Source organism: Coprococcus sp. AF16-5 (genome assembly GCF_003479365.1).
In the GTDB taxonomy this organism is placed as follows: domain Bacteria; phylum Bacillota; class Clostridia; order Lachnospirales; family Lachnospiraceae; genus Coprococcus; species Coprococcus aceti.
In genome coordinates, this window is record NZ_QUGZ01000001.1 from 878,494 (window position 1) to 936,164 (window position 57,671).

Below are 57,671 nucleotides of genomic sequence, written 5' to 3' on the forward strand. Positions count from 1 at the left end.
TCCATGTGAGAAGGTTATATTCCTCTATCCACGCCTGCTCGTCCTCATCTGCGACCTCTATGGTCTTTGCAAGCTTACCATCCTCAAGGTGAGCCTTGATCCTCTGCTGGAAGTCAAGCTCCTTCGCAAGCATCTTGTCATTTCTTGCACCTCTGATGGTCTTGGCGATCCTTCTGTCGAGCACCTCTATATCTGAGAAGATCAGTTCCAGATTGATGGTCTCTATATCTCTGATCGGGTCTACGGAACCGTCAACGTGGATGACATTTGTATCCTCAAAGCATCTTACAACGTGAACTATGGCATCAACCTCTCTGATATTTGCAAGGAACTGGTTTCCAAGTCCTTCACCCTTTGATGCACCCTTTACAAGGCCCGCTATATCTACAAATTCTATAACAGCAGGTGTTGTCTTGGCTGAGTTGTACATCTCTGTGAGCTTGTCCAGTCTCTCATCTGGCACTGCAACGATTCCTACGTTTGGATCTATTGTACAGAACGGATAGTTAGCTGATTCCGCGCCTGCCTTTGTAAGTGAATTGAAAAGTGTACTTTTTCCCACGTTTGGGAGTCCTACGATACCTAATTTCATTTTTTCTATTTTCCTTTCTTAAAGCCTTGATTTTGCTTGATATTCTGACTTTGCCGATTATATGGTGTACCATTTAGTGTACCATCTGTTTTCAGGGCGCAAAAAGCCCCAATAGCACGGTAATTGTACTACACCCGTGGCTTAATTTCAATGTTTATAATTATTATCGGAATCCCATAACTATTTTTTACCCAGTGCCTCCTTCAAAACTACAACAGCCAGCCGGGGTTCACCCCCGGCTGGCTGCTACATTTTATCAGTTCAGATATTTCTCCATCACTGTGTTCAATTTTTCAAAATCAAGCGGTTTCGCTATGTGTTCATCCATCCCCGTGTTCTTTGCAAGCTGCACATCCTCAGCAAATGCATTTGCGGTCATGGCTATGATAGGAATCTGGCCTCTTCTTCCAGGCAGTGCTCTTATAGCGGCGGTGGCCTCATACCCATTCATGACCGGCATCTGAACATCCATAAACACTATGTCATACCAGTTCTCGGAGGCATTCTCTATCCTCTCCACAGCCTCCCTGCCATTCTCAACGATCTCCACACTGGCTCCCGTCATTCCTATGATCTCCGATGCGATCTCACTGTTCAGATCATTGTCCTCCACAAGAAGGACTCTCCTGTCCGAATAATCAGATCTTTTGATATTCTTCAGGTAATCCCTGGCGGAACCATCCGTTTTCTCATTCACTATGCGAACCAGTGTTGCCGTAAGACGTGAACGGAACAACGGCTTTGCAATAAATGCATCCACACCTGCTGCCCTTGCCTCATCCTCTATCTCACTGTAATCATATGAAGTGAGCACTATGATGGTCACATCCCTGCCAATACGCTCTCTTATACGTCTCGTTGCCTCAATGCCGTCCATCTTTGGCATCTTCCAGTCCATAATGATCGCAAAGTAATCATCATTTCTCTCATGCCTTGCATATGCTCTGGCGACAGCCTCCTCACCCGAGGTTACCCACTCTCCGGCAATTCCTATCTCACCCAGAGTCTGAACCGTACTCTCACAGCATAACTCATCATCATCCACCACCAGCACAGGCAGATCTGCCAGCTCCTTTATCTGGTCGATCTCCCTCTCCTTAAGCCTTAGGAATATGGTGACTGTGATCTTCGTGCCCCTGTTCAGGACACTGTCAACCTGAATATTGCCATTCATCATGTTTACTATATTCTGTGTGATCGCCATTCCAAGACCTGTGCCCTGGATCTTCGTAGTCCTGTTATCATCAGCACGGGTAAATGGCTGGAACATGATCTTCTGGAAATCCTCATCCATGCCAATGCCATCATCCTCTATGCTGAACACATAACATCCAAGCTCCGACTGGCCGTTTGGCCGCTCCTCGATGGAGAATACTATATGTCCTCCATCCGGGGTATATTTGACGGAGTTGCTCATAAGGTTCATAAACACCTGCTGTATCCTCAGTGTGTCGACATATACGTCCTCATGCTCGATGTTTTTTATATTCACCTCAAGGCTGTGATGGTGCTCATCCATCTCTGATTTCGCCATGGAGATGAGATTGTCCACAAGCTCTGAGAGATTAAACTCCTCCTCGGCCAGGGATATTCTCCCGCTCTCTATACGTGCCATATCGAGGACTTCATTGACCAATCCCAACAAATGTCTGCTGGCTCTGGTTGTCTTGCCCAGGCATTCAAGCACCTTATCCGGACGATCTATGTTGGCTCCCGCAATAGCCGTCAGGCCAACTATCGCATTCATAGGTGTTCTTATGTCATGCGACATATTCGTGAGGAATTCGGTCTTCGCTCTGTTCGCCCTCTCCGCGGCCTGATACGCGTCCTTAAGAGCCTTGCGTCCCTTAATTTCCTGCTTCTTCTCCTGAGTTATATCCATGGATGCCCACAGCACTCTGGTAAGTACACCTTTCTTCCACTCGATAGGCACAAATGACGCACTCCTGTAGCATTCCTCTTCCATATTGCAATACTCAAACTTATACACATCCGATGCCTTTGTGAGGTTATTTCTCAGATTCTCAGGCTTCAGCAGATCTGTCAGTGAATCAGCAGGAGGCAGTGTCTTATATCTGCTCTCTACACGCCTTATCAGATCACTATAACGTCCCTCTGGCGGATAATCCGATTTTATATTTATCATGAAATATTCATATGTGTCATTTTCCAGATCGCATATAGCGAAATGATCCACCAGTCTTGTGACACTCTGAAGGAGATGCCCCATAGCTTCATTGTCCGCAGACATCTGCCTGTGTATCTCAGCCTCCCGTTTTGCCGCGGTGATATCCCTCAGGAATATGATCGCATACTGCGATTGCTCACGATCTCCACGGAGAATGACATTCCTCGTCCAGTGCTTCTCTCCATGTATAGTGATGCCACATTCCAGACTCAGCTCCCCGTCACACTCACCAAGCCTTCTGGCTATATATCTTCTGTCGTAGAACCTGGCAACCTCATGCCTGAACTCCTCGCACACGTAATTGTCTATAAATGCCGATATAAGTTCATCCCATGTATCGCTGCTCTCAAAGATGGTCATAAGCGACGGCTCAACCTTCATGGAGTCAAATGTATTCTCCTCAAGATTCACGTAATACTCACACAGATTGGTCTTCGTAAAGGCATTGTGGAAAGCAGCTGCCCTCTTCTGCTGCATCTCCAGATCCTTCTCCACGTTAATATTTATAAATGTACCTGTTATCCTGCGGGCTGTGCCATCTGTACGCCTTATCACCTCTGCCTTTGCACGGAACCACTGATAATCTCCATCCAGCATCCGCAGCCTGTACTCCACATCGTATTTATATGCATTTGTCTTATCAGTGACCACAGCCTTCAGGCTGTCCAATACCCGGTCCTTATCGGCCGGATGAAGCAGTCTTGTCCATGAAGATATGTCATTCGGGAAATCTATGATGTCGTGATATCCCAGCATAGTTCTGAACGCATGGCTCCAATATACTTCCTGCAGATCTCCAGTCTCATCAAAATCAAAGTACCACATACCTGACTTCATTGCGCCATTGATGAGAGTCACATTCTCATGCTCCCAGTCAAGCCTTGCGGACATTATCCATACAGGCGTTCCATCCCTGTCCACGGAATCCTCCTTGAATATCCTGACAGTCACCGGGGTTCCGTCACTTGTCAGCATCTCCCCCTCTCCAAGTCCTCTAATCTGGCGTAAATGATCTGCGTCCAGAAAACTTGTATTCTCTCCATAGAACACAGACCTGAGTGATCCTCCTGTACATCGCTGGAATTCCTCATAGCTGTAACCAAGGTTATACAGCATGAAATCACTGACCGACAGTATCGTCAGTTCGTCATCATAATAGCCGATGATCGTTCCAACGGCATTGTTGTTATTTATCGTTCTCTGTATTGTCCGCGAAGCCTCTTCTCCGATCATGGATGCATTACCCAGGCCCCCAGCCTCACCATACACTCTCTCATCATTCATTCTAACTACACGCTTTCCTCTCTGATAACATGATAAATACATTTCAGTTAACACATCTTAAGCGCTCGGATCACACAAAAAGCGACTGTCAAAGAATACACTCCGACAGTCGCTTTTAATAAATATAATTATACTCCTCTTTATACATACTAGTTCCAACAGGGAAATTATACTGCAACCGGCTGTCATAGTCCGAAACAGTTCTCTGTTTTCAGACCTTAGACCCATATGGCTTTGTGTCACCGCTTTTCAACGGGTTTACTAAATATTTATTTTTCAAATTCTTTTCATATAGATTACAATTTTCTGATTAAAGTATTATAATCATTTGTTTTATTTGTCAAGCATTTATTTAATTATTTTCAGGTCTTTTCCGTTTTCCACTTCTTTGACATAACGATGTAGAATATGACGTTGAGCACGATGCCGACACATGTGGCTATCGGCGCTGCAAGTCCTATATTTGTAAGGCTCGCATCCGGCTGTATACTCATGTAATAGGCAAGAGGCAGTCTAACGACCAATGTCTGGATAAGTCCCTGTATCATGACCCACAGTGACTTCTCATGTCCATTGAAATATCCTATCATGCTGAACAGCACCGCGGTGAGTATAGTCTCAGGTGCAAAGCCCCTCAGGTACTCGAAGCCCCTCTGTATAACAGCCGCGTCAGTGGTAAAGATCGATGTCAATTTGTCACCAAAGAACCACACGCCAATGAATACCACCACGCCTACAGATAGTCCTATGCCCATACCGGTAAGCATCGCTTTTCTCGCTCTGTCCTCTTTTCCAGCTCCAACATTCTGCGATACAAATGAAGCCATGGACTGCATAAGCGAGCTTGGTACCAGCATGGCAAAGCTGACTATCTTGCAGGCAACGCCATATCCTGATGATGCCTCCAGGCCAAGTCTGTTGATAAATGCACACAGCGCCAGAAATGACATCTGCGTGAGAAATTCCTGCATCGCCAGCGGAAGCCCAACTGAGAGCAATCTTCTGCACTGTCTGTTTAATCTGAAATCTTTTCTTGATATCTTAAATGGAAGCTTTTTCTTCTTCAGCAGCACAAGCGCTAGGACAACACTAACCGCCTGGGCAACCACTGTTGCTATGGCTGCACCCGCAGCGTCAAGATGACATCCCGCAACCAGGATAAGGTCACCGATAACATTTACTATACATGCCACAAACACAAATATAAGAGGTGATTTGCTGTCTCCAAAACCTCTGAATATCGCGGTGAGCACATTGTAGGCCATAATGAAAAATATTCCGCCTCCGCATATCCTCACATACGACGATGTAAGAGTGACCGCCTCAGCCGGTGCCTGCATCAACACTGACAAAGGTCTTGCAAACGTCACCATGACAACTGCCAGCACCACCGCAAGTATTGCAAATATGGTCGTGGCACCTCCGAGAAGCTCTCCTATCTGATCCGTGTTCTTCTCGCCTATATATCTGGCAATAAGCACTGTGACACCCATAGCAAGTGCTATTATCACAAATGTAACCAGATTGAGAACCTGGCTGCCTGTAGATACGGCTGAAAGTCCCGCCGTCGAACCGAATCTTCCAACCACCAGCAGATCAACCGCACCATATGCAGCCTGAAGTATCAGTGCTCCAAGAATCGGTCCCATGAATGGGAGCATTTTTCTAATTATACTTCCCTGTGTAAAATCTGTTTTATCCTGTACACTCATCTTATGTCTTGACTCCTTTTGCTCATAACATCATAAATTTTTTCAATGGTCGCTATCATAATATCTGCATCTTCATCTGTGATATCGGTAAGAGACTCCCCCAGTCCTGTGAAATACTCATCAACATATTTGCAAACCAGATCTCTGCCAGCCTGAGTGCTCCTGATATACACAAAACGTCCATCCGCCTCTGAAGCCTTCTTTTCAACAAATCCCAAGCGTTCCATATCCTTTATCGTCTTTGTCACGCCCGGTCTTGGGAGCCCCAGCTCATCACTTATATCACTGACCTTTACCTCAGTCTCAGACCTCTCAAATCTCGTTATCACATCAAGATAATGTATATGAGTCGGTGTGACTCCATTTGGCAGCTTTGGCATCATATCTCTGACTCTCTTAGCTTGATAGCAGGCATCCATCACCTGTTTTATCTTTTCCTTTGTCATAGCATTCCTTCCTGTAAATTTATCAAATATTATTTTATTGTTATTTCTTATAATTACTTTAGGTAATTATCGTCGGTAAGTATATTCATATTTTCTCTTTTTGTCAAGGGATAGGATATATAAACTATTCATATGCCTGCGTAATCCATTAGCCACCATGCATAAAAAATGCTCCACCTGATTCTCTCACAGATGAAGCATTTAATTATTCAATCCTTTTTACTAACTACCTTTACTATCCCTATAACCGATTCGATCAATACCACCGCCACAAATGGTATTCCCGCCAGAGTCATTGAAAACATCATATATTCGATCCCATTCAGCAGATGCTCCCATCCTCCTGTAGCCTGCGGCACTATCCACATTTCATTGTTGACCAATACACTGATTCCAAGTCCAAATATCAGCCCGAAGATCAACCACGCCACACATATTATGGCGACGTCTTTCAGCCTCACTCTCTGATTATCATATATCCATCTCCTGAATATAATATACAAAACTACACATACAGACGGAACCACAAATACAACGAACAGGTTATTGCTGTCATTATTCATCTCTTCCATGTAATCAGACAGCGTCATAATGCTCCAGCATATAAGCTGTACTACCAGACATATCAATATTTTCTTCTTCATATGCAAACTCCCCACCACATCTACTTTTTACATACTATAATAAAGTTCTTCACATTACAATTTAATTAAAATTATAATATGCTTTCACTCATATCAGATATCTGCCAGCAAGCCCCACGATCACCTGCATCCCGCCGGAAAGCAGCATCACCCACACAGGATTCAGTTTGAATTTTCTAAGCAGAACAACACTCACCGCAAATATCACCACGAGATTCCACTTAGTTCCAGCGATACTTATCATGTCAATCCCAGACCAGACCGCCGTGACAAATATCGAAACACCCGCTGATGCGATCATCGCCACAACCGCAGGTCTTATTCCTCCGAGCAGTTCCTGAAGGATGTCCTGTTTGCGGTATTTCAGATAAAGTCTTACTATGACTGTGACTATGATACATGAAGGAAGTATACATCCGAGCGTGGCAACCACCGCGCCGACATATCCAGCCACCCGGAGTCCCACAAATGTCGCCGAATTGACCGCTATAGGGCCTGGAGTCATCTGGGATATAGTGATCAAATCCGTGAACTCCGACATGGTCATCCACCCATGTATCTTCACTACCTGTCCCTGTATAAGCGGCATGGCGGCATAACCTCCGCCGAAACTGAAGAGTCCTATCTGGAAGAAACTTAGGAACAACTGCAAATAGATCATTATTCCATCCCCCCTTTGTCGGGATGGTTTTCAGGATTTCCGTCAGAAGTATCCTCTGTCTTTTTATGCCCATGCCCTCTTCTTTTCTCCAGCTGTCCTCTGCAAACGCCGACAAGTCCACAGACAATTACTATGAACACGACATTTATCTCCAATATGTAGGATGCAACAAATGCAGCTATCATAAACAATATCCCCAGATCATCCTTCTGCTTTACTATGTCTGCTCCCATATCATATGTCACTGATGCAATGACCGCAGCTACACCGGCCTGCATTCCCTCCAGCATCTCACTGATCACCCAGTTAGTCCTGAACGCGCTGTAACAGTAAGATATGATGGATATGATGACAAATGGCGGTATGATCGTTCCGATTATGGCCACCAGTGCCCCTGCCATGCCGCACAGTTTATAGCCCACCGCTATCGCTCCATTTACTGCGATAGGTCCCGGCGACGATTGGGATATAGCCACAAGATCCAGCATCTCGTCCTGCTCTATCCAATGGTTTTCATCCACAAACTTTTTCTTCATAAGTGAAACGATGACGTATCCACCCCCGAAGGTAAAGACGCTCAGATATAATGTTGTTATGAATATCTTCAGAAGAGTCCTACTCTTTTTTCCTCTTTCCATAATATACCTTTCTCGTGAAAACGTTTTCACGTTCCAGATACAAGTATATTCCTATTCGAGAAATTTTGGAAACATTTTTTATATAAAAGGGGCAGACACCTTAAAGTGCCTGCCCTGATCTGTATACATACATTTTATTTTATCAGTCTGAACTTCTTCGCAAACCTCACAATAAGACCTCCCTTAGGCATATTGAGAAGTTCCTCCTCCGTATATCCTCCGGCTTTGAGTATAGCCACCGCATAGAATATGATCGCCACAAATACTGCAACAAACATCGCGATCACCCAGTTGCCGAGAAGCTTCCTGCAGCCCTCATATACAATGATCGTAACAACACCCATGAAGATAGATGCTATAGTAGGTGCAACGTATATTCGCCTGTTGTCCATCTTGCCGGTCTTGTACTTTGTGAGCGAACGCTGGTTGAATATACATATGAGCAGTGAGTTCACTATCGAACCAAATACCAGTGCATAAAGTGCCCAGTCTGTGCAGTACAGCATAACCACAAGAACCACCACATGTATCACCAGTGCAAGGGTGGCATTGATAACCGGTGCCATCACCTTACCCATGGCCTGAAGCACACTGTTGGTTACAGTTGACTGTGCAAAGAACACTATGGATATGAATCCAAGATACATACATTTGGCTGCCATCGGATCCGCACCTGAGAACAGGAGCTGTATTATAGGCTTAGCCAGGACTCCCATTCCAACCGCACATGGTATGGTGACCAGCATGGACATGCTGAGCGCCTGATTCAGGAGTTTATTGGTTTTCTGCATGTCATTTCTTGCATACGCACCGGATATTCCCGGAATATATGCGATTCCAACTGAAGCTGCTATGGCAAGCGGAAGGTTCGTGAGAACTGTATACTGTCCTGAGTAAATTCCATACAGCTTTGCCATCTCCAGGGAATCCATGCCCTTCATCTTCATGACCACATAGAATACCTTCATGTCTATAGGTGTGAGCACGTTATACACCACTGCTGCCACCACGATAGGTGTGACTGTGGCGATGATTATTCTGAACAGCTTTCCATAGGATTCCGTGTCAGGACTTGTATCGTTCTTCACAGACTCCATGATACCCTTTCTTCTTCTCGCATAAGCGAACAGTATGAATATCAATCCTCCAAGGACTCCGGCACCTGTACCCATGGCACTTCCGGCAGAACCATACTTTGCATGCTCGGTTGTTCCAGCGGCAAATGGCTTTGCAAGCATATACGCAGCGACGATACTGACTACTGCATTTGCAAGCTGCTCTATGATCTGTGATATAGATGTAGGCACCATCGTGTTGTACGCCTGCAGATATCCTCTGAATATTGCAAGAAAGCCCGATATAAATATAGTAGGGGCAAGTATCTTAAGACTTAAGACTGCATTTGGCTGGTCACTTACAAACCATTCGGCTCCAAAGTACGTGATCAGTGCCGCCACAGCACCCGCTATGACTACATATATAAATGTACAGTAGTATATACGTCTGGCACTCTTGTACTGTCCCATAGCTATCTTACCGGCAACAAGCTTCGACACTGCTGTAGGAATACTGTATGTGGCGATCATTATGACCATGGCGTATATTGCATACGCTGAACCATAATATCCATTTCCCTCATCTCCAAGTATCTGATACAGAGGTGATCTGTACAGAAGGCCGATGATCCTCGACACGATTCCGGCTCCCGCCAGGATTCCTGCCTGAAGCGCCAGATTACTTCCCTTTCCTGATAGCTTTCCTTTCTTTGCCGTACCGGTATTTGTACTCATATCTAACTCCTTATTGCCATTTCTAAATCACTGTTGTAAAATTCAATTTGTATCTTTGATATATATCACAAACTATATATATACCAATTTTATGCAGTTAATTCAACCATAATATTTATAAACACGATGCATATTATGACCAAATATACCACAAGGAGGAACTTTAACAATGGAATACTCTTCACTTCCAAAGGATCCTATGGTGCTTCTCAGCTTCATCAACACGAAGCTCAGAGATGACTATCCAAGTCTTGACGAGCTCTGCAGCTCACTATGTGTAAATGCAGATGATATCAAGAGTAAGCTCGCATCCATCGACTATTCATACGATGCAGAAAAGAACAGATTTGTGTAAAAGCAAATCTGTTCTTTTCTCTTTTGTCAGACAGGGACAGCATCTGCTTTCCCCGTGCTGATATTATGTTTTATTTCTCCTGATTCCCGGAAATTTTTTTATCACTCTCCGGTTTTGCCTGACCATTTCCAACTTCTTCAGCGTCATCTTTGCTGTCAGCTTCCTTATCAGGCTCTGCATCACTTCCTACTATATTATTTGCAAGCTTTTCAGCGTCCGCCCTGCTGGCCACGCTCTTCATAACATGCATGAATTTATCAAATATACTGATAGGATCATCATCTGAATCATCGTCATCCTGAGACTGATCATCTGCATGCGCAGTGCCAGACTTCACATATTCATCATCTGGAAGATCTGATGGGTACTGAAGCATATGCTGCTTCTGCTTGAGCTTCCTTTTGTTCTCACGCTCTGCAAGCTTCTGCTCCGGCGTCTTCTTCTTGAACCTTATATCCTCTTCTTCCTCAGTTATATATATCGGCTCTCCCGTCTCCTCATCTATCCTGCGAATCTTCTCATACTCGGATGTCTTGAACGCAAGATTCTTCTCCTGCAGCTTTGCAGTGCATGTCCTGTTGATGTACATGTAACAGCAGGCAAATACAGGAACTCCGAGAAGCATTCCAAAGAATCCGAACAAACCGCCGCCAACTATGACCGCTGTGAGCACCCAGAAGCTTGAAAGTCCTGTGGTATCTCCGATGATCTTCGGTCCGAGGATATTTCCATCAAACTGCTGCAGTACAAGTATAACAATGAGCAGCACAAGACTCTTTATAGGATCTGCAATGAGCACGATGAAGAAACATGGCACAGCTCCTATGATAGGTCCGAAGAACGGTATGACATTTGTCACTCCAACGATAACACTTATCAGAACCGCATATGGCAGATTGAGTATCGTTGATACTATGAACATGATCATTCCTATAATAAGTGAATCAAGTATCTTTCCGTTTATAAACTGACCAAATATCCTGTTCATCTCTGAAAGTCCGTCAAGGATAGTATTTGCATTCTTCACCTTGAATACCGCATATATTATCTTCTTTCCCCTTGAAGCAAGATATTCCTTGTTTGCCATCACATATATCGAAGCAACAATGCCTATAAGGAAATTGTACAGGAACTTAAGTCCTGAGAACACTCCACTTCCTATGTTCACCACGATCTTGTCCACATTTGGCATGATCTTGGTATTCAGCATATCCTGAACCTTGAGATATGCATTGTTCATATACTTGTTGATCTGATCCTCAGGTATATTGAGCTTCTGGAACTTCTCATTTATATTCTCCACCATCGTCTGAAGGTTGGAATAATAGGTATCCATGTTGCCCACAAGCTGCTTGATACTGTCGTAGAGCTGAGGAACCACCAGCCACACTATTCCGGTTATGATTCCAAGGAACACTATGGTAGTTAAAATAACCGACAAAGTTCTCGAAACCTTGAACAATTTTTTCTTATCCGATATGACTCTCTCCTGGAATATCGTATGAAATAATCTGTCGAAAAAAACAAGTATCGGGTTCATGAGAAACGCAATGACTGCGCCCACTATGATCGGTGCAAATGCACTCGATATCTTGTCAAGTATCGCACGAAATCCCGACCATTGCTCCAGTATCTTATTAAAAAGGAGTCCGACAACGATTATTCCTATGACCGCCAGACTTATGTTGAGAATTCTTTTCTTCTTATTATTAACAGCCAACTTCTTCTCTCCCATTCTTTAGCATGTGTTTATTATATTAGTTTTTCCAAACCTGTTCAATACAGCTTACGCAAAATTAACCATACATTTATCACTTAATCTCATAAATTTTATAATTCGTGCATATAATGCACTTTAGGGGATAGTATGTTCAGAAAATTTATGTTGTTTACCCTACTGTTTTTTAGTAAAATGAGAACTAGCCAAGGGCAAATGCGAAAAGTATCGCATACCAGGATTTCCTAAACGAGGGAGGTGTTCTATATGAATTGGGAGATTGCAACCTGGCTTATCATATTTGCCGTATGTCTCATTGCTGAGATCATATCGCTTGGACTTACAACCATCTGGGCATGTGGAGGAGCCCTGGTGGCAATGATCATCGCTTTTTTCAGCGGATCGCTGCCACTACAGATCGTTGCATTTCTTGTTGTCACCACTATTCTTTTCTTCACGACAAGACCGATTGCCAAGAAGCATCTTGACAACCAACTGGTGAAGACAAACGTAGAAAGTCTTATCGGCAAACACGTTATCGTATCTGCTGACATAGACAATCTCAAGTCCACCGGTCAGGTCTTGATCAACGGAGTTGAGTGGACAGCAAGATCCAAACATGGCGATACCATTGAAACCGGAACCGAGGTCGTGATCGACGAGATATCCGGAGTCAAAGCAATCGTAGAAAAGGCAGGAAAGCCGGCAATATAAAGCTAAGGGCTTATCAGCTTAAGACACACACATTTTTAATTAAGGAGATTATTATGGACGGAGCAGGAATTTCACTTATTATCATTTTATGTCTGATCGTAATCGTTATTATTTGCAGTACGATCAAGATCGTGCCACAGGCACACGCTTATGTAATTGAGAGACTTGGAACATATCAGGCAACATGGTCTGTTGGACTTCACATGAAGATGCCTGTTATCGATAAGGTAGCCAAGAAGGTTACACTCAAGGAGCAGGTTGTTGACTTCGCTCCACAGCCGGTTATCACAAAGGATAACGTAACAATGAGGATCGACACAGTCGTATTCTTCCAGATCACAGATCCTAAGCTTTTCAGCTACGGAGTTGAGAATCCTATCATGGCCATCGAGAACCTGACAGCTACCACACTTCGTAACATCATCGGTGATCTCGAGCTTGACCAGACACTTACATCAAGAGAGACCATCAACACCAAGATGAGAGCAACACTTGACGAGGCTACTGATCCTTGGGGAATCAAGGTCAACAGAGTAGAGCTCAAGAACATCATCCCTCCTGCAGCTATTCAGGATGCCATGGAGAAGCAGATGAAGGCAGAGCGTGAGAGACGTGAGCAGATCCTCCGTGCTGAAGGTGAGAAGAAGTCAGCCATCCTCATCGCAGAAGGTAACAAGCAGTCAGTCATCCTTGAGGCCGAGGCTGAGAAAGCTTCTCAGATCCTCCGTGCTGAGGCTAAGAAGGAAGCAACTATCAAGGAAGCCGAAGGTCAGGCACAAGCTATCCTCGCTGTACAGCAGGCAAATGCAGATGGTATCAGAGCACTGAATGAGTCAATGCCTACAAATCAGGTCATCACTCTCAAGAGCCTGGAAGCATTTACAAAGGCTGCAGACGGCAAGGCTACCAAGATCATCATCCCATCAGAGATACAGGGAATCGCAGGTCTCACCTCTTCTATTGTAGAGGTTGCCAAGAGCACTGAAGCTGCTGCCATATCAAAGCAGTAACATATCAGACTATTACAAATAAATAAGACAGATATTAAAAGACGTGCATGAAAGTTCTTTTTGAAGAATCTTTCGTGCACGTCTTTGTAATTACTATTTGTATTTTTCTGTCATCATGATCACTGCGGAAGTTCTATCCACACAGATTTGATATTCTCTCCTGACTCAACATCATTCAACTGATATACGATCTGCACCTTTCCAGTCCTGCCCTTTTCTACCGATACGATCATATAGCTGTTCACCATAGACATTGGAGCCAGCGAGCCCTCGCAGTTTCCACCTTCTGTATGTACCCTCCATCCTCAACTGAATATACCTCATCAGTCATTCTTGCTCACATTGTTATACTGGAAGAAATCAATCCTGTGATCCTTGAAATAATATTTTGCATCACGCTCATTCACTTCCCTGAGTACCTTACACGGATTACCCACAGCTACAACATTCGATGGGATATCTGTGGCAACCATACTTCCAGCTCCTATGACGGTGTTATCACCTATAGTTACCCCCGGAAGTATCGTAACTCCTGCACCTATCCAGCAGTTCTTGCCTATTGTTATAGGTGCATTGTACTGATAGCCCTGTTTTCTGAGCTCAGGATTTATTGGATGTCCCGCTGTTGCCAGAGTTACATTTGGTCCAAACATGGTGTAGTCACCAACGTAAATATGTGTGTCATCCACCATTGTAAGGTTGAAATTCGCATATATATTGCTGCCCCAGTGAACAAATTTGCCGCCCCAGTTTGCATGGAGTGGTGGCTCTATATAGCAGTTGTCTCCTATCTCCTCAAACATCTCCTTGAGCATCTGCTGACGCTTGACCATCTCTGTTGGTCTGGTCATATTGAAGTCATATAATCTGTCCAGACACTTTATCTGCTCTCTGGCGATATCCTCATCGCCCGGAAGATAAAGCTCACATGTGTGCATCTTTTCCAGCTCTGATTTTCCCATTGTAAATACCTCCTGTATTTTATTTTTGTCTTCATAAACCCGCCATGTTGTAAATCCGTTTCTTTTTGACATCGTGGATTATCACATCATGATCACACTGGCTATATGAAAGCAACAGGCACCACCAAGCCGCACTAAAGCGCCCATGATGATGCCTGTTATATCGTCGTATATACATTATATTCAAATGTACATACATGGCGCACTCGGCACCATATATATCATTTAGTTGTACTTGTAGTAATTGATGAGGCAGCCATCTGTTATGATCTGTCTCTCATCGTCTGTGAGTTCTCCAAGTCTCAGCTCTATCTCAGCAAAATCCTTGTTCACAACATAAGCCTTGATGACCTCTGTCTTGTTCTTCACAGCATCCTTGATTCCTGGGATGAATACATAATCGTCATTGTCAAAGTCAAAATCCTTATCAATGACAAATGGAAGCATACCCCAGTTGATAAGGTTTGATCTGTATCTCTTTGTAGCGTACTCCTTTGCAATGTTTGCCCATCCACCGAGAACCTTCTGGCATGATGCAGCCTGCTCACGGGCTGAACCGTCACCTGGCTTAACAGCATAAATGGTACTTCCAACACCTGTGTTGCTTCCGCATACGTCCTCAAACTTCTCCTTGATGGCATGCATAACTTCCTTGACCTCTGGGAATGCCTTACCCATGCACTCACCTGCCTCACGAACCTTCTCTACAGCCTGGATAGCCTTCGCTCTTCCAACGTACTCAGGATCCTTTCTTGACAGAGTGAACTCTGCAAGTCCAAGAGGATTTGATCTGTATGATGAAGTCTCTCCTGATGGGATAAGCTCATCTGTTGTTGTTACAGGATCATGTATAACTGATGCCACCTTGAGGAGAAGGTTGTCTGTAAGAGGAACCATCTCAGGCCAGTCCTTGATGTTTGGACCAAACTTGATCTCAACCGAAGGATCAGCCTTTCCAACACCGTTGTAAACTCTTCTGTCGTATATAGCCTTGTCGAAGAAATACTTTGGATGTGTGTACTCTATATCTGCAAGGTCTGTTGCTGATGTCAGATAGCCCTTGTTGGCTGCAGTTGCTGCGATAGAACGCGCATCCATAAGCGCAACAGATGAGATCTGACCATTCTGTATCTTTGAACCCTCTCTGTTAGGGAAGTTTCTTGTTGAATGTCTGATGGAGAATGCATTGTTGGCAGGTGTATCACCGGCACCAAAGCAAGGTCCACAAAATGCTGTCTTAACGATAGAGCCTGTCTCGATGAGATCAGCCAGGACACCGTTCTTTGCGAGCTGCATATATATAGGTGTACTTGCAGGATATACTGACAGTGTGAACTCGTCAGCGCCTATGCTCTTGCCTCTGAGGATATCAGCCGCATCGCAGATATTCTCATATCCACCACCGGCACATCCGGCGATGATTCCCTGCTCAACATACAGCTTGCCATCTCTTACCTTATCCTTGAGTGTGAAGTCGACCTTGCCGTCAAGGCTTACAAGTGCACGCTTCTCAACATCATCAAGGATATCCATGAGGTTGGCATTCAGCTCGTCGATGGTGTATGTGTTGCTTGGGTGGAATGGCATAGCTATCATTGGCTTAACTGTTGACAGATCTACATATACGACTCCGTCATAGTAAGCCACATCGCCAGGATTCATCTCCTTGTATGCCTCACTTCTTCCGTGAATGTCATACCAATCCTTTATCTTGTCATCTGTCTTCCATATTGATGACAGACATGTTGTCTCTGTTGTCATAACATCAATACCGATACGGAAATCTGCTGAGAGCTTGTCAACACCAGGACCAACGAACTCCATGACCTTATTCTTGACATATCCGCAGCCAAATGTTGCTCCGATGATGGCAAGTGCCACATCCTGAGGACCAACCCCCTTCTGTACCTCTCCGTCGAGATAGATTGCGATAACGCCCGGCTTTGCAACATCGTATGTCTTACACAGGAGCTGCTTTGCGAGCTCACCGCCGCCCTCTCCAATAGCCATAGTACCAAGAGCACCGTAACGTGTATGTGAGTCTGATCCAAGTATCATGGCGCCACACTCTGCCAGCATCTCTCTTGCAAACTGATGGATGACCGCCTGATGAGGTGGTACATACACGCCGCCATACTTCTTCGCACATGAGAGGCCAAACATATGGTCATCCTCATTGATGGTTCCACCTACGGCACACAGTGAGTTGTGACAGTTTGTAAGTACATATGGTATAGGGAACTCCTTAAGACCTGATGCTCTTGCTGTCTGGATGATTCCTACAAATGTTATATCATGTGAAGTCATCTTATCGAATTTGATCTTAAGATTCTCCATATTGTCAGATGTGTTATGCTTAGCCAATATTCCGTAAGCAAGTGTGTTCTTTGATGCCTCTTCCTTTGATGGAGCACTGCCAAGCTTTGATGCGAGAACCGCACCTGCCTCAGCATTATCCTCAACCAGCTCTGTACCATGTAACAGATAAGCACCGTTGTCAAATAATTTAATCATACTCTTCCTCCTGGTAATAGCTTTTTGTCATTTATGGAATTGCACACAGATGTATACAAAACCCCATGTTTCTCTACATCATACCATATTATTTTCAAATTTTAAATAGTATTATATTACAGCTTAACGCAAAAAATCTGCCATACATGCTCAGGCACATATGGCAGATCCTATGCATCAAATTGAATATACTGTACAGATACCCTTAACCGAAATACCTGTACCTGATACATCCTATCTGACACTATATAATCAATCTCCCCTCAGAGTTAATTATTCTCTGTTACATACACTATACTATTTGTATAATTTTTCCAATAGTTTTTACAAAAATCGACACAAACGACGCGTATAACAACCTGAACGACATAAATTTTCGTGTACAACACACATATACTTTAATTATACCTATTGTAGAAATTCCCATTTGTATGATAGAATGTTCCTGATATGTTAATAATTTAAGAGTTTTGTTTATCTATCAATTTTTCACAGGAGTGTTTGATTATGAATTTTCTGATTGTTGAGGATGACAATATCCAGCTTACCGGCTTAAAACATATAATTGAAGAAGAGTACGCAGACGCTGTTGTCAACACTGCATCAACTTACAACGATGCCATAACAATAATAGATTCATTTGATATTGATATCTTTTTACTGGACATTGATCTCGGTGGAGGAAAGACCGGATTGGATGTATGTGGTTATCTCCGAAGAATTCCCAAATACAATGACACACCTGTCATCTTCATCACCGACATCACCGTTCCAAACCTTGATGTCATCAACAAGTATCATTGCCAGTATTATTTCTCAAAGCCTTATGACAGAATCGATGTCGTAGGAGGGATCAACTCGGTGCTCACACAGCCTGACGACCAGACATCAAGGATCCGCGTAAAGGATATCCAGGGAATACTTTTCCATATAAGCATGGATGAAATAATTTATGTATGTGCATCCGGCCACCACAAGCACATTTTCACATCCGACGGCGATTTTATCGTCACCAACCCGACCTTCGAGTCAATTTTGCAGGCTGCTGGTGATGTACCTCTGGTCAGATGCCACAAAAGCTATTACTTCAATCCCGACTACATACAGAGCTACGACAGATCCAATTCACTTATAACGCTGAAACTGGCTCAAGAATCCATACCGGTCGGGCGCAAATACAAAACTATTATAGAAACTTACCAGGAGAACAGATAATGGCTGCATATTTTGATTTTCTTTCCAAGATACTGTTTGATACCTTTGTATTTTTAGTATTCTTGATGGCGATATATAATGTAAAATTTTCCCAGATAGCAAAGAGACTTCCACCTTTGCTTCTGCTGACTTTACCAGTCTCTCTGATTGCCACAGTTACAGACTCCATGTTAATATTCACACTGATAACATACATATACTGCTTTGTATTCTACTCTCTGGTATTCCGATATCCGCCGATGAAGATCATAACGGGATACGCAATTACACTTATCATCATGACTATACTGAACCTCATCCAGATGGTTGTCATCATGCAGTTTACGGACAATCCATTCACCAACACTTCAACATATATAACCGAAGCCATGGCTTTCATCATAGCTATACTTTTATACAAATTCGGACATATGGATAAGCTGTACGATGCTCTTATAGTGAAAAATCAGGTATCCAGGAATATAATACTCGCAGTATTTGCCCTCATGGTATCTATGGTTTTATACCAGCGTATATCCCCTAAGGACTTCATGAATATATTTATGACTTTCCTGTTTATAGTCATACTTATCCTCATTTTATACTCGGGAATGTACAAGAACTATATGAGCCTCAGAGAATCCCGGAAGCAACTACAGTCATATGAACAGTATCTTCCTATTATAGAGGATCTGATAGATCAGGTGCGCATGAGACAGCATGACTACAACAATGAGCTTCAGGCCATCAGCATGCTGCCGATCAGTTACACTGATTATGATTCCCTCGCTGCTGCCCTTTCAAATGAGCTGGATACCTCCTGCAATGACCATGTCATCAAGAATTCGTATCTTCTGAGGATCAACATGAAACTGATCGCAGGTTTTCTGTTCAGCAAGATGAACCTTGCGCAGGAGCATAATATCAATCTGGATATAGATGTCAAAAATTCCACACTCACATCCAAGGCAGCGGAATTTGAGCTTCTGGATGTCATGAGCATTCTGGTGGACAATGCATTTGACGCAACTGAAGACGGAGGTATGATAAAAGTCATCATAGACTCTGACGGCAAGACTACCACCGTGGAAACCTTCAATGCCGGATCGCAGCTCACCGCGGAAATGCGCAAGAACTTCTTCGCAAAGGGCTACTCGACCAAGCCTCTGAAGGATGGAGCTTATTCCAGAGGTATCGGACTTTACAAGCTGAAACAGCTCACATCCAAGTACCATGGTGAAATACTGTTGGACAATCAGACGGTGGATGGACAGAACTGTATCCACTTTGTCGTCAGCATATAATAAATTTTATGATTCCAAATGCTTTTTTATAGTTTTCAGATAACTTATCCCATCGTTAAATCCAACATTTTTAGGTATTTCTGTTATCCGCGTTAAATTTTTTTGTTTTTCGACTTATTTCCTTAATTTTATTCTTTACTTATTATCTATAAATGGTATAATCAAAAGGATTATTTTTCCTAATAAACGGAACTTAATGAGAAATTTTTGACAGGAGATGTGAAAGTGAAAGATACTATCGAAATCAGATGGCACGGACGTGGTGGTCAGGGTGCCAAGACTGCTGCCCTGCTCCTCGCAGATGTGGCATTCAAAACAGGTAAATATGTTCAGGGATTCCCTGAGTATGGTCCAGAGAGAATGGGCGCACCTATCACTGCCTACAACAGGATCAGCAGTGAACCTATCAGAGTACATTCCAACATTTACGATCCACAGTATGTGGTTGTAGTTGACGAATCTCTGATCGAACCTGTACATGTGACTGCAGGTCTCGCCGAGGATGGCGCCATCATTATAAATACACCTAAGACTCCGGACGAGGTCCGTCCACTGCTCAAGGGTTACAAGGGCAGGGTATACACACTTGATGCCAAGGAGATCTCCATGAAGACTCTCGGCAAGAATTTTCCTAACTCTCCTATGCTTGCAGCCATCGTTGCTGTCAGCGGAATAATGGAGGAGGGACCTTTCCTCGAAGATATGAGACAGTCATATCAGCACAAATTTGCCAAGAAACCAGAGGTTATCGAGGGCAACATGGAAGCATTAAAGCTCGCCTTCAGGGAGGTAATGAAGTAATGAGAACAGATATAAGCAAGATACATGACAATAGCAAATGGACAGAGCTCACACCTGGAAACCACGTATACGGCGGTGGCACATCCAAGGCATTTAACACAGGTGAGTGGAGGACTTCAACACCTGTCCTAGACGAGAGCAAATGCGTACACTGTCTTCTGTGCGCACCTGTCTGTCCGGATTCATGCATTCCGGTCGTATCAGGCAAGCGTCTCGCATTTGACCTGGAGCACTGCAAGGGCTGCGGTATATGCGCATACCAGTGCAAATTCGGAGCAATCACTATGAAGGAGGGCAAATAAATGGCTATAAGAGAACGTCTTTCAGGAAATGAGGCTGTGGCACATGCTATAAAGCAGATCAATCCGGATGTTATGCCTGCATTTCCTATAACACCTTCAACTGAGATACCTCAGTTCGTTTCAACATTTATCTCCAATGGAGAGATCGATACAGAATTTATACCGGTAGAGAGTGAGCACAGTGCCATGAGTGCAGCGATCGGCGCAGAGGCTGCCGGCTGCCGTACACTCACAGCCACATCATCATGTGGTATGGCTCTCATGTGGGAGGAGCTCTATGTGGCAGCGTCCAATCGTCTTCCACTTGCCCTCGCACTTGTAAACAGAGCACTCTCCGGCCCTATCAACATCAACTGTGACCACTCAGACAGTATGGGCGCACGTGATACAGGCTGGCTTCAGATATACGCAGAGAACAACCAGGAGGCATATGACAACTTTGTTCAGGCATACAGAATATCTGAGCACAAGGATGTCAGACTTCCTATCATGATATGTCAGGATGGTTTCATCACAAGCCATGCCGTTGAAAACATCACCCTCATCGAGGATGATCTCGTAAAGAAGTTTGTAGGTGAATACACCCCTGAGCAGTATCTGTTAAATCCTGAGATGCCTATGGCTGTCGGTCCTTACGCCACATCTCCTTACTATATGGAGACTAAGATGGCTCAGAACACTGCCATGAAGAATGCAAAGCAGGTTATTCTTGACGTTGCAAAGGAATTCGAGGAGATGACAGGCCGTCACTACGGATTCTTTGAGGAGTACAGACTTGACGACGCTGACTACGCCATCGTTATGATCGGTTCTGCTGCCGGAACAACAAAGGAAGCTATAGATGAGCTGAGAAACGAAGGCAAGAAGGTCGGACTCTTGAAGATCAGAGTGTTCAGACCATTCCCTGGTGAGGAGATTGCAAAGGCTCTCGCCCACACCAAGGCTGTGGCAATCCTTGACAGATCGGAAGGATTCAGAGCAGGCGGCGGTCCTCTCTCAGCAGAGGTCAAGGAGCACCTGTATGACATTCAGGCAACCACAAAGGCTGTCAGCTACATCTACGGTCTCGGCGGACGTGACTACACTGTGGACAGCGCCAAGGGCGTATTTGCACAGCTTGAAGACATGATAGAGAACGGTGCTGAGATTCCTCAGTATCAGTACATAGGACTTAGACAGTAGGAGGTAAGATGAAATGGCATATAATTTTAAAGAAGTAATGAACAAGCCTGAGCGTCTTGCTCCAGGTCATAGAATGTGTGCAGGCTGCGGTGGTACTATCACTGTCAGAACTGTACTCCGCGCCCTTCACGAGGGCGACAAGGCGGTCATCGGTAACGCCACAGGATGTCTTGAGGTTTCAACCTTCATGTATCCTTACACAGCTTACGAGGACAGCTACATACACAACGCATTTGAGAACGCAGGCGCAACCCTCTCAGGTGTTGAGACAGCCTACAACGTTCTGAAGAAAAAAGGCAAGATAGATGACACTTACAAATTCATCACATTCGGCGGTGATGGCGGAACTTATGACATCGGACTTCAGTCACTGTCAGGTGCCATGGAGCGTGGACATGACATGGTATATGTGTGCTATGACAACGGAGCATACATGAACACCGGTATCCAGCGTTCATCAGCTACTCCTATGTATGCTGACACCACAACCACACCAGTAGGCTCACAGTCAAATGGTAAGATGCAGAACAGAAAGGATCTCGCACAGGTCATGGCTGCCCACGACATCCCATATGTTGGACAGTCTACTCTTCTCGGCAACATGCGTGATCTCTATGAGAAGGCTGAGAAGGCCATATACACACCTGGCGCAGCTTTCCTCAACGTCATGTCACCATGTCCTAGAGGATGGAGATACCCTACAGAGAAGATCATGGACATCTGCAAGCTGGCAGTCGAGACATGTTACTGGCCTCTGTTCGAGGTTATCGAGGGCAAATGGATCCTCTCCTACTCTCCTAAGAAGAAGCTTCCTATCGAGGACTTCCTGAGAACGCAGGGCAGATTCAAGCACCTGTTCAAGCCTGAGAACGAGCACCTTCTCGTTCAGTATCAGCAGGAGGTTGACCGCCGTTGGGAGGATCTGCTGTATAGATGTTCTAAGAATTAAATATTAACAAACGGACGAAAGAAATCCAGTCCAGTATATATACGATCACGTTTGTCTTCCTTCGTTTCCGCTTGCTTCTATCTGCATGCGGCTACGCACGCGATAAGGGCGTTGCGTGCTTCGCCTTAGCAAGAAGCGCTGAAACTCAGTCGACTACACTACCGATCGTAATATATACTGGACTGGATTTCTTTCTGTTCTTGAATATATTGTAATTCTTAGAACATCAAATCTTATCTTTTAATTTAGTTCTTAACTGCTGATTGTTGCATATTGTAATATACGGATTTTCTAGTTGTTTTGTATTCTTTACATGCAAGTGTATAATCACACAATAATGGCATCGCATACTTCATAGCAAGAAATGGTAACTCTCAGTCAATGGCACTATCGTGCTATTTTACACCAAAGAAAAATATCAGTTAAATGGAACCTCATAGAAATCATTGAAAGTGTATTGCGCATCTTCGCCTGCATTTTTCCAGAACAGCAGGCTTTCTACCTGACTTACATCCAACATGCGGTCTGTGGTGAACAGAAGTTCGTATTCTCCGGCTGTGTTTGTATTTTCGTCTCCCGATTCGACGATATCTGTAAGCATTGTTCCATCCTTCAGTTTCACACTGGAAAGGACTGCATATTTTTCATCTGAGGTCATGTTCTTTGCACCGCTTATATCGAGTACATAGTTCTGAACCAGTTCATCATCTCTGAACACTAGCTGTCCATTTTACGCCGGACAGCCTCCTCTTATCTATATAACTTCTGTCAAATATGTTATTATACATTTTATTATTCAATACACATTATCTGTGTCTATTTACTCCAGATGATCGTAACCACAAACTTTCCATCTTCCATGGCTATATCCCCGGTAAAACCTGACAGGTCAAGTATTTTCTTCACTATTGACAGCCCCAGACCATTTCCTGTATGTCCGGTCCTGGCGGAATTGCCTTTTTTCATAGGCTCCCATAACTCAGGGGGATCACAGTCTATCTCACCATCCATATCATTTGATATGACCAGTCTGCCCACACCAATATCAATATTTACAATGCTGTTGTCTGACGCATACTTTACCGTATTCATGATCAGATTATCCAGCATGATATCCATGAGTCTTGCATCGGCGCGTATCTCAGCATGACCGGCGATTTCGCACTCTATATTCCTGTTCTCCAGTTCACCTGTATACCTGTCTGTAACCTGTCTGGCAAGCGCCGCCATATCCACATTGTCATTCTTAATAGTCAGTGTGTTTTCCAGCCTGATGTATGAGAGCATACCGGTTATCATCTCATTGATATATGAAACATTATCCAGTATAGAGGCCGTGTAATGCCTTGATTCAGCATCATGAACTATCTGCTGCAGGTTCTCCGCATATCCTGATATGGCGGTAACCGGGCCTCTCACATCATGTGCTATAGCTGCAATGATATTTCTGCGGGTCTCATCCTCAATGATCTCTTTTTTCTTTTTCCTGTAGGATATCACCGCCGTTATCACATAGCACAGAAGAACTAATGGCGTCATATATATAATGATACGAAACAGCCCCATCTCAGATCTTGTAAATGGATCCTCGTACATTGCAGCTGCAACATAATAATCGTTTCCACCAACAGTCACAGTTCTGCCTCTGTAGTAATATCCTCTCCAGGATATGTCCTCTTCATAATCTGTATTGGTGTCCATCCCTTCCCTCTCAAATACATCATTCAGATATGCTCTTGAGCTCTCATACTGTTTTTCCATATTTACAAAATCCACATTATCCTTCCCCTGCGCAACAAAGTCATGGTATATCTCCGAAACCGATCTTATATCTTCATATACCTGATCTTCTGACTGAACTTTGACAGCTGTTATACCTTCATCCGTGGATATCCACTCATAGGTTACACCATTTTCAACAAATCTGTCTCCCGGCTGAAAATCATCATCCCCTGAGCCTGTATTTGAGCTGTTATCTTCATCCTCAAGCTCAGCGTCATCCTCATATGCAACATCTTCCGCAAACTCAGCATCATCCTCAAACCATGCATCCTGTCCTGACAGCTTAACTCCATCGTCATATCTGTAAACCTTTGATACAAAATAAGGTGTATTGCATTTGCTGAGTATCCCCTCTATATCTTCCTGTATTTCCTGATCACTCTCACCATCTTTTATCACTCTGTACATTCCATTGCACACTGTTCTCACATCATTGTCGAATCCTGATCTCTGGTTGTAATTGACTATAGTCAATAAACCAAGTGCGGCTATGATGATCAGCATAACCATAACTCCTGCAACCAGAAACCCGCGCCAAAGTTTTCGCCTCACTATACGCTTAAGCTCACGTCTTACTGCCGATGTATATTTCTTATTGTTATTCTTTTTATCAGTCATATCGTTTTTCTCCCTTTTTACATTCTAATCCAGGCTTTCTAATACAGATATTTTTATCACCATTTCTTGCCTGATATAAATTATATTTCTTTCACCTGATACCCCTTGCCTATCACAGTCTTTATCTGCTTTCCTGCACTGCCTATACCTGCCCGGAGCTTTCTTACATGATTATCCACGCATCTGTCGCTTCCCTCATAATCATAGCCCCAGATATCAACGAGCAGTCTTTCTCTTGTGATAACCTTTCCCTTATTCTCAAGAAGTATCTTCAGAAGAGCAAACTCCTTTGGTGCAAGATCGACCTCCACGCCATTTACCTTCGTCATATACCTTGACGGATTCATGCTTATCGCTCCACATACCAGCTCTCCATTGCTGTCAGCCCCCTTGGATCTCTTGATAAGCGCCTTGCACTTGGCATACAGAGTTGCAAGTGAAAATGGTTTCACTATGTAGTCATCACAGCCAAGATCATAGCCCAGCATAATATCCCGTTCGGAATCTCTGGCCGTCAGAAATAATATTGGAACCATACTGTTCCTGCGCATCTCACGACACACCGCAAAACCATCCATCCCTGGCAGCATGATATCAAGCAGCACAAGATCAAATGTATCCATCATGAAACTGTCCAATCCGTCATCACCATTATACGCCACCTCGACATACATCTGCCCTTCACTCTCTCTTACAAAATAGTCATGTATGACCTCACTTATGTGTATGTCATCCTCCACCAACAATATCTTGTTCAGAGCGTACATTTCCATTCTTGAAGTCTCCGAATTTTTTTCTGCATATGCGGCATTTATTGACACCTCCATGTCATTTCTCTCCACATCATCACCTCCTTGACCTGCATATTAACAAACCGATATGACTTTCATATGTCCATTATAACAATTTACTACAAATATGTGCTATAGTGATATACATACATTACATGGAGGTAGAAAACCATTTGAATTGGACCGAAGGACTTATTAACGCAATTGATTATATTGAGACTCACCTTATTGACGGTGAAGTATTGGACCAAAATACAATAGCCAGGCAGGCTTACTCCTCTCCCGACAACTTCAGAAAAGTATTTCATCTAATCACGGGATATACTATAGGGGAATATATCAGAAACCGCCGGCTTTCCCTGGCTGGAGAAGAACTCATTTCATCCAACCGCACGGTGACTGATATTGCACTTGAATACGGATATGACACACCCGAAAGCTTCACGAAGGCTTTCACACGCTTTCATGGAAACTCTCCAACTTATGTTCGAAATAACAAGTCCGGTCTCCATAATTTCACCCGGATTGTATTAAGGGTCACAGCAGATGGGGGATCTATGCTCAACTACAGAATCGTTAAGATCAACAACATGTGTATTGCCGGTTATTCCAGGGTTTTCACAAGCCTCGATACCGCGAAAAATAATGTTCTGATTCCAAAATTTACAAGAGAATGCTGCAGTCACAGCTGGGATAAACTAATGGAAATTAAATCCACTGATGAAAAACCAAATAACTGCTTATTCGGTTACAGATCAAATGATTTTATAAATATTGATAAGTTCAATAATGAAATTTCATGCTTTAATTACACATTTGGACGAATGATCACAAAACAAGAAATTTCCGGATTAAATATATCCGATTATTCGATAACAAGCATTCCTGACGGCGAATGGATCTGTTTTGACTGTTCAGATACTACTCCTGCCGGGCAGCAGTCACTTTGGTATAAAATTTACACAGAATTTCTACCGTTTTCTCATTATAACATAGTGCCTGACATAACCTTAGAGTGTAGCAATGTATCATTAAAAAAGGAACAAAATTACCTTCTCCTGCAAATCCGCCCCGACAAAGTTTAACCATTGCTGACAGGTCATAATGCAACTCCTGTGATATTGTTTTTATAGTATTTCTCACTTATATGATAATTACTAAATACAATCAAAGGAGGCCTTTTATGAAAAAGGAATTAACAATTTTGACCACATTCAGCATAGCTATTATATTAGTTGTCACCGGGTGTCAGCACTCGTCAGCATCTAAGAATGACTCTACTGTCACCCAATCGGTCACCAGCTATTCTTCATCCGAAGATACGTCAATCAAAAAAGCAACAACAAGTGAAACCTCAGTCAAAGAAATCACAACTGAGGAGCTTACTACAGAAGCGCCAACTCCAACAGGTTTACTTCCAGAGGAACGTGCCAGCATAACCATGGGAAAACTCTCTCCCGAGCACATGTATTATAACGAGGTGACAACTCTTGATCCCGCCTGTGCAGACTATATCAACGAATTATCCATTTATGATGCTGAGATAGATGACACTTTTGTTGTCCATATATCTCTTCCACCTGATTATAACGAAGCAAGCTCATATCCAATGGTTGTTATGACCGATGGAGTCTGGAGACTCAGTGATCACCCTGAACTCAGACCTCTTATGACATCTGGCCAGATACAGGACGTTATCCTTGTCAGCATAGGATATCCAAACACTTACAATTATGATGTCATCAGAAAAAGAGATCTCCAGACTAACCCTGATTCATTCCTGCATTTTATTGTAGATAACCTGATTCCTTACCTGGAAGAAATATACTCTGTAAACCCTGAAAATATGACTCTCACAGGACATTCCCTAGGTGGATACTGGGCTTACTACGCTCTGTTCCATAATGACACTATAGGAAAAAATACATTTGCAAATTATTATATTGGCAGTCCTTCCATGTGGGCAAATACTGACGGCAAATTCATGTCTACGTACGAAGAAGAATATTACAATAGAACACAGACTCTAAATGCTAATGTCTATGTAACCGTAGGTGCAGATGAGGATAAAAACTTCATATCTTCTATCGAGGATTTCTACAATGATTTACAAGAGAGAAATTATTCTGGCTTAAACCTAACCTACGAAAAAATAGAAGGCTATGACCATAACACAGTCTTTAAGCCTTCTATCAAAAATACTCTCCTTATGTTCTATAAAAAAGATTCCGAATAACTATCTGTAGAACCACCAGCATCCATATCTAGGCATGACTGCTCCAAGCTCGCGGAGTGTCTTGCCTGATATGAGATCGGTATATATGTCAGCCTGATCCTCAGGCATAGTCCAGATGAGCTGATCCATGTTGCTGAAGTTGAAAAATGCCCTCAGCTCATGTCCTGCATATTCCCTCACTATTCCGAGGACGCTTGCACATCCTGTCTCTATGGTGTAGACATTTGCATTACATGAAAATACATCATGCGATGCTCTTATATCCTCCATGTGGCGCAGCGCGTCAAATATCTTCATGGCTACAGGATCTTTATTTTCAACCTTGTCCCATGGGAAGTTTCCTCTGTGCAGATATCTGCTGTCCGCACATTTGTCCGGATCATTCTTATAAGTATAATCGTTTGTCTGTCCTATCTCATCACCGCTGTACAGAACCGGGATTCCGCTCTGTGCCAGCAGGTATCCATGAAGCATGAGATCACAGGCAATGGCCTGTTCGATCTTGTCTGCATTTGCCTCGTACTGGCCGGCCTCAAGGCCTGACAGGGATGCTGTTGTTCCACACAGACGGGCATCTCCGAGTCTAGGATCATCGTTATAGAGCTCACCTCTGGAATCACTGTTGTATCCCTTTCCTGTGAAATAGTCATTCAGGAACTTCTTGTGTGCCACCTCATCTATGCCGAACTGTGCCAGCCAGTCATAGTCAAGTCCCCAGCCAATATCATCGTGGCATCTGAGGTAATTCAGGAACACATAATCCTTTGGAAGTGCACACACCTGATCCATCTGGCGCTTTAAGAGTCCCACATTCTTCGTGGCTATCGTATTCCACGTGGATGCCATGGTTGTCACGTTGTAGAGCATATGGCACTCTGGCTTGTCAACTGTTCCAAAGTATGGAACTACCTTGGAAGGCTCCATAACGACCTCTCCGAGAAGAAGGACTCCCGGACATACTATCTCACTGATTATCCTCATCATACGGACAAGAGTGTGAACCTGTGGAAGGTTACGGCAGTTTGTGCCTATCTGCTTCCATATATACGGAACAGCGTCGAGTCTGATGACATCTATACCTCGGTTTGCCATATAGAGCATGTTGCCGACCATGTCGTTGAACACCATAGGATTTGCATAGTTCAGATCCCACTGGTATGGGTAAAATGTAGTCATGACCACCTGATTGCAGTCATTTATCCATGTGAAGTTACCAGGCGCCGTAGTTGGGAATACCTCAGGCACAGTCTCCTCATATATGTTAGGAACGAACCAATCATCATAGAAGAAATATCTGGATCTTGCAACAGGATCTCCATTTCTCGCTGCCCTTGCCCACTCATGATCCTCACTTGTATGGTTCATTACGAAATCCAGACAGCAGCTTATACCCTGTCTGTGACACTCTGCAGTGAGGTCCTCCAGATCCTCCATGGTTCCAAGCTCAGGCTTTACCTTTCTGAAATCCGCAACAGCATATCCGCCGTCATCTCTGCCCTTAGGGCTTTCCAGCAGCGGCATAAAATGAAGATAATTCACACCACATGACTTCACATATGGAAGCTTTTCTTTTACACCCTTCAGCGTTCCCGCGAATGCATTTGTGTACATCATCATACCTAACAGATCATTCTGCTTATACCAGTCCGGATTCTTGACACGGCTTCTGTCCAGCTTCTTGAGATCAGCATTTCTCTCCTGATAATAACCATACAGAGAATCGCACAGCCAGTCAAATGCCTCCATATTGTTGTTATAGAGCTCGCAGTAGAGCCACTTGAGCTCGTCATATCTCTCATCAAATCTCTTTGTATATTCTGCAGTCTTTTTCACTGTCTTTGAACCTGCCATTTATCTTCTCCTTTTCTGACTATAGTCAATTAACTTATCATTCTCATTTTATTTACATAATCTGTATCATTACCGTACACAACCTGTTTTAATCTGTTGCCGTATTTTTATCTATTACTGTCTCTCGGCAATGAGCTTCTCAACCTCGGATCTCTCCGGCATAACCTTGAGTGCTCCCTTGCGTGTTGTGATGATCGATGCAGCAGCATTTGCGAATACAAGCATCTCTGTAAGCTTATCAGTGTCAAGATCTTCAAGTCCATTATCAAGTACATAATTCAGCACGCATGCACAGAAAGTGTCCCCGGCGCCTGTGGTCTCTATAGTATTCTCCTGGATAAACGGCTTTGCCTCAGCGACTACATCCCCGTAGTATGCACGGCTTCCATCTCTTCCCATGGAGAGAAGTATCAAAGGTATATTGTATGTGTCCTGAAGTATCTTTATACCCTCGTCAAAATCCTCTCTTCCTGTGAACCACTGTATCTCATTATCTGATATCTTGAGCACATCACACTGTCTCATACCCCAGTCGATCTGATCATGGGCCTCGTCCAGAGTCTTCCACAGAGGCTCCCTGAGATTCGGGTCAAATGTGACGATGCATCCAGCCTCCTTTGCAGCAGCCACAGCCTTCTGTGTTGCAGAACGTGACACCTCGTACGTCAGTGAGAGTGATCCGAAATGGAACAGCCTGGCATCCTTTATGATACTCTCATCCACCTCATCTGCGCTTAACATAATATCCGCCCCCGGATTCCTGTAAAATGAAAAGTCTCTGTCTCCGTCCTCGTATGTATGCACAAATGCAAGTGTTGTGTGTACATCCCTGTCAAACTTCAGATTGTCAGTGTTGATCCCGGCATCAGCCACAACACCGGCAAGCATTTTTCCAAGGAAATCATCCCCTACTTTTCCAACAAATGCAGTCTTCTTGCCAAGCTTCTGCAGCATAGCGAGAACATTGCATGGTGCTCCGCCTGGATTGGCCTCCATCATCATATTGCCCTGGCCGCTGAGCCCGTTCTGTGTAAAGTCTATGAGCAGTTCTCCAAGTGCCACAACATCAAATCTCTTCATGGTACATATCCCCCTTATAATCTAAAATAAATACGTGCCTGTTTATTTAACTGTTTATCAACAACAGCAAATGTATGAAACATGTTTCACCATATATGTGTATTCTACATTTTATCATCGCCAACCGTCAAGATGATTTTTAAAGATGTGTTGTTTTTATTATAGCAGACATACAATTTTAGCATATGGCGACATCTATAATATTCTTGTATTTATGTAACACGAGGCCTTGTAGATATTCATCTCAGTTCTACGCAATAGCATGCTCCGGTTCGTTGCTCATAAAAAACATCCCCTGATCATCTGTAATCATAACCCGGGGATGTTCTCCTAATTCAACATGTATTCGCTTTAAATATATGGCTGTTTTGACATATACCGCATTGTATTTACAGTTTTGTCACATTTGCCGCCTGTGGACCCTTTTCACCGTCCACAACCTCATACTCTACTGTATCTCCCTCTTCAAGAACCTTGAAGCCCTCCATATTCAGTGCTGAGAAATGTACAAATACATCTGCTCCATCCTCATCACATATAAAGCCGTAGCCTTTCTTTGCATTAAACCATTTTACTTTTCCTGTCTTCATACTGCTTCCTCCTTAAAAACTACCTGGATTCTTATGATCTGGCTGGTCGTCACCCGCCTGATGTACAAAAAAGGGGCACAGAACGATATCGTTCTGTGCCCCTTTGCACTTACACTGACATTATATGACCTGTTGTCTCATATTGCAAGTTTATTTTTTGCGTGCTTTTATATCTTTCTTGATGTCATCAGCAACAGACACCACTGACTTTTCTATATCTGCTATATCATCCTTTACCTCTTCTGAGATCTCAGATGCCTCCTTTTTCAACTCAGCAGTCTTCTTCTCGGCTTCCTTTTTCAGCTCATCTGCCTTCTTCTCCGCCTCTTTCTTCAGCTCAGCCGCTTTCTTCTCGGCATCCTTCTTTATCTCCTCAGCCTTCTTCTGTGCCGCTGCAGCCTTTCTCTTTGCTGCGTCCACACGCTTCTTTGCAGCAGCCTTGGCCTCAGCTTCCTTCTTCTCAAGCTCAGGTGTCATATCCGTGTAATCGTACTCAAACACAACTGTTGAGAGTGGCGGAACCGTGATGTCTATACTGTAAGGAGTTCTGGCATTCTTCTTGTCCACTGCCTTGACCGGCTTGCCGTTGAGTCTGCCCTTTCCGCCAAACTGTACATCATCTGAGTTGAGTATCTCCTTGTATGTCGTGTAGCACGGAACCGGTATACTGTAATTATCTCTCTCAACCGGAGTGAAGTTACATACGAAAAGCAGCTGCTTCTTCGGAGTTGAGCCTCGTCTTACAAATGAAAGTATGCTCATGTCTGGGTGATCGCAATCTGTCCACTCAAATCCCATTGGATCTGTGTCATTCGCATACATCGCATCATTGGTATTGTAAAGCTTATTGAGCGCTTTGACATACCTCTCCATGCCCTGATTGAGCGGATTGTCTAAGACGAACCAGTCAAGGCTTCTCGCCTCACTCCACTCTCTAGGCTGTGCAAATTCCTGCCCCATAAAGAGCAGCTTCTTGCCCGGATGTCCATACATGAATCCGTACGCAGTTCTGAGATTTGCGAATTTGTCCTCCTCGCTGCCAGGCATCTTTTCTATCATTGAACGCTTGAGATGAACTACCTCGTCATGGGATATGACGAGAACATAGTTCTCAGCATACGCATACGAAAGACTGAAAGTCAGCATGTTCTGGTTGTTCTGTCTGAAATATGGATCCATCTGCATATACTCAAGGAAGTCATTCATCCATCCCATATTCCACTTGAACAGGAAACCAAGTCCGTCCATGGATGCCGGAGCAGTTACACCTGCCCACGCTGTTGACTCCTCTGCTATTAGATATGCCCCCGGATTTCTCTCCTCCATGATGCTGTTTATATTCTGCATAAGTGCTATTGCCTCAAGGTTCTCGTTTCCACCATGTTCATTTGGCAGCCACTGTCCATCCTGCTTGCCATAGTCGAGATACAACATGGATGCCACAGCATCCACGCGGAGTCCGTCTATATGGAACTTCTCGACCCAGAACAGAGCATTTGCCGTGAGGAAGTTTGCCACCTCATTGCGGCCATAGTCAAATATATATGTGCCCCAGTCAGGATGCTCTCCTCTTCTTGGATCCGGATGCTCATAGAGAGGCATCCCATCAAAACGTCCAAGTCCGTGCGCATCCCTAGGAAAGTGTGCTGGCACCCAGTCTAGGATAACACTGATTCCCTTGCTGTGCATATAATCAACGAAATACATAAAATCTACTGCATCACCATATCTGCTGGTCGGTGCATAATAATTGGTAACCTGGTAGCCCCATGAGCCGTCAAATGGATACTCTGATATACCCATGAGCTCTACGTGCGTATATCCCATCTCATTGAGATAGTCTGCCACCATAGGAGCGAGCTCCCTGTATGTGTAGAAGCCTGCATCGTCATCCTCAACCTTCTTGTGCCATGAGCCGAGATGCATCTCGTATATGGACATAGGCATGCGCATTCTGTCAGTACGGCTGATCTTGCTTCTATCCTTCATCCATGATGTATCCTTCCACTTATAGCTGCTTATGTCTGCAACCACTGAGGCATTTTCCGGTCTCATCTGACACTGGTTGCCATATGGATCAGCTTTGTACAGTATCTCACCATATCTGGTCATGATCTGATACTTGTACACAGCACCTGGCTCCACGCCCGGCAGGAACAGTTCGTATATTCCCTCATTTGCCGTGATCTGCATAGGATTTACATTACCATCCCAGAGATTGAAATCACCGACTACACTGACACGTCTTGCATGAGGAGCCCACACTGCAAAGTAGGTTCCACGTACACCGTCTATAGTCATAGGGTGTGCGCCAAGCTTCTCATATATATTGTAATGTCTACCCTCCGCAAAAAGGTATGTGTCAAAATTCGTGATAAGCGATTCAAATGAATATGGATCTGCACTGTTTATAATGGTGCCATCCTCATATGTGGTGACAACATTGTACTTGTTGCCATCGTACTCCTTCTTATCAAAATAAATGGCGAACAGTCCTTCATTTGTCATCTGTTCCATGGTGTGTATCTTCTTGCCTGTGCGCGATGTAACCTCTACCCTGATCGCCCCCGGCTTGTACACAACGATTATCTGACCTTCACCATAATCATGGATTCCCAGCAAATGCTTTGGCGCATTGATCTTGCTGGCAATGAGCTCATCATAGAGCACCCAGTTTATCCACTCCTCGATTCTTTTTCTCATAACTACCTCCCATTATGTAACCTTCTATCTGAATTTGTGTGGACGTGATTTCTTATAGCTTATAACCCTGACTATGATAGTAACCACAAGTCCAACAAATATCGTTCCAACATACACCCAAAGAACCTTCGTTCCCGTACCGGCCGGTATTATATCCGGCAGGACATCGTGTCCCGGAAAAAGCTCCGCATAGCTTTCTCCAAACACCATTCTTCTTATGCCATACATGATTCCGCTGCCGGATACCGCCATGGCTATAAAGCTGATTATTCCTATTATAACGCCTGCAGCGCCGCCCCATACAACACACTCATACAGTCTCCTTCTCCTTATGACTACAAAGCATGCCACCAGAAGCACAATGGATATGAACACACCATTGCTTGCCTTGGATTTGATGTCTGCAAGCTGTTCAAGCCTCATCACATTCTCAGTGGACAGATATACGTTGCCAAACCTGTACTCCTGCTCGCTGTCCCCATCCAGGGCATCCAGCACGATACTGTATTCCACCCACGCATCAAATTCTGATAATTCCTCAGTCTGTCCGTTATTCATGACTGAACTTATCGTGCCGCTATTACTCGGCTTGTAGCTCTTCTCCGCAACCCTGAAAACGCTGAACGAACACATTATCGCCGTGGAGATGATCAGCAAGACCAGCGAAAGTGCCATTATCACCTGAAAAAATCTATATTTAAACATCTGTATATTTCTCTGCTTTTCCTGTATTATAATATGTATGGATCATTAAGACCCACTGCATATATGATACCATTTACCCCTTTTTATGTAAAGGAAAGTAACACGTTGTTTTACTTCATTTTTCTTAGGAAACAACATGAAAATAATCCGCGAAAATGCGCAATTTTTTGTTTTTTAGTCTTGACAACGAATTGCGTTTCATCTATTATATGTGAGTATGTTTACATTGAATTGTCCGTGTCCGGTTTTAATGTAAAACCTTATTATATTTAATTAGATTTTATGGAGGTAAGAATTTTGGCTAATATCAAATCTGCAAAGAAGAGAATCAATGTTATCGAGAAGAAGACACTTAGAAACAAGATGATCAGGTCTAAGGTTAAGACAGTTATCAAGAAGGTTGAGGCTGCTATCGCTGCTGGTGATAAGGCTGCTGCTCAGCAGGCACTTGTTGTTGCTACATCAGAGATCAACAAGGCTGCTTCAAAGGGCATCTACCACAAGAACAACGCTGCTCGTAAGGTATCACGTCTTGCAGTTGCAGTTAACAAGATGGCTTAAGCATCTGGCTGATAACTACATAACTTTGACACAAGGATTTGGATATATTAAACGGCTGCATATATTTGAACCAATCATAGTTATATAAAAAATAACCACTGTTTTCACAGTGGTTATTTTTTTGCCTCAATATCTAATATCATCACCAGTCTCCTACTGCATCTCACACAGCTCCACGATCATGACCTCCATCGCCGCGTTATCCATAACCTGTCCGGTCTTGAGCTTGTAGTCCATGTCCTGACAGTTCTCCACTATGTCTTTAAGCTGTGCCATGCTGTAGCCCCTGCACTGAGCCTTGTAATTCTTCACTGCCCACACCGGGCATCCTGCGATCTTCGCCAGGCTGGCGTCCTGCGCGCCATCTGATAATGCCATCTTTACCAGAAGGAGCTTGTTGAACTGTCTCATGATACATGCGTTTATCATGATCGCCGATTCCTTATTCTCAAGAAGATCGTGATACATACTGCAAGCCTTCTCCTTCTGCTTTGCAATGATGAAGTCTATCATCTGATACACCTTGCTCTCCGCATCCTGACTGCACAGAAGATCCACATCATGCTCGCTGACCTGCTTCGTGTCTCCGGCGTAGCTTATCATCTTGTCAACCTCATTCTTGATACAGTTCATATCCATGTTAGCAGCTTCGATTATCTTGTATATCGCCGTGTCTGTGGTGGCAACACCATCGGCACGGAACAGTGACTTCACCCACGTGACCATCATCTTCTCATCAGGGGTCGCAAAATCCAGAGCCTCTCCATTCTTGTCCACAGCCTTGAACAGCTTATACCTGGTGTCCACATCCATCTCTACAAATATGGCAACTGATGTATCCTCTATCTCCACCAGCTTCTTTGCAAAATCCTCGTTGCTGCTCTTGAACAGACCACTGTTCTCCACAAGGACAACTCTTCTGTCCGCAAAAAATGGCATCTCGTTGCAGAATGCAAGAAGCTCAGATGTATCGATCCCATTTCCGGCAAATTTCATAAAATTCAGATTATCGTCCTTATCAGTCAGAGCCGACAGCAGCTTATCTCTGTACTGGTTCACGAGATACCTCTCCTCCCCATACAGAAGATATATCTTGGCAAACTCCCCCGTCTTTATATGTTGGTTTATGACCGCCATCGCGTTCTTTTTTTCTTTTTTCTTTGTTGCAGCCATTACGTTTCTCCTTCATCAAGCTTATGTCTCACAATATGATTTTCAAAATACAGTACCAGTTTCTACCATAATTATATCTTATGTGGCAAATCTGACCTGTTTTTCTATGTATTTTGATAATATCAGAGGTTATCTGACCTGTTTTTATAATCACATATTGATTATTTCTATAATGTCACTTTGGTTTTATAATCACCTACAGATTGTGAGTTTATGTACACTCACTCCAATAAACACAAATCTAATTATAACGGAGGTTCAACATGGAGACAACAGAAAGATATAAGTTAAATAAGGAACTTGCCCAGATGCTTAAGGGCGGAGTTATCATGGACGTTACAACACCTGAGCAGGCTAAGATCGCTGAGGCTGCCGGCGCTTGTGCAGTTATGGCACTTGAGAGAATCCCAGCAGATATCAGAGCTGCAGGTGGTGTATCACGTATGAGTGACCCACAGATGATCAAGGGAATCCAGAACGCTGTATCAATCCCTGTTATGGCTAAGTGCCGTATCGGACATTTCGCAGAGGCTCAGATCCTTCAGGCCATCGAGATCGATTACATCGACGAGAGCGAGGTTCTCTCACCAGCAGATGACGTATACCATATCGACAAGAGACAGTTCAAGGTTCCTTTTGTATGTGGTGCCAAGGATCTCGGCGAGGCCCTCAGAAGAATCAACGAGGGTGCTTCAATGATCAGAACTAAGGGCGAGCCTGGTACAGGTGATATCGTTCAGGCCGTAAGACATATGAGAAAGATGAACAGCCAGATCGCTGAGATCGTCAGCATGAGAACAGATGAGCTGTATGAGGCAGCTAAGAAGCTTGAGGTTCCTTACGATCTCGTTCAGTACGTACATGAGAATCACCGTCTCCCAGTTGTAAACTTCGCAGCCGGCGGTGTTGCTACTCCTGCCGACGCAGCTCTCATGATGCAGCTCGGTGCTGAGGGTGTATTCGTAGGTTCAGGTATCTTCAAGTCAGGAGACCCTGCTAAGCGTGCTGCTGCCATCGTTCAGGCAACAACAAACTACAATGACGCTGATCTCGTTGCAAAGCTTTCAGAGGGACTTGGTGAAGCTATGGTTGGTATCAACGAGCAGGAGATCGCAATCCTCATGGCAGAAAGGGGTAAGTAATATGCAGGTTGGTGTATTGGCAGTACAGGGAGCTTTCGCAGAGCATGAGCATGTACTTTCCGAGCTCGGCGTATCATGCTTAGAACTTAGAAATGCCGGAGATCTGAACAAGCCTTATGACGCCCTGATCCTTCCTGGCGGTGAGAGCACAGTCCAAGGAAAGCTTCTCAGAGACAGCGACATGTTCGACACTATAAAGTCTCAGATCGAGGGCGGCATGCCGGTTCTTGCCACATGTGCAGGACTTATTCTTCTGGCACAGCACATCGAAGGTGATGACACTGTACACCTTGGCACTCTCCCTGTCACAGTAAAGAGAAATGCCTACGGAAGACAGCTTGGAAGCTTCCACACAGAGGCCGAGCTTAAAGGTATCGGTGAGGTTCCTATGACTTTCATCCGTGCACCTTATGTGGCTGAGGTTTCACCTGAGGTTGATGTCCTTGCAACAGTTGATGACAAGATCGTGGCGGTTAAGTACGGCAACCAGTTTGCCCTCTCCTTCCACCCTGAGCTTGACAGCGACTACAGGATCCACAAGGCATTTGTAGACAGTATCCAGTAATATATTGACTACAGTCTAAAACATATATCAATAAAGAAAAGCCTGTGACATATACAGCAGTTATCTGCCGGTATATGTCACAGGCTTTTTCTAATCTATTTTTCCGGTATGCTCCAGGCCATCAAAGTCCGTCATACTCTCATGCTCAGGAAGCTTTGTGTGCGGTTCTTCCTTCTCCTCTATCTTCTCAAGGATCTCCTTGTATTCATTATCCTTGATGTGGTTGCCGATGATCTCCGCCACATCCGTAACTGTGACAAATGCAGAAGAATCTATGGAATTGATGATGTTCTTCAGCTCACCGATCTCAAATCTCGTGATAACACAGTAGAGCACTGTCTTGTTGCCGCTTATCATTCCCTTGCCCTGCATGATGGTAACTGTTCTTCCAAGCTTCTTGTATATCTTGTCTGCCACCTCTCTGGCATCATCAGTTATGATCATGGCTGCCTTCGCCTGCTCAAGACCGGTCTCAACCATATCAAGCACCTTTGATGTTATAAAGTATGTAAGAAGACTGTACATCGCCCTGTCCAGACCAAAGAGCATTCCCGCAATAGAATATATGATCAGATTCATGCCCAGAACAACTCTTCCAACCGGCCAGTCTTTTTTCTTGTTCAGCATGATGGCCACGGTCTCCGTTCCATCCAAGCACCCGCCGAACTTGATGATGATACCAACTCCAAGTCCAAGTATCACACCGCCGAAGCACACCGCAAGTATGGTCTCTGAGGTTGCATTTTCAAGGGGTTTGAATATCTCCACAAATACTGAGAATACAGCCATGGAATAACCGGACTTCACCATGAACATCTTACCAAGCTGTCTTGAACCTATTATAAGAAACGGAACATTAAGAACGATCGTCAGAATACTCAGGGACACTTCTGTGAGATTATTGATCATGATACCTATACCGATGACGCCTCCGTCAAGTATGGTGTTCGGCACGAGAAATTCTTCGATAGCAAATGCAGCTATAACTGCGCCAAGTGTCAGCATTACAAATTCCAGCAGTAATTTTAGTTTTTTTGTCATACTCATCTTCCTTTCCACATCATAGTCGTTTCTTCCTTCCCCTGTTCTCCTTTCAGAATTCTTATTCTCATAACTCCCTGATCATCTGTATCCGGTTACCGAAATTCCACCATCCGTTATCTCTACACATATAGCTCCATGGTCTATGGTACTCATTACATCAGCTCCACAGGCATCCAAACGCTCCAGTGTCTCCCCGTGCGGATGACCATATCGGTTATTCTCCCCCGCCGATATGATCGCAAGATCCGGGTCGACTGCTCTCAGGAACTCCCCACTCGTAGAATATCTGCTGCCGTGATGTCCGACCTTCAACACATCAGCACTCAGATCACCGCCCTCCGAGATAAGCTCCCGTTCTCCATCTTCTCCCAGGTCTCCCGTAAATAAAACACTGTACCCTCGATACTCCAGACGGATAACCGCAGAAAGATCATTTGCATCTTTTATATCAGTTTTTTCGGACGGATGCAAGAAATTTAACCACACCTTAGCTGCATCCTTGCCACAGGACATTTGAGAACCGCCGTCCATATATATGATATTTACGCCTCTTTTCTCTGCCAGCTCAAGCAGTTCACCCATATTTTCAATATCACCATACATCGGAACCACAAGATTATCTATTCTGATACCGGAGTTCGTATCGCTTAGAAGATATTGGATACCGGACACATGATCCTTATCTCCGTGTGTCACAAATGCATAGTCTACATGAGCTGCACCATAAAACTTTAGAACAGGCACCATCACGTACTCACCAACCTTATTGCTACTCGACGAGCCCCCATCTATCAATATATTTACTCCCATGCCAGCCCTTATAAGTATGCCGTCTCCCTGACCAACATCCATAAATACAACTCTGAACTCCCGGTCAAATGAAGCTGCTTCGTAACACACGCAGCACAGGGTCATGATCACAGCAGCGCACAGACAGACCATCCGCCTCCTCACCCTGGCGCAGTCTGCGCTCTTTGCTCTTACAAGCAGGATCAACACTCCAACCATAGCCATATAAAATACTACGATCATCATAACCGACACATGGCCTGTATTTATACTGTAAAATGGAAGCTTCATCGCCCATTCGCAAAGCTGCCTGTATATTGCAAGTATCAGCTTCACAGGAAACGCTCCTATGCCCACCGCCATCTCATTGCCCTGTAGTATCCCGGGAAAAATAAGCATAGCCGCAATCACGACGATACTCACGAATATTATCACAGAAACCAATGGCACTATGAGCAGATTCAGAAAGATCGAATACAGCGGAAACTGGTAATAATAGAATATAACAAGCGGTCCGGTGGCAAGTGTTATCGCCAGATTCATTACAAGTGTGCTGACTACCTTATTCTTAGTTGGAATAAGCTTTTTCATAAGTGCTCCAGGCACCGCCATCCCCAGCACTGCGGCAAAAGACAACTGAAATCCGGCATCAAGGATGATACCCGGATCAATCAGCGCCTGTATGACTGACGCGGTTCCCGCGGATGTAAGCATATCAGGGCTTCGCCCCTTTACCTGACCGATCACAGATATCACCATCATTATCATGGCTCTTACAGTTGAACTCGCCATCCCTGTCATAACTCCGTAAAGTACGATCACAGATATAGCCATTATACCTGATGCCATATATGACCCTGTAAGCCTTCGCAGCACGCCGAATAATGTCATTCCTATTATTGCTATGTGCACACCGGATATCGCCAGAATATGAGCTATTCCATTCATCTGAAACAGCTTCTTCGTATCCCTGTCAATGCCGCTCTTATCCCCCAGTAGCATTGCCTTTATCACCGAGCCATCCGTCTCTCCAAACACACTGTCTGTGATCTCCCCGGACTTTATACGCAGCCTGAACAGAATGTCTCCTATACGGCTGTAGTCCTCTCCACACTCCAGAATGGAGATATCCTTTCCTACTATATATATTCCCTTGTGCGAATAATATTCCCGCGCATCGAATTCGCCCGGATTATCTGCAGAGTCCGGCCTTGACAGACTGCAGCTTAAGGTCAGCTTCATTCCGGTCTTCAGGCTTCCCACGTCTTCCATGTACAGCAATACCTTTGATCTTCCCCGGTATTCCACAGTTTCTTCTGAGTCGCCTCCGCCAAATGTTATCCATTCCGCATACACATATACCCGCCATTCATCGCCGGACTGCCTGATCTCGTACACCTTTCCTTCTATACCGCCCGGCTGCTGCCCATCGAGCTCTTCTGCGAGTCTCTCCTGCTTTGACATAGCACAGCCATTCATATAACCGGTCAACGAGATCATTCCAAATATCATCATACTCAGAACGCATCTGACGATCCTGTTCTTTCTGTCTTTATCACCATGAGCTTTGCCACTATAAAAAAACATGGCTGTACCGGCTTTGTCCATGTAAACCGACAATACCGGTGCAGCCAATATGATCAGACCAATTATAAGCACTGAACTGTCAGCCGCCTCTTTATACGCCTCTCCAAGCGCAAAGCATACTGCTATCCAGAATAATGGTCTCTTTATATTCGTATCCTCCTGTTTTGTTCAAACTTCTGTTTATCTCTCAAGCTTTGAATAATCAGCAGTAAATTTCCTGCTGAGATCGATGTTGTTCAATCTGTTATTTGTATTATCCACATTTATCTGTACCCTCTTGACATCTTCAAGCTCCATGAGGGAATCCACAACAGAATACACAAGTATCTCATCGTCCACACCTGCTGTTCCATCCGCAAAGCTCTCATTAAATGTTATCGTACACACACCGTCAGCATCATCCACAGTGACACTCTTAACCACAGTTTTCTCATTGAACGGTGCAACTGTTCCATCGTAACTCATTCTCAGTCCTGCAACCATCTGTTCCTCCAGTGATTCAGGAGCTGATCTGTCCAGATCTATGGTCTTCTGAACCAGCTTCTGTCCTGTGCTGTCCGGCATATATATGTTGTACTCTTCATGTGGATTCATGAAGTTGTCCATATCTGAAAATGAATCATTTGTGAGCTCCTCACGCACGATACTGTTCTCATTTGCAATGTCAGTGTATTCATACACAACCTTCTTCACCGATTCGATCTGTGTCAGAGTTCTCACAAATGCCGCCTTGCTTAGCACCATCTCATATGTGTCAGTGGCCTCCCAGTCAACGTTGAACATAAGATTGATAGTTGCCTGACCGTCATATGTATATCTCTGGTACGTAACGCCCTGAGGAACCGGGACCTGCTTATCCGTCATTTCCCCGCTGTCCATCAGCGCATTCATCACAGTATCGATAAGGTTCTCCGTCGTGACGAGCTGGTCACGGGTGACAACCTCCGGGGACAGATCAGTCCACGTTGAGTTTGCATAGTACAGAGTCAGATTTTCAGTTGAATCGTCCACAGTTTTTTTCTTTCTGCCACTCTTGCTGTCGCTTCCACATGCCACAAGGACCACCACCGTGACCATGACCATGGCAGTGAGCAAAATTCTTTTTTTCTTCGTCATATCTATCCTTTACTCCTGAGCCTGTAACGGAATCTTTACCGTGAATGTCGTTCCCTTTCCCGGCTCACTATATACATTTATAGTTCCTTTGTGCATGATAATAATATTCTTCGTGATGGCAAGTCCCAGACCGGTTCCACCTGTGTCTCGGCTTCTCGCCTTGTCTACTCTGTAGAATCTCTCAAAAATGTGATTTATACAGTCCTCCGGTATGCCGACACCGGAATCCGCAACCTTGATATAGAAATTCCTGTGGTCTGAATTGAGAGAAACCTTTATCCATCCGCCATCGATGTTATATTTTATTCCATTCTCTATCAGGTTAGAGATAGCCAGTGTAAATTTCACCTTGTCTATCTCAGCTTTTATATCGCCAAAGCTCTCAAATGAAAGCTGTATGCTCCTCTTCTCCGCCAACGGCTTAAGTCTCTTGAGTATGAGATCCATAAACTCGTTCATGTCCACAGGCTCTTTATTCAGGCTGTCCGGTCCCTTATCTGTTTTGACCAATGTGAGCAGATCACTTATGATCTCCGCCTCTCTGTCTATCTCCTGAACTATATCCTCCATGAATTCCCTGTACATCTCCGCCGGTACATCGCTCTGGGTGAGCAGCGACTCGGACAGAACCTTCATGGATGTTATCGGTGTCTTTAACTCATGTGAGACATTTGATACGAATTCCTGACGGGACTCCTCAAGAAGCTGTGCCTTGTTGAATATATCGTTTATATCCTTTGTCAGCTCCTGTGTCTCCCTGAACATACCGTCCACGCTCATCGGTTCAAGGCTGCCGCCTTTCATTCCCTCTATCTCGTTTCTGACATGGTTCACATCCCTGACTGATAACTTAGCCGCAAAATAAGCAGCTATCAATCCAAGTATCAACGATATCGCAAACAGATAAGTTGCATTTCTCTTCATATATATTGACAGGTTCTCGAGAGCATCGGTCTCAAGAGATATCAGTGCCACCGCATCTGTATAGCCCTCACTGTTGATCACTGGAACTATGCGTCTGTACACATTTTCCTCTGTCTCTGATATATACTTCTGCTGCCCCTTCATTACGCTGAACACGTTCTCATCCACCAGATATCTTCCAGTGTCTTTTCCATAGGAGTCCACCACGACCTTGTAATCAGTATCCACTATAACTATACGTGCAGAGAGAGAATAAGCCATGGTCTTTATCTCGTCCACGGCTCTCCCTATATCATCCTCCGCCTTGTGTTCATTCACTATATGAGCAATGTATTCTGCACACTCCTGTGCGTGTCTGTCAAGATTTCTCTCACTCTTCGAATTCACAGTGCCCGCCAGTATCCACAGTGCTGCATAAGCGATCACTGCCACACTCACTGCCACAATGAGCGATATGATCGTTCTCTGCCCCACTCTGATACTGACCCTTGATCTCTCCTGGGCGGTATTCTTCTCTTCAATTTTTTCTGTTTCAACTGTTGCACGTTTCCTTTTTTTCATATCAGCCCTTGAAGAAATATCCTACTCCCCATTTTGTATGAATGTATACCGGCTCACCCGGATTAGCTTCTATCTTCTCACGAAGTCTTCTAACATGCACATCAACTGTTCTCGCATCTCCCGGGTAGGAATCTCCCCAGATCGTATTCAGGAGTTCATTTCTTGAATATACCTTGTTTGGATGCGCCATGAGCAGTTCAAGAAGGTCAAACTCCTTGGCTGTCAGATTAAGCTCCTTACCACCGACAAATACACGTCTGCTGTCAAGCTCAACCTTCATTCCGTTGATCTCCATTACATTTGACGGTTTTGCAGGTGCCTGCTTGCGGTTGCTTCTTCTAAGTATAGCCTTGATCCTGGCCTTCACCTCAAGAATATTAAATGGCTTTGTTATATAGTCATCTGCACCATACTCAAGTCCCATGATCTTATCCATATCCTCCCCCTTTGCAGTGAGCATGATAATTGGGACATTTGAAAATTCCCTGACCATCTGACACACCTCTATTCCGGTATATACAGGTATCATTATATCCAGAAGCACTATATCATAATCGTTGGCCTTTATCTTCTCTATAGCCTCGCCACCATCATAGGCTGTATCCACTTCCATATCATCCTGTTCCAGGCTGAACTTCAAGCCCTTAACAATCAACTTCTCATCATCCACAACAAGAACTTTCTTCATCTTAACATCCTTTCTACCCCGAGACTCATTTACTCTGTCGATATATATGTCTCCAGTTTCTCATATATACTGTCTCCTATGCCGCTGACATTCTTAAGGTCTTCTTTACAGGCAAATGCTCCATTCTTTCGTCTGTACTCGACAATCTGTGAGGCCTTCGTCTCGCCTATTCCCGGTAACGTCATAAGCTCCGCAGCATCTGCACTGTTGATGTTGACCAGTCTCTGTTCCGACGCATCTGTCCCACCTTCGCTCTCTTCCGGGAGCTGTTCACCTCCGACAGGGAAGTACAGCTTCTGACCATCCTCAAGCACATCTGCAAGATTCACCGCAACGGTATCTGCGTCATCGGAGAATCCTCCCGCCGCCTCAAGGCCATCATTCGCCCTGGATCCGGCTTCGAGCTCATATACACCCTCATTCTTCACTGCTCCGCATACAAAAACTGTTATGTATTCTGGAATTTCTGAATGTATCGTTACGCTCTCGTCTGCTCCGGCTTCTTCCGCGCCTTGCTGCGAAGCTTTCTCCGTAACATTCTCTTCTGAATTACCGGATATAGTCACCTGTTCTTCTCCACAGCCGGAACACAATAATGTCATCGTCAGCACGCATAAATATGCTAAATTTTTAATTATTTTCTTCATCGTGCGACACCTCCTGTGTCAGCACAGAATTACACAGGTTTATTGTATCTAAACACCTCTGAATTTACAACAATATATTTCTATTTTATTTCATTTTTGTTACTTTTTTCACAAAAGAGCCCTTTTATCCCTTATTCATTGATACTTTTTACAATACATAAAAATGTAACATTTTTATAAACTCCCCGATTCAGATCAGACATAAAAAAACAGCATACATGACCGGTAATCTTCCATCCTTACAGATGGCTGTCCACCATGGTCATATATACTGTTTTATAATTTACTATTTTAATATTTGAAGCTTTGTTATATTCTGCCCTGCATCCTAGAATAAAGGCTCCTTGAGGATAGCTGTTCCGATACCCTTCTGGGTGAAGAACTCAAGAAGCAGGCAGTGCTGGAGACGTCCATCGAGGATATGCACTCTTGAAACTCCGTTCTCCATGGCTGAGATACAGTTGTTAAGCTTCGGAAGCATACCGCCGCCGACAACACCCTTCTCTATGATGTCCTTTGCCTCATGTATATCCATCTCTGAGATAAGTGTCGACTTGTCTGTTGGATCGATGAATACTCCCTCGATATCTGTGAGGAATACAAGCTTCTCAGCCTCAAGAGCTGTAGCGACTGCACATGCAGCGTCATCAGCGTTGATATTGTAATCCTCGTAATTCTCATCCACACCTATAGGTGCTATAACAGGGATGAAATCATCCTCGATGAGTGATGTGAGGATAGATGTGTCAACCTTTGTTATCTCTCCCACATAACCTATATCCTTGCCACCAGGGAACTTCTTCTTGACTGTGAACATACCGCCGTCCTTGCCGCTGATTCCGACTGCCTTAAGTCCGATCTTCTGCATGAGGCTTACGAGGCTCTTGTTGACCTTGCCGAGAACCATCTCTGCGATCTCCATAGTCTCTGCATCTGTCACACGGAGACCATTGATAAATTCTGCCTCCTTGCCAACCTTCTCAACCCACTTGCTGATCTCCTTACCGCCACCATGTACGATGACCGGTTTCATTCCAACGAGCTTTAACATGGCAACGTCCTTGATGACGTTGTACTTGAGGTTCTCGTCAAGCATAGCGCTTCCGCCATACTTTACTACCACTGTCTTACCCTGGAACTTCTTGATATACGGCATAGCCTCTATCAGCGTCTGTGCCTTCTCAATTACCTGATCTACTGTGTAATCACCTATAACCATTTCTCTGTCCTTCTTTCTTCTATTTCATATTATTGACTACAGTCTATTTTCTGTAATCCGCATTTATCTTGATGTAATCATATGTGAGATCGCAGCCCCACGCTGTGGCCATCTCATCCCCCATATTCATATGCGCCTTGAGCTTTATCTGCTTCTCTGAGAGTATGTGGCTTGCTTCCTTCTCATCGTAATCAGTTGTCACTCCATGCTTTACGATCTCAAGATGTCCTGCCACACTGGCTATCTCTATATCCACCCTGTATGGATCAAACTTCACGCCGCTCTGTCCCATGGCGCACACTATTCTGCCCCAGTTGGCATCAGCTCCGTACATGGCGCACTTTACAAGATTGGAGGCCACTATCGCCTTTGCCAGATGTCTTGCAGTATCCTTATCCGGCATGCCCGACACATCCACCTGAAACATCTTGGTAGCACCCTCGCCGTCCGAGGCTATCGCCCTGACAAATGCGCGGTTGATATATCTTATTGCCTCGACAAATGCAGGAAAGTCGTCATCGGTCTCCAGCAGTTCCTCGTTGCCCGCCATGCCATTTGCAAATATCATGACAGTGTCGTTGGTGGACATATCTCCGTCCACTGACACCATGTTGTATGTATCGACCACATCAGCCTTAAGCACCTTGTCAAGCAGCTCTGAACTGATATTCAGGTCTGTCGTGATAAAGCTGAGTACGGTTCCCAGGTTAGGATTGATCATTCCTGATCCCTTACACATACCTCCGATGGTAACATGCTGCCCCTTGATCTCTAAAGTTACGGCTATCTCCTTCTTATAGATATCAGTCGTCTTGATCGCCTCCGCGGCATCCACTCCGGCATCTATAGAATATGAAAGCTCCGGCACCAGCATATCTATACCGCTCTGTATGACATCCATCGGAAGTCTCATTCCTATGACTCCTGTAGAAGCCACCGCAACCGTGCTTGGATCTATGCCAAGGCTCTTACCTACATGCGCCGCCATGGCCTCCGCATCATGGATTCCCTGTTCTCCTGTACAGGTATTTGCCACACCGCTGTTTACAACCAGTGCCTGACACATTCCCACATTCTGGCAAAGCTGCCTGTCGTATATGACCGGTGCTGCCTGAACCATGTTCTGTGTAAATGCTCCTGCCACATGAGCCGGAACATCGCTCACCAAAAGTGCCATATCTTTTTTCAGTTTATTTCTTCTTATTCCAACGTGAAGTCCCGCTGCCCTAAAGCCCGCAGGGGCGGTCACGCCTCCCGGAATTATCTTCATCCTACCACCTTATTTCCAAGTGTCCATTTTGAGGCAAATGCTTCAAACCTGATGTTTATGGGAAAACAGGAGCCATGCGAAGGCCCTCAGCCTCGTCAAATCCAAACATGATGTTCATGTTCTGCACAGCCTGACCTGCAGCACCCTTTACAAGATTGTCAAGTGCACCCATGGCGATGACTCTGTTTGTTCTCTCATCTATCTTGAAGTTGACATCCACATAGTTACTTCCCTCAACCCATCTTGTCTCAGGACATACATCCTTGTCGAGGACTCTGATAAATCTCTCATTTGCATAGTACTTATCGTATGCAGCTCTCACTGTATCGTAGTCAACCTTCTTCTTGAGGTTGGCATATGCTGTCACAAGTATTCCTCTGTTCATAGGAACAAGATGTGGAGTGAAATTGATGACTATCGGACTGCCATTCGCATATCCAAGCTGCTCCTCTATCTCAGGGGTATGTCTGTGTGTTGTAACACCATAAGCCTTGATGCTCTCGTTGACCTCACAGTAGAGATTTGCGATCTTCGCGCCTCTTCCTGCACCTGATGTTCCAGACTTAGCATCAACGATGATGGAGTTGGCATCAACCAGACCTTCCTTAACCAGTGGGTAGAGTGAAAGGATCGAACAAGTTGTATAACATCCAGGATTTGCAAGAAGTCTGCACTTCTTTATATCCTCCCTGTTTATCTCACAGAGACCATACACAGCCTCGTCAATAAACTGTGGGCTCTTGTGCTCTATCTTGTACCACTTCTCATAAGTAGCAACATCCTTTATTCTAAAATCTGCACTGAGGTCTATGATCTTGACCTTGGACAGTATCTCCTCATTTACCAGTGATCCGCACAGTCCCTGTGGTGTGGCGGTAAATATTACATCTACCTGTGAGGCAAGCTCCTCCATGTTGTCATCCATACACTTTGCATCCACGATCTGGAACATGTTGCCGTATACCTGATAATACTTCTGATCTATAAAGCTTCTTGATCCATACCATACGATCTCCGCTTCCTTATGTCCAAGAAGGATTCTTACTATCTCCTGTCCTGCGTATCCTGTTGATCCGATAATTCCTACCTTAATCATAACTGCCTCCATAATTTATATGTACTTTTTCTATATCTGTATAAAGACATACTCTGTTTGATTGTATACCTGACAATGTATATCGTCAACATACACTATTTAATATGTAGAAATACACTCATTACCCTGAGCTTTTGTATCTCTGTTCCTCGTTTCCTCTGCGGAAACTTTTATAATTATACATTTACAACGTATAATATGCAATGGTTTTTTTGAATATTTGCATATTTGTCCAAAATATACGATTTATCAGCATTTTTGCCACCATTTTGCTCTGTATTTATGCATATTTTTCATGAATAATATACGGTGAACGAATGAATATTTTGAAAAATCACTTGCATAATATACATTTGCGTTGTATAGTTCATGTAGAAAATGTCATATAGAGAATCCCGCTTAGCCGGACAGAGCTCTTGTGATGTGCGTAGATGTATCTTTATTGCATCTGCTCTATATTTATAAATAGGAGGATTTATTAAAATGGCTAAAGAAAAAGTTGTACTGGCTTATTCAGGCGGTCTTGATACCACTGCCATCATCCCATGGTTAAAGGAGACATACGGATACGATGTTATCTGTGCATGTATAGATGTAGGTCAGGAGAGTGAGCTTGAGGGACTTGACGAGAGAGCAAAGTATTCAGGAGCTGAGAAGCTTTACATCATCGATGTTGTAGACGAGCTCTGCGATGAGTACATCATGCCAACAGTTCAGGCTGACGCTGTATATGAGAACAAGTACCTTCTCGGTACTTCATTTGCAAGACCTATCATTGCCAAGAAGCTCGTTGAGGTTGCACGTAAGGAAGGCGCTGTTGCCATCTGCCACGGAGCTACAGGTAAGGGTAACGACCAGCTTCGTTTTGAGCTTTCTATCAAGGCTCTTGCACCGGACATCAAGGTTATCGCTACATGGAGACAGCCTGAGTGGACAATGCAGTCACGTGAGGATGAGATCGCTTTCTGTAAGGCACACGGCATCGATCTTCCATTTGATGCAAAGCATTCTTACAGCCGTGACCGTAACATCTGGCACATCAGCCATGAGGGCCTTGAGCTTGAGAATCCTGCAAATGAGCCAAACTACGATGACCTTCTGGTTCTCTCAGTTACACCTGAGAAGGCACCTGATGAGCCTGAGTACATCGACCTTGACTTCGAGAAGGGCTACCCTGTAGCACTCAACGGCAAGAAGATGAAGACTTCTGATATCATCCGTGAGCTGAACAAGCTCGGCGGAAAGCACGGTATCGGTATCATCGATATCGTTGAGAACCGTGTTGTCGGCATGAAGTCACGTGGTGTATATGAGACACCTGGTGGAACTATCCTTACAGAGGCTCATAAGCAGCTTGAGGAGCTCACACTTGACCGTGATACCATGGAGTACAAGAAGCTTGTCGGAACAAAGTTCGCAGCACTTGTATATGAAGGAAAGTGGTTCTGCACTCTCCGCGAGAGCCTTTCAGCATTTGTTGCCAAGACTGAGGAGCGTGTAACTGGTCATGTAAAGATGAAGCTCTACAAGGGTAACATCATCAAGGCTGGTACTACATCAGATTATACTCTGTACTCAGAGAGCCTTGCTTCATTCACAACTGGCGACCTCTACGATCACAAGGATGCTTCAGGTTTCATCAACCTGTTCGGTCTTTCAATGAAGGTTCGTGCTATGATGGATCAGAAGCGCGAGGAGAAGGACAACGCCAACAATAAATAATTTATAGATTCTTTACAAAAGAAGCGTGTTGGAATAGTATATAGAAAAGGAAATGGGTTTTTACCACATTTTACTGTTGTGGGTTGCTCGTTTCCTTTTTTATTGATAGAATATCATACAGATATTTCTTACCATTTTCTGCATTCTCACTAATTTCATAAAAATCCCCAACATACCCTTTTAAATACCGGGCAACTCTTAATGTATTTATACACATCGTATATCTCGACGATATTTGAATGTATATCTATAAAAAAGATCCGGAGCCGAAGCTCCAGATCTCCCTAAATACATATCATTTACAATATCGCTGCACCAACGTACATTATTTTAAATTACAGTCTATATATTCCATATATGACTTTTTCCCAACTTCTGATTCATTTTCCACATACCACTCTGCGCATTCTTTCAATCCATCTTCCAATGATATTGTCTCCGGGTATATTTTGTTCTGCTGCTGCACATCGAGATAATATTCATAGCTATAAAAACTGAAATAATTTCTCTGTTCTATATCCTCACTGACATTTACAAACGCAGGGATCTTATCAAAGCAGGCGTAACACATCGTCACCCAGTCTTTTATAGTGACCTGCTCCACATTTCCCACATTCATGATATGAGTCTCCGGCTTTTCCTCTATTACTCTCTCCATCAGGATACAGAGATCCTTCACATGGAAGAACTGCAGCTTCATTCCACCATCTCCGGGCAGATAAAATGGTCTGTCCGCCCTGGCGCAGTCAAATACAAAAGCCTCCCTGTATACATTGTTCATAGGTCCATAAATATATGGTGGTCTGAGTATGTAAGCATCACTCACTCTGTCAAGTAATGCATCCTCCGCAGCAATCTTATCCGTACCATATGACCCCCAGTATCTGTTGAGTGCCCGTTCTGAATCTTCACGGAATGGCTGATCTCCATACTCTGGATACACTGCACTTGAGCTGATCATGATATACTGACCAAATGAACCAAGGCTGTCACATAAGTCTGTGATATCTTCCGCATTATATGCGGTTATGTCCGCCACAACATCAAAATAGATGTCTTTGAGTTTGTCTCCCAGGTCATGCCTGTCCGTTTCTATAAGTTTCACACCTGGAACCTGCGGTCTTGAATTTCTGTTCACCACATACACCTCATAGCCTTTGTCCACAAAATACTGCGCCGCATACCGGCTTACAAATACTGTACCACCCGTTATTAGTATTTTCTTCATGAAGAGCCTCCTTTAAATTGGAATTTTTTATCTACTCACCAAGTTCCAGCACCACGCTCTCATTTCCAGCTAATTTCACTGAACTAAGGTCTGACACACCTGTCTCACCAGAACTTGAATAAAGTACATTTGTAACTGTTATGTCTCCGCACTCAGCAAGTGATACCGTCTGATCGCCCTCTGCAAAGTTGTGCACCACTAGCAGTTTCTGTCCATCCGCCTCACGGAAGTACGCTATCACACTGTCGCTTGTGAGCGCTGCCGCTCTATAGTTTCCTTTCATAAGGGCAGGATTGTCTTTTCTAAGCGCTATCAGTGTCTTGTAATATGAATACATTGAATCCGGATCTTTCATCTGTTGGTCAAGTCCCTTTGTCTCTGCATTCTGATCGTCCTTTTCCCACGACGTATTATATGTACTGTCACCTCCCCAAAGAAAAGGCGTCCTTATCATCTCATCCGGCTTACTGCCGTACATTCCAAGCTCCTCGCCATAATATATATATGGATTGCCTGGAAGTGTCATATATACCGCTGCTATCTGTCTCGCCTTATCCAGACTGTTCACCGACGATGCTATCCTGTCCTGATCGTGATTTGCTCCAAATACTCCATTCAGATAGTTGACATCCACGCCGTCATATTTATTCTGTATATTCTCTATCGCCACGGAAAGAGAATCGCCAAATCCTGGCACCGCCATGCCTTTCTGTACGCAGTTCAGTATCTTCTGCTGAATTGCAAAATCAAACTTCGTGTCAAATGGCTGGACATAATTTTCCAGCACCTTGTCATCCTGCCATACCTCACCCACCAGGTATACATCAGGATTTATGCTCTCGCAGTAACCGGCAAATTCGTTCCACCAGGTGATGTTTGCCGCTTCAGAATCTTCCTGCTGCTTGAACTCATGCGCCCCATAGATATGAACTGCGGCGTCCATACGGAAACCATCAAGACCAAGCTCCAGCCAGTGACCGGCGGCATCCTTCGCAGCCTGTCTAACATCCGGATTGTTATAGTTCAGATCCGGCATATCCGCGCCGAACACACCATAATAATAGAAGTCTCCTTCCTGGTGCCACACCATATCTCCCCAGCTTGATTTGTCGAGGAGATGATTGCAGTCTTTCTTGTCGGTCTTGTACACCCACCTGTAATAATCTCTGTACTCGCTGTTCTCATCTGACTTTGCAGCCTGAAACCACGGATGATTGATACTGGTGTGATTGATGACCAGATCCATGATGACTTTCATGCCTCTGCTGTGTGCCTCATCAAGCAATCTTTTAAGATCATCCTCTGTTCCGTAATCGGGATTCACCGTCATGTAATCCGTCACCGAATACCCGTGATAAGTATCGGATGCAGTGATCGGCATGAGCCATATCCCGTCGATTCCAAGTTTCTGCAAATAGTCAAGTTTCTCCGTGATGCCATTCAGATCGCCTATACCATCGCCGTCTGAATCGACAAATGATCTGACAAATATCTCGTAATACACACCGCGATTACCCTCTTCGTCGGTCTTCTTACGAGTCTCTGCCGCAAACTCCGCCACGTCATACGAATCACTTGAGTATGTTCCCTCTACATAAGGCTCATCCTTGTCTTCCGTAGCTTTTTTTGACTCCTGTCCATCTCCTTCTGATGCTCCGGCATCTGTCTGATCGTTTGTCTGACCATCCGCCAAAGTCTCTGCTTCTGACGACGCAGCACCGTCCGCTCCGTCATCTGTTTTGCCGCACCCTGTACCGAATCCAAGTGTAAGGGCCAGCATAACCACTGCAAGTCTCTTCTGCAGTCTGAGTAAGTTGTTCTGTTTCAGCACTTTCTTTTTAAGCACTTTCTCGTTCCTCCTATACTCCCTCCAAAGAACATTATAACAGACCATGCCTCATAACTTCCAGTGTATTTTCTAAGCCATAGCCCTGCCGGCGGTCTTGTACCTGTCAACGATCACTCCAACAAGTATGAACAGAACGGCAAAAAGCACCTGAACTCCCATGCTCACAAATATACCGGACACCGAACTGCCTGATACAAAACTGTCGATGGCTTCCGTTGCATTTGCATACCAATATGCCGGAAGGAAATGTGCTATCGCCATCACAGTGTCACTTAAGAACTCTCTCGGCACAAATATCCCGCAGAGGAATGCCATTCCAAGCGATATTACGTTTGCACACATAGAAAGAATCTGTTCACTCTGGGTCAGCTTGCTAATTAGAAACGCCAGTGACAGTGCCACGCAGGCATACACCAGCATATTCAGTATGAACATTCCTCCCCTTGCCGATAAAACCTCATATTTTATCAGTATTTTCGACAGCACTATGAATATCACACACAGCGCACATCCAGTTGACATCATTCCCAGTACAAGTTCTCTGTTGAGTCTGAAGAATCTGTAGGATGAGCACTCTATACGCGCTCTGAGTTTCTTTCTGTTGTACACCTGCAGAACCGGAGCTATACCAACTATCATTATGCAGATCATGACCCAGCCGAGATAATTGTAGAAGTTATATAACATGGAATGTCCTGAGGTCTTTCCGTCTGCCATATCGACTTCCGCCTTCTGCTCAAGTGCCTCCCTCGCTCTCTTATCTGCATCGTTCACATCATCACCGGCTTTCTTGTACAGAGATACCATATTCATATAACTGTCAAGCCTTGTCTCAAACAGCATGGATGCCTGACTTCCGGGGATAGTCGTTATCTCAAGCAGACCATCCGCAGCATCATTTGCCCATGCATCACCAAAACCATCCGGTATCCTGATCACACAAGCCACCGTCCTGTTGTAGAGAGCATCCTGAATACCTCGTTTGTCTATATCAACGCCATCTACAAGCTGCTGCGTATCATTCAGGTAAGCCACCAATTTTCTGCTCATCTCACTGCCATCCTCATCGCTCACCGCATATTTGATCGTTTTATCCTTATAATAGTTCTGTGGATCCTTGTTTCCCAGATTGATGAACACTATCATAACTCCGCACAGGATTCCCACATACATAATCATCTCCCCAATATATTTTCTCAAAACCTTGAAAAAAGATCTAAACACTTGCATATCTGTTCCTCCTTACCATGAGAATCCCTACTGTTATGAGGACCACAGCCTCAATAGCCATTATGACGATATTCTCAGTGAAAACCTGGTGGTCACTGTAAACATTCAGCGCATAGAATGAATCCGATATCAGAGCCGCGGGATTGAGCTTATTTATAATCGGCACGTGCTGCTGTATCTCATACTTTATCCCGTTTATACACAGATCAGAAAGGATGGACATCACCATGGATATTCCGATCACAATACCTATCTTGGTTCCCTCAGCAAGCTTTGATATAGCCCCAACTATGACTCCAATCGCCAGACCGATAAAGCAGCCCACAAACAGAGTAAGCAGGATCTCCCATACTCTGTCGCCAAAATCCACTCCTATGCAGGACATGTATATAAAGCTTATGACCTCGACAACAAAATGTATAAGCAGCAGTGCAGCAAACTCTGCCAGAACAAATGTCATTTTTCTCTGTGGGGACACATTTTTTCTCTTTCCCGTAGCGCTCACATTTGCCTGAAGATTGTTCATCATTCCTATAGACGAAAGTGATGCAAACAGACAGCTCATGGCAAATATGGCATAGAAATAATTGTTATACACGTTCTGGCTGCCCTCGGTGCTGGCCTTCTCTGTATAATATGATCTCTGTTCTGAGAGCTTTTCCACAAGGTTCGACATATCATCCACACCGGAAGTCCCAGACATATACTGTTGGAGTCCGATGCCATCCTTATATATATCCATAAGTGCATGCTCGTACTGCTTGTACTCAGAAAGCACAGTCTCAAGTATGCTCGCATTGACAGAACTCTCCGCAACCGTGAGTTTCACATCATCCGTATATATGATGCCCTCGACTTCTTCCTCAGCCAGTGACTTTTCCGCATCGCTTTCGCTCATCCTTGTAACCGACAAAAGGGCATCATCGCCATCCGACAGCGCATCCAGCATATAGTTAAGTCCATTTGCCGATTCATCCTCAGTGACCACCGCCACCTTGATATTACTAAACATCTCATCCTGTTCATATATGTTGCCAAATGCCATGTACATGAAAGTGGCAAGCAGTATAGGAAATACCAGTGTCCAGAAAATAGACACCTTGGCACGCATCAATATCTTTATCGTATATAGGAAATCCCGTATAAACATATTTCTCTCCTTTTAATCCCGGTTCATCTGAAATATACAAATATTTGTTTCTTCAACAAATCCATAATCCAGCTTACATTCAGATCAGTCTCTAAGTTCCTTGCCTGTGATCTCCAGGAACACATCATTGAGTGTTGGGAGCTCCGTGACTACCCTGCCAAATGATATGTCGTGCTCCTTGAAAAATTCCATAAGCCTCACCAGATTGTGTCTTCCACCAGAATATCTAAGTGTCAGCATGCCTCCGTTATATTCGTCCTCATACACATGTGGCTGACTGTGAAGCTCCGACATCTGCTCGCCTGTAAGTCCAAGCACCTCAACCTTGATGGTCTCGGTATTCTTGATCATCTTCTTGAGCTCATCCTTTGTTCCGACTGCAACAGATTTACCTTTGTCCATGATGACTATCCTGTCGCAGATCTGCTCGACCTCCTCCATATAATGAGAGGTGTACACGATAGTCGCGCCTTCCTCATTCAGACGTTTTATCCCCTCAAGTATTCTGTTGCGGCTCTGTGGATCAACTGCCACTGTCGGTTCATCGAAAAATATAAGCTTTGGCTTATGCGCTATTCCGCAGGCAATATTCAGTCTTCGGAGAAGGCCTCCTGATAGCTTCTTTGGAAGGAATTTCCTGTAATCCGCAATATCCACGAAATCCATTGTCTCCTCAACACATTTGCGTCTCTTCTCTTTGTCCTTTATATAGAGGCCGCAGAAGTAATCAATATTCTCATATACAGTCAGTTCATCGAACACCGCCACATCCTGCATTACAACTCCGATCTCTCT

At 44.2% G+C, this 57,671-nt stretch carries 49 protein-coding genes and 1 riboswitch (2 of these 50 only partly in view); of the genes, 15 read left to right on the forward strand and 34 right to left on the reverse strand.

The genetic code is table 11. The annotated features are described in order from the left end of the window. The 8 genes from ychF to DWW70_RS03920 all read right to left on the reverse strand — a co-directional run. Positions 1-592: the 5' portion of a redox-regulated ATPase YchF gene (gene ychF / locus DWW70_RS03885; protein WP_055223899.1), read on the reverse strand. It extends 506 nt beyond the left edge of the window; the window shows 592 of its 1,098 coding nt (coding positions 1-592); its start codon is at positions 590-592; the stop codon falls past the left edge of the window. A 256-nt stretch (positions 593-848) separates the two neighbouring features. Then, positions 849-4,064 (reverse strand): response regulator, encoded by a 3,216-nt coding sequence (locus DWW70_RS03890; RefSeq protein WP_330416292.1) that lies wholly within the window; start codon positions 4,062-4,064, stop codon positions 849-851. Between the two features lie 170 nt (positions 4,065-4,234). Continuing rightward, positions 4,235-4,337: riboswitch (cyclic di-GMP riboswitch) on the reverse strand. 89 nt (positions 4,338-4,426) lie between these two features. Beyond that, positions 4,427-5,776, reverse strand: coding sequence for an MATE family efflux transporter (locus DWW70_RS03895; RefSeq protein WP_118016706.1), 1,350 nt, complete (start codon positions 5,774-5,776; stop codon positions 4,427-4,429). Then, the gene (locus tag DWW70_RS03900) at positions 5,773-6,222 is read right to left on the reverse strand and encodes a MarR family winged helix-turn-helix transcriptional regulator (RefSeq protein ID WP_118016707.1); all 450 of its coding nucleotides are present in this window, start codon (positions 6,220-6,222) and stop codon (positions 5,773-5,775) included. The genes DWW70_RS03895 and DWW70_RS03900 overlap by 4 nt, the downstream gene beginning before the upstream one ends. Before the next feature lie 209 nt (positions 6,223-6,431). Beyond that, complete coding sequence (locus DWW70_RS03905) at positions 6,432-6,866, reverse strand: hypothetical protein (protein ID WP_118016708.1); 435 nt, start codon at positions 6,864-6,866, stop codon at positions 6,432-6,434. Between the two features lie 88 nt (positions 6,867-6,954). Further along, positions 6,955-7,527, reverse strand: coding sequence for a chromate transporter (locus DWW70_RS03910; RefSeq protein WP_118016709.1), 573 nt, complete (start codon positions 7,525-7,527; stop codon positions 6,955-6,957). After that, positions 7,527-8,165, reverse strand: coding sequence for a chromate transporter (locus tag DWW70_RS03915; RefSeq protein WP_118016710.1), 639 nt, complete (start codon positions 8,163-8,165; stop codon positions 7,527-7,529). The genes DWW70_RS03910 and DWW70_RS03915 overlap by 1 nt, the downstream gene beginning before the upstream one ends. A 134-nt stretch (positions 8,166-8,299) precedes the next feature. Next, a complete protein-coding gene (locus DWW70_RS03920; RefSeq protein ID WP_055223825.1) occupies positions 8,300-9,955 on the reverse strand; it encodes a putative polysaccharide biosynthesis protein in 1,656 nt (551 codons plus the stop codon). 169 nt (positions 9,956-10,124) lie between these two features. Between DWW70_RS03920 and DWW70_RS03925 the strand changes: the two genes are divergently transcribed. Beyond that, positions 10,125-10,310: a DUF4250 domain-containing protein gene (locus tag DWW70_RS03925; RefSeq protein ID WP_015533181.1), complete on the forward strand. Its 186-nt coding sequence runs from the start codon at positions 10,125-10,127 to the stop codon at positions 10,308-10,310. 70 nt (positions 10,311-10,380) lie between these two features. Here the strand turns inward: DWW70_RS03925 and DWW70_RS03930 are convergent, their stop codons facing one another. After that, a complete protein-coding gene (locus tag DWW70_RS03930) occupies positions 10,381-12,030 on the reverse strand; it encodes an AI-2E family transporter (protein WP_243017649.1) in 1,650 nt (549 codons plus the stop codon). 264 nt (positions 12,031-12,294) lie between these two features. On the opposite strand from DWW70_RS03930, the gene DWW70_RS03935 reads away from it, so the two are divergent. Then, a complete protein-coding gene (locus DWW70_RS03935; protein ID WP_015533182.1) occupies positions 12,295-12,741 on the forward strand; it encodes an NfeD family protein in 447 nt (148 codons plus the stop codon). A 53-nt stretch (positions 12,742-12,794) separates the two neighbouring features. Continuing rightward, the gene (locus DWW70_RS03940; protein ID WP_022217199.1) at positions 12,795-13,751 is read left to right on the forward strand and encodes an SPFH domain-containing protein; all 957 of its coding nucleotides are present in this window, start codon (positions 12,795-12,797) and stop codon (positions 13,749-13,751) included. Between the two features lie 323 nt (positions 13,752-14,074). Here DWW70_RS03940 and DWW70_RS03945 read toward each other — a convergent pair whose 3' ends face one another. Together DWW70_RS03945 and DWW70_RS03950 are read right to left on the reverse strand one after the other, a co-directional pair. Continuing rightward, on the reverse strand, positions 14,075-14,713 hold the full coding sequence (locus DWW70_RS03945; protein ID WP_022217198.1) for a sugar O-acetyltransferase: 639 nt from the start codon (positions 14,711-14,713) through the stop codon (positions 14,075-14,077). Between the two features lie 225 nt (positions 14,714-14,938). After that, complete coding sequence (locus DWW70_RS03950) at positions 14,939-17,227, reverse strand: hydratase (protein ID WP_022217197.1); 2,289 nt, start codon at positions 17,225-17,227, stop codon at positions 14,939-14,941. A gap of 507 nt (positions 17,228-17,734) precedes the next feature. On the opposite strand from DWW70_RS03950, the gene DWW70_RS03955 reads away from it, so the two are divergent. The 6 genes from DWW70_RS03955 to DWW70_RS03980 all read left to right on the forward strand — a co-directional run bounded on the left by DWW70_RS03955 (position 17,735) and on the right by DWW70_RS03980 (position 22,959). Continuing rightward, positions 17,735-18,442 carry a LytR/AlgR family response regulator transcription factor gene (locus DWW70_RS03955; RefSeq protein ID WP_022217196.1) on the forward strand — a complete coding sequence of 236 codons (708 nt, stop codon included), beginning with the start codon at positions 17,735-17,737 and terminating at the stop codon, positions 18,440-18,442. Continuing rightward, positions 18,442-19,725 carry a sensor histidine kinase gene (locus tag DWW70_RS03960; RefSeq protein ID WP_238050442.1) on the forward strand — a complete coding sequence of 428 codons (1,284 nt, stop codon included), beginning with the start codon at positions 18,442-18,444 and terminating at the stop codon, positions 19,723-19,725. Before DWW70_RS03955 ends, DWW70_RS03960 begins: the two co-directional genes overlap by 1 nt. 225 nt (positions 19,726-19,950) lie before the next feature. Further along, entirely contained in the window at positions 19,951-20,526 is a 576-nt protein-coding gene (locus DWW70_RS03965) for a 2-oxoacid:acceptor oxidoreductase family protein (RefSeq protein WP_118649254.1), read from the forward strand. Then, positions 20,526-20,828, forward strand: a complete 303-nt coding sequence (locus tag DWW70_RS03970; protein ID WP_004848700.1) for a 4Fe-4S binding protein — start codon at positions 20,526-20,528, stop codon at positions 20,826-20,828. Before DWW70_RS03965 ends, DWW70_RS03970 begins: the two co-directional genes overlap by 1 nt. Further along, positions 20,829-22,010, forward strand: a complete 1,182-nt coding sequence (gene porA / locus DWW70_RS03975) for a pyruvate ferredoxin oxidoreductase, alpha subunit (RefSeq protein ID WP_015533185.1) — start codon at positions 20,829-20,831, stop codon at positions 22,008-22,010. It begins immediately after the preceding gene. Between the two features lie 13 nt (positions 22,011-22,023). Beyond that, entirely contained in the window at positions 22,024-22,959 is a 936-nt protein-coding gene (locus tag DWW70_RS03980) for a thiamine pyrophosphate-dependent enzyme (RefSeq protein ID WP_004848697.1), read from the forward strand. 418 nt (positions 22,960-23,377) lie between these two features. Here DWW70_RS03980 and DWW70_RS03985 read toward each other — a convergent pair whose 3' ends face one another. From DWW70_RS03985 to DWW70_RS03995, 3 genes are all read right to left on the reverse strand, one after another. Continuing rightward, on the reverse strand, positions 23,378-23,677 hold the full coding sequence (locus DWW70_RS03985; RefSeq protein WP_117548649.1) for a hypothetical protein: 300 nt from the start codon (positions 23,675-23,677) through the stop codon (positions 23,378-23,380). A gap of 98 nt (positions 23,678-23,775) precedes the next feature. Next, a complete protein-coding gene (locus DWW70_RS03990; RefSeq protein ID WP_118649255.1) occupies positions 23,776-25,359 on the reverse strand; it encodes a sensor histidine kinase in 1,584 nt (527 codons plus the stop codon). Between the two features lie 80 nt (positions 25,360-25,439). Continuing rightward, positions 25,440-26,201 (reverse strand): response regulator transcription factor, encoded by a 762-nt coding sequence (locus DWW70_RS03995; protein WP_243017650.1) that lies wholly within the window; start codon positions 26,199-26,201, stop codon positions 25,440-25,442. A gap of 122 nt (positions 26,202-26,323) precedes the next feature. On the opposite strand from DWW70_RS03995, the gene DWW70_RS04000 reads away from it, so the two are divergent. Both DWW70_RS04000 and DWW70_RS04005 read left to right on the forward strand, forming a co-directional pair. After that, on the forward strand, positions 26,324-27,235 hold the full coding sequence (locus tag DWW70_RS04000; protein ID WP_158564572.1) for an AraC family transcriptional regulator: 912 nt from the start codon (positions 26,324-26,326) through the stop codon (positions 27,233-27,235). Between the two features lie 98 nt (positions 27,236-27,333). Next, positions 27,334-28,386 carry an alpha/beta hydrolase gene (locus DWW70_RS04005; RefSeq protein WP_117874676.1) on the forward strand — a complete coding sequence of 351 codons (1,053 nt, stop codon included), beginning with the start codon at positions 27,334-27,336 and terminating at the stop codon, positions 28,384-28,386. Here DWW70_RS04005 and DWW70_RS04010 read toward each other — a convergent pair whose 3' ends face one another. The 5 genes from DWW70_RS04010 to DWW70_RS04030 all read right to left on the reverse strand — a co-directional run bounded on the left by DWW70_RS04010 (position 28,387) and on the right by DWW70_RS04030 (position 35,315). Next, a complete protein-coding gene (locus DWW70_RS04010; RefSeq protein WP_117548645.1) occupies positions 28,387-30,237 on the reverse strand; it encodes an alpha-amylase family protein in 1,851 nt (616 codons plus the stop codon). Between the two features lie 114 nt (positions 30,238-30,351). Further along, positions 30,352-31,317, reverse strand: a complete 966-nt coding sequence (locus tag DWW70_RS04015) for a PfkB family carbohydrate kinase (protein WP_055143962.1) — start codon at positions 31,315-31,317, stop codon at positions 30,352-30,354. 389 nt (positions 31,318-31,706) lie between these two features. Further along, on the reverse strand, positions 31,707-31,907 hold the full coding sequence (locus DWW70_RS04020; RefSeq protein WP_015533189.1) for a cold-shock protein: 201 nt from the start codon (positions 31,905-31,907) through the stop codon (positions 31,707-31,709). 150 nt (positions 31,908-32,057) lie between these two features. Further along, the gene (gene glgB, locus DWW70_RS04025; protein ID WP_118649256.1) at positions 32,058-34,610 is read right to left on the reverse strand and encodes a 1,4-alpha-glucan branching protein GlgB; all 2,553 of its coding nucleotides are present in this window, start codon (positions 34,608-34,610) and stop codon (positions 32,058-32,060) included. Positions 34,611-34,634: 24 nt separating this feature from the next. Then, positions 34,635-35,315, reverse strand: coding sequence for a hypothetical protein (locus DWW70_RS04030; protein WP_118649257.1), 681 nt, complete (start codon positions 35,313-35,315; stop codon positions 34,635-34,637). Between the two features lie 297 nt (positions 35,316-35,612). Between DWW70_RS04030 and rpsT the strand changes: the two genes are divergently transcribed. Next, the gene (gene rpsT / locus DWW70_RS04035) at positions 35,613-35,876 is read left to right on the forward strand and encodes a 30S ribosomal protein S20 (protein WP_055143958.1); all 264 of its coding nucleotides are present in this window, start codon (positions 35,613-35,615) and stop codon (positions 35,874-35,876) included. 153 nt (positions 35,877-36,029) lie between these two features. Here rpsT and holA read toward each other — a convergent pair whose 3' ends face one another. Beyond that, positions 36,030-37,049 carry a DNA polymerase III subunit delta gene (gene holA / locus DWW70_RS04040; protein ID WP_015533192.1) on the reverse strand — a complete coding sequence of 340 codons (1,020 nt, stop codon included), beginning with the start codon at positions 37,047-37,049 and terminating at the stop codon, positions 36,030-36,032. A 263-nt stretch (positions 37,050-37,312) separates the two neighbouring features. Between holA and pdxS the strand changes: the two genes are divergently transcribed. Continuing rightward, positions 37,313-38,191, forward strand: coding sequence for a pyridoxal 5'-phosphate synthase lyase subunit PdxS (gene pdxS, locus DWW70_RS04045; RefSeq protein ID WP_004848658.1), 879 nt, complete (start codon positions 37,313-37,315; stop codon positions 38,189-38,191). A 1-nt stretch (position 38,192) separates the two neighbouring features. Then, positions 38,193-38,756 carry a pyridoxal 5'-phosphate synthase glutaminase subunit PdxT gene (gene pdxT / locus DWW70_RS04050; protein ID WP_055143955.1) on the forward strand — a complete coding sequence of 188 codons (564 nt, stop codon included), beginning with the start codon at positions 38,193-38,195 and terminating at the stop codon, positions 38,754-38,756. Positions 38,757-38,846: 90 nt separating this feature from the next. Here the strand turns inward: pdxT and DWW70_RS04055 are convergent, their stop codons facing one another. The 9 genes from DWW70_RS04055 to argC all read right to left on the reverse strand — a co-directional run bounded on the left by DWW70_RS04055 (position 38,847) and on the right by argC (position 49,697). Next, positions 38,847-39,797: a YitT family protein gene (locus tag DWW70_RS04055; RefSeq protein WP_055279847.1), complete on the reverse strand. Its 951-nt coding sequence runs from the start codon at positions 39,795-39,797 to the stop codon at positions 38,847-38,849. A gap of 81 nt (positions 39,798-39,878) precedes the next feature. Beyond that, positions 39,879-42,248, reverse strand: a complete 2,370-nt coding sequence (locus DWW70_RS04060; RefSeq protein ID WP_158576507.1) for a DNA internalization-related competence protein ComEC/Rec2 — start codon at positions 42,246-42,248, stop codon at positions 39,879-39,881. Between the two features lie 108 nt (positions 42,249-42,356). Beyond that, a complete protein-coding gene (locus DWW70_RS04065) occupies positions 42,357-43,292 on the reverse strand; it encodes a GerMN domain-containing protein (RefSeq protein WP_242992589.1) in 936 nt (311 codons plus the stop codon). Between the two features lie 9 nt (positions 43,293-43,301). Further along, a complete protein-coding gene (locus tag DWW70_RS04070; protein ID WP_118649259.1) occupies positions 43,302-44,777 on the reverse strand; it encodes a sensor histidine kinase in 1,476 nt (491 codons plus the stop codon). A 1-nt stretch (position 44,778) separates the two neighbouring features. Beyond that, positions 44,779-45,465, reverse strand: a complete 687-nt coding sequence (locus DWW70_RS04075) for a response regulator transcription factor (RefSeq protein WP_015533197.1) — start codon at positions 45,463-45,465, stop codon at positions 44,779-44,781. 29 nt (positions 45,466-45,494) lie between these two features. Further along, positions 45,495-46,112 carry a ComEA family DNA-binding protein gene (locus tag DWW70_RS04080; RefSeq protein ID WP_118649260.1) on the reverse strand — a complete coding sequence of 206 codons (618 nt, stop codon included), beginning with the start codon at positions 46,110-46,112 and terminating at the stop codon, positions 45,495-45,497. Positions 46,113-46,440: 328 nt separating this feature from the next. Continuing rightward, a complete protein-coding gene (gene argB, locus DWW70_RS04085; RefSeq protein ID WP_117548634.1) occupies positions 46,441-47,331 on the reverse strand; it encodes an acetylglutamate kinase in 891 nt (296 codons plus the stop codon). A 43-nt stretch (positions 47,332-47,374) separates the two neighbouring features. Further along, positions 47,375-48,601 carry a bifunctional ornithine acetyltransferase/N-acetylglutamate synthase gene (gene argJ / locus DWW70_RS04090; RefSeq protein ID WP_118649261.1) on the reverse strand — a complete coding sequence of 409 codons (1,227 nt, stop codon included), beginning with the start codon at positions 48,599-48,601 and terminating at the stop codon, positions 47,375-47,377. 55 nt (positions 48,602-48,656) lie between these two features. Then, a complete protein-coding gene (argC, locus tag DWW70_RS04095) occupies positions 48,657-49,697 on the reverse strand; it encodes an N-acetyl-gamma-glutamyl-phosphate reductase (RefSeq protein ID WP_118649262.1) in 1,041 nt (346 codons plus the stop codon). Between the two features lie 483 nt (positions 49,698-50,180). Between argC and DWW70_RS04100 the strand changes: the two genes are divergently transcribed. Next, a complete protein-coding gene (locus DWW70_RS04100) occupies positions 50,181-51,419 on the forward strand; it encodes an argininosuccinate synthase (protein ID WP_004848633.1) in 1,239 nt (412 codons plus the stop codon). 325 nt (positions 51,420-51,744) lie between these two features. On the opposite strand, the gene DWW70_RS04105 is transcribed toward DWW70_RS04100, so the two are convergent. From DWW70_RS04105 to DWW70_RS04125, 5 genes are all read right to left on the reverse strand, one after another. Continuing rightward, positions 51,745-52,647, reverse strand: coding sequence for an NAD-dependent epimerase/dehydratase family protein (locus tag DWW70_RS04105; protein WP_118016716.1), 903 nt, complete (start codon positions 52,645-52,647; stop codon positions 51,745-51,747). Between the two features lie 31 nt (positions 52,648-52,678). Next, entirely contained in the window at positions 52,679-54,493 is a 1,815-nt protein-coding gene (locus DWW70_RS04110) for an alpha-amylase family glycosyl hydrolase (protein WP_158576508.1), read from the reverse strand. A gap of 72 nt (positions 54,494-54,565) precedes the next feature. Further along, on the reverse strand, positions 54,566-55,726 hold the full coding sequence (locus DWW70_RS04115) for an ABC transporter permease (protein ID WP_118649264.1): 1,161 nt from the start codon (positions 55,724-55,726) through the stop codon (positions 54,566-54,568). Next, on the reverse strand, positions 55,713-56,876 hold the full coding sequence (locus tag DWW70_RS04120) for an ABC transporter permease (protein ID WP_118649265.1): 1,164 nt from the start codon (positions 56,874-56,876) through the stop codon (positions 55,713-55,715). The genes DWW70_RS04115 and DWW70_RS04120 overlap by 14 nt, the downstream gene beginning before the upstream one ends. An 84-nt stretch (positions 56,877-56,960) precedes the next feature. After that, positions 56,961-57,671, reverse strand: the 3' portion of a protein-coding gene (locus DWW70_RS04125) for an ABC transporter ATP-binding protein (protein ID WP_118016720.1). It continues 237 nt past the right edge of the window; the window shows 711 of its 948 coding nt (coding positions 238-948); its start codon lies off the right edge, out of view; its stop codon occupies positions 56,961-56,963.

Excerpts from the sequence above, each read along its gene's own strand:
- DWW70_RS03890 (WP_330416292.1), bottom strand. The coding sequence starts at position 4,064 with ATGAATGATGAGAGAGTGTATGGTGAGGCTGGGGGCCTGGGTAATGCA.
- DWW70_RS03895 (WP_118016706.1), bottom strand. The coding sequence starts at position 5,776 with ATGAGTGTACAGGATAAAACAGATTTTACACAGGGAAGTATAATTAGA.
- DWW70_RS03900 (WP_118016707.1), bottom strand. The coding sequence starts at position 6,222 with ATGACAAAGGAAAAGATAAAACAGGTGATGGATGCCTGCTATCAAGCT.
- DWW70_RS03905 (WP_118016708.1), bottom strand. The coding sequence starts at position 6,866 with ATGAAGAAGAAAATATTGATATGTCTGGTAGTACAGCTTATATGCTGG.
- DWW70_RS03910 (WP_118016709.1), bottom strand. The coding sequence starts at position 7,527 with ATGATCTATTTGCAGTTGTTCCTAAGTTTCTTCCAGATAGGACTCTTC.
- DWW70_RS03915 (WP_118016710.1), bottom strand. The coding sequence starts at position 8,165 with ATGGAAAGAGGAAAAAAGAGTAGGACTCTTCTGAAGATATTCATAACA.
- DWW70_RS03920 (WP_055223825.1), bottom strand. The coding sequence starts at position 9,955 with ATGAGTACAAATACCGGTACGGCAAAGAAAGGAAAGCTATCAGGAAAG.
- DWW70_RS03925 (WP_015533181.1), top strand. The coding sequence starts at position 10,125 with ATGGAATACTCTTCACTTCCAAAGGATCCTATGGTGCTTCTCAGCTTC.
- DWW70_RS03935 (WP_015533182.1), top strand. The coding sequence starts at position 12,295 with ATGAATTGGGAGATTGCAACCTGGCTTATCATATTTGCCGTATGTCTC.
- DWW70_RS03940 (WP_022217199.1), top strand. The coding sequence starts at position 12,795 with ATGGACGGAGCAGGAATTTCACTTATTATCATTTTATGTCTGATCGTA.
- DWW70_RS03945 (WP_022217198.1), bottom strand. The coding sequence starts at position 14,713 with ATGGGAAAATCAGAGCTGGAAAAGATGCACACATGTGAGCTTTATCTT.
- DWW70_RS03950 (WP_022217197.1), bottom strand. The coding sequence starts at position 17,227 with ATGATTAAATTATTTGACAACGGTGCTTATCTGTTACATGGTACAGAG.
- DWW70_RS03955 (WP_022217196.1), top strand. The coding sequence starts at position 17,735 with ATGAATTTTCTGATTGTTGAGGATGACAATATCCAGCTTACCGGCTTA.
- DWW70_RS03960 (WP_238050442.1), top strand. The coding sequence starts at position 18,442 with ATGGCTGCATATTTTGATTTTCTTTCCAAGATACTGTTTGATACCTTT.
- DWW70_RS03970 (WP_004848700.1), top strand. The coding sequence starts at position 20,526 with ATGAGAACAGATATAAGCAAGATACATGACAATAGCAAATGGACAGAG.
- porA (WP_015533185.1), top strand. The coding sequence starts at position 20,829 with ATGGCTATAAGAGAACGTCTTTCAGGAAATGAGGCTGTGGCACATGCT.
- DWW70_RS03980 (WP_004848697.1), top strand. The coding sequence starts at position 22,024 with ATGGCATATAATTTTAAAGAAGTAATGAACAAGCCTGAGCGTCTTGCT.
- DWW70_RS03990 (WP_118649255.1), bottom strand. The coding sequence starts at position 25,359 with ATGACTGATAAAAAGAATAACAATAAGAAATATACATCGGCAGTAAGA.
- DWW70_RS04005 (WP_117874676.1), top strand. The coding sequence starts at position 27,334 with ATGAAAAAGGAATTAACAATTTTGACCACATTCAGCATAGCTATTATA.
- DWW70_RS04010 (WP_117548645.1), bottom strand. The coding sequence starts at position 30,237 with ATGGCAGGTTCAAAGACAGTGAAAAAGACTGCAGAATATACAAAGAGA.
- DWW70_RS04015 (WP_055143962.1), bottom strand. The coding sequence starts at position 31,317 with ATGAAGAGATTTGATGTTGTGGCACTTGGAGAACTGCTCATAGACTTT.
- DWW70_RS04020 (WP_015533189.1), bottom strand. The coding sequence starts at position 31,907 with ATGAAGACAGGAAAAGTAAAATGGTTTAATGCAAAGAAAGGCTACGGC.
- glgB (WP_118649256.1), bottom strand. The coding sequence starts at position 34,610 with ATGAGAAAAAGAATCGAGGAGTGGATAAACTGGGTGCTCTATGATGAG.
- DWW70_RS04030 (WP_118649257.1), bottom strand. The coding sequence starts at position 35,315 with ATGTTTAAATATAGATTTTTTCAGGTGATAATGGCACTTTCGCTGGTC.
- holA (WP_015533192.1), bottom strand. The coding sequence starts at position 37,049 with ATGGCTGCAACAAAGAAAAAAGAAAAAAAGAACGCGATGGCGGTCATA.
- pdxS (WP_004848658.1), top strand. The coding sequence starts at position 37,313 with ATGGAGACAACAGAAAGATATAAGTTAAATAAGGAACTTGCCCAGATG.
- pdxT (WP_055143955.1), top strand. The coding sequence starts at position 38,193 with ATGCAGGTTGGTGTATTGGCAGTACAGGGAGCTTTCGCAGAGCATGAG.
- DWW70_RS04055 (WP_055279847.1), bottom strand. The coding sequence starts at position 39,797 with ATGACAAAAAAACTAAAATTACTGCTGGAATTTGTAATGCTGACACTT.
- DWW70_RS04065 (WP_242992589.1), bottom strand. The coding sequence starts at position 43,292 with ATGACGAAGAAAAAAAGAATTTTGCTCACTGCCATGGTCATGGTCACG.
- DWW70_RS04070 (WP_118649259.1), bottom strand. The coding sequence starts at position 44,777 with ATGAAAAAAAGGAAACGTGCAACAGTTGAAACAGAAAAAATTGAAGAG.
- DWW70_RS04075 (WP_015533197.1), bottom strand. The coding sequence starts at position 45,465 with ATGAAGAAAGTTCTTGTTGTGGATGATGAGAAGTTGATTGTTAAGGGC.
- DWW70_RS04080 (WP_118649260.1), bottom strand. The coding sequence starts at position 46,112 with ATGAAGAAAATAATTAAAAATTTAGCATATTTATGCGTGCTGACGATG.
- argB (WP_117548634.1), bottom strand. The coding sequence starts at position 47,331 with ATGGTTATAGGTGATTACACAGTAGATCAGGTAATTGAGAAGGCACAG.
- argJ (WP_118649261.1), bottom strand. The coding sequence starts at position 48,601 with ATGAAGATAATTCCGGGAGGCGTGACCGCCCCTGCGGGCTTTAGGGCA.
- argC (WP_118649262.1), bottom strand. The coding sequence starts at position 49,697 with ATGATTAAGGTAGGAATTATCGGATCAACAGGATACGCAGGACAGGAG.
- DWW70_RS04100 (WP_004848633.1), top strand. The coding sequence starts at position 50,181 with ATGGCTAAAGAAAAAGTTGTACTGGCTTATTCAGGCGGTCTTGATACC.
- DWW70_RS04105 (WP_118016716.1), bottom strand. The coding sequence starts at position 52,647 with ATGAAGAAAATACTAATAACGGGTGGTACAGTATTTGTAAGCCGGTAT.
- DWW70_RS04115 (WP_118649264.1), bottom strand. The coding sequence starts at position 55,726 with ATGCAAGTGTTTAGATCTTTTTTCAAGGTTTTGAGAAAATATATTGGG.
- DWW70_RS04120 (WP_118649265.1), bottom strand. The coding sequence starts at position 56,876 with ATGTTTATACGGGATTTCCTATATACGATAAAGATATTGATGCGTGCC.